The sequence below is a fragment of the Algoriphagus sp. genome, assembly GCF_030694375.1.
Lineage (GTDB): Bacteria > Bacteroidota > Bacteroidia > Cytophagales > Cyclobacteriaceae > Algoriphagus.
On sequence record NZ_JAUXYL010000043.1, the window covers coordinates 1 to 49,538 of the forward strand.

General features: G+C 41.4%; 43 protein-coding genes. 26 read left to right on the top strand and 17 right to left on the bottom strand.

Annotated elements, in window-relative coordinates:
* The first annotated feature begins 624 nt into the window (after nt 1–624).
* Nucleotides 625–1,809: a S9 family peptidase gene (locus Q8M62_RS17800; protein ID WP_304899003.1), complete on the top strand. Its 1,185-nt coding sequence runs from the start codon at nt 625–627 to the stop codon at nt 1,807–1,809.
* A 170-nt stretch (nt 1,810–1,979) separates the two neighbouring features.
* Complete coding sequence (locus Q8M62_RS17805; RefSeq protein ID WP_304899004.1) at nt 1,980–3,578, top strand: c-type cytochrome; 1,599 nt, start codon at nt 1,980–1,982, stop codon at nt 3,576–3,578.
* A 67-nt stretch (nt 3,579–3,645) separates the two neighbouring features.
* Here Q8M62_RS17805 and Q8M62_RS17810 read toward each other — a convergent pair whose 3' ends face one another.
* The gene (locus Q8M62_RS17810) at nt 3,646–4,482 is read right to left on the bottom strand and encodes an MBL fold metallo-hydrolase (protein WP_304899005.1); all 837 of its coding nucleotides are present in this window, start codon (nt 4,480–4,482) and stop codon (nt 3,646–3,648) included.
* The gene (locus tag Q8M62_RS17815) at nt 4,479–4,874 is read right to left on the bottom strand and encodes a PAS domain-containing protein (RefSeq protein ID WP_092732916.1); all 396 of its coding nucleotides are present in this window, start codon (nt 4,872–4,874) and stop codon (nt 4,479–4,481) included. Before Q8M62_RS17815 ends, Q8M62_RS17810 begins: the two co-directional genes overlap by 4 nt.
* A 477-nt stretch (nt 4,875–5,351) precedes the next feature.
* Between Q8M62_RS17815 and Q8M62_RS17820 the strand changes: the two genes are divergently transcribed.
* On the top strand, nt 5,352–5,693 hold the full coding sequence (locus Q8M62_RS17820) for a hypothetical protein (RefSeq protein WP_304899006.1): 342 nt from the start codon (nt 5,352–5,354) through the stop codon (nt 5,691–5,693).
* 130 nt (nt 5,694–5,823) lie between these two features.
* Nucleotides 5,824–6,231, top strand: a complete 408-nt coding sequence (locus Q8M62_RS17825; protein WP_304899007.1) for a hypothetical protein — start codon at nt 5,824–5,826, stop codon at nt 6,229–6,231.
* 308 nt (nt 6,232–6,539) lie between these two features.
* Here the strand turns inward: Q8M62_RS17825 and Q8M62_RS17830 are convergent, their stop codons facing one another.
* Nucleotides 6,540–7,859 (bottom strand): acetylxylan esterase, encoded by a 1,320-nt coding sequence (locus tag Q8M62_RS17830; protein WP_304899008.1) that lies wholly within the window; start codon nt 7,857–7,859, stop codon nt 6,540–6,542.
* 72 nt (nt 7,860–7,931) lie between these two features.
* On the bottom strand, nt 7,932–9,023 hold the full coding sequence (locus tag Q8M62_RS17835) for a 6-phosphofructokinase (protein WP_304899009.1): 1,092 nt from the start codon (nt 9,021–9,023) through the stop codon (nt 7,932–7,934).
* 336 nt (nt 9,024–9,359) lie between these two features.
* On the opposite strand from Q8M62_RS17835, the gene Q8M62_RS17840 reads away from it, so the two are divergent.
* Nucleotides 9,360–10,310 (top strand): polyphosphate kinase 2 family protein, encoded by a 951-nt coding sequence (locus Q8M62_RS17840; protein ID WP_304899010.1) that lies wholly within the window; start codon nt 9,360–9,362, stop codon nt 10,308–10,310.
* A gap of 173 nt (nt 10,311–10,483) precedes the next feature.
* Here the strand turns inward: Q8M62_RS17840 and Q8M62_RS17845 are convergent, their stop codons facing one another.
* Both Q8M62_RS17845 and Q8M62_RS17850 read right to left on the bottom strand, forming a co-directional pair.
* Nucleotides 10,484–12,028, bottom strand: a complete 1,545-nt coding sequence (locus Q8M62_RS17845) for an aldehyde dehydrogenase family protein (RefSeq protein WP_304899011.1) — start codon at nt 12,026–12,028, stop codon at nt 10,484–10,486.
* A gap of 60 nt (nt 12,029–12,088) precedes the next feature.
* Nucleotides 12,089–13,096 (bottom strand): DUF4421 domain-containing protein, encoded by a 1,008-nt coding sequence (locus Q8M62_RS17850; RefSeq protein ID WP_305668234.1) that lies wholly within the window; start codon nt 13,094–13,096, stop codon nt 12,089–12,091.
* A 677-nt stretch (nt 13,097–13,773) separates the two neighbouring features.
* On the opposite strand from Q8M62_RS17850, the gene Q8M62_RS17855 reads away from it, so the two are divergent.
* Nucleotides 13,774–14,562: a glycosyltransferase family 2 protein gene (locus tag Q8M62_RS17855; protein ID WP_304899013.1), complete on the top strand. Its 789-nt coding sequence runs from the start codon at nt 13,774–13,776 to the stop codon at nt 14,560–14,562.
* A gap of 82 nt (nt 14,563–14,644) precedes the next feature.
* Nucleotides 14,645–15,388 (top strand): glycosyltransferase family 2 protein, encoded by a 744-nt coding sequence (locus Q8M62_RS17860; RefSeq protein ID WP_304899014.1) that lies wholly within the window; start codon nt 14,645–14,647, stop codon nt 15,386–15,388.
* Nucleotides 15,389–15,441: 53 nt separating this feature from the next.
* Here the strand turns inward: Q8M62_RS17860 and Q8M62_RS17865 are convergent, their stop codons facing one another.
* From Q8M62_RS17865 to Q8M62_RS17875, 3 genes are all read right to left on the bottom strand, one after another.
* Complete coding sequence (locus Q8M62_RS17865) at nt 15,442–16,245, bottom strand: DUF4422 domain-containing protein (RefSeq protein ID WP_304899015.1); 804 nt, start codon at nt 16,243–16,245, stop codon at nt 15,442–15,444.
* A 51-nt stretch (nt 16,246–16,296) separates the two neighbouring features.
* Nucleotides 16,297–17,007 (bottom strand): glycosyltransferase family A protein, encoded by a 711-nt coding sequence (locus Q8M62_RS17870; RefSeq protein ID WP_304899016.1) that lies wholly within the window; start codon nt 17,005–17,007, stop codon nt 16,297–16,299.
* 92 nt (nt 17,008–17,099) lie between these two features.
* A complete protein-coding gene (locus tag Q8M62_RS17875) occupies nt 17,100–18,302 on the bottom strand; it encodes a pyridoxal phosphate-dependent aminotransferase (RefSeq protein WP_304899017.1) in 1,203 nt (400 codons plus the stop codon).
* Between the two features lie 132 nt (nt 18,303–18,434).
* Here Q8M62_RS17875 and Q8M62_RS17880 point away from each other — a divergent pair, with 132 nt between their 5' ends.
* Complete coding sequence (locus Q8M62_RS17880) at nt 18,435–19,289, top strand: hypothetical protein (RefSeq protein ID WP_304899018.1); 855 nt, start codon at nt 18,435–18,437, stop codon at nt 19,287–19,289.
* On the opposite strand, the gene Q8M62_RS17885 is transcribed toward Q8M62_RS17880, so the two are convergent.
* Nucleotides 19,290–19,817, bottom strand: coding sequence for a YSC84-related protein (locus Q8M62_RS17885; protein ID WP_304899019.1), 528 nt, complete (start codon nt 19,815–19,817; stop codon nt 19,290–19,292). It abuts the gene before it with no gap.
* 10 nt (nt 19,818–19,827) lie between these two features.
* The gene (locus Q8M62_RS17890) at nt 19,828–20,184 is read right to left on the bottom strand and encodes a YraN family protein (RefSeq protein ID WP_304899020.1); all 357 of its coding nucleotides are present in this window, start codon (nt 20,182–20,184) and stop codon (nt 19,828–19,830) included.
* 82 nt (nt 20,185–20,266) lie between these two features.
* Here Q8M62_RS17890 and lipB point away from each other — a divergent pair, with 82 nt between their 5' ends.
* The 7 genes from lipB to Q8M62_RS17925 all read left to right on the top strand — a co-directional run bounded on the left by lipB (nt 20,267) and on the right by Q8M62_RS17925 (nt 27,586).
* Nucleotides 20,267–20,983 (top strand): lipoyl(octanoyl) transferase LipB, encoded by a 717-nt coding sequence (lipB, locus tag Q8M62_RS17895; RefSeq protein WP_304899021.1) that lies wholly within the window; start codon nt 20,267–20,269, stop codon nt 20,981–20,983.
* Between the two features lie 213 nt (nt 20,984–21,196).
* A complete protein-coding gene (locus Q8M62_RS17900; RefSeq protein WP_304899022.1) occupies nt 21,197–21,598 on the top strand; it encodes a hypothetical protein in 402 nt (133 codons plus the stop codon).
* A gap of 11 nt (nt 21,599–21,609) precedes the next feature.
* Entirely contained in the window at nt 21,610–22,362 is a 753-nt protein-coding gene (locus Q8M62_RS17905; protein ID WP_304899023.1) for a 3'-5' exonuclease, read from the top strand.
* A 49-nt stretch (nt 22,363–22,411) separates the two neighbouring features.
* Nucleotides 22,412–24,613 carry a ribonuclease R gene (rnr, locus tag Q8M62_RS17910; RefSeq protein WP_304899024.1) on the top strand — a complete coding sequence of 734 codons (2,202 nt, stop codon included), beginning with the start codon at nt 22,412–22,414 and terminating at the stop codon, nt 24,611–24,613.
* Entirely contained in the window at nt 24,576–25,562 is a 987-nt protein-coding gene (locus Q8M62_RS17915; protein WP_304899025.1) for a polyprenyl synthetase family protein, read from the top strand. Before rnr ends, Q8M62_RS17915 begins: the two co-directional genes overlap by 38 nt.
* Before the next feature lie 3 nt (nt 25,563–25,565).
* Entirely contained in the window at nt 25,566–26,195 is a 630-nt protein-coding gene (locus Q8M62_RS17920; protein WP_304899026.1) for a rhomboid family intramembrane serine protease, read from the top strand.
* Between the two features lie 260 nt (nt 26,196–26,455).
* Nucleotides 26,456–27,586, top strand: coding sequence for an ATP-binding protein (locus tag Q8M62_RS17925; protein WP_304899027.1), 1,131 nt, complete (start codon nt 26,456–26,458; stop codon nt 27,584–27,586).
* Nucleotides 27,587–27,787: 201 nt separating this feature from the next.
* On the opposite strand, the gene Q8M62_RS21595 is transcribed toward Q8M62_RS17925, so the two are convergent.
* Entirely contained in the window at nt 27,788–28,051 is a 264-nt protein-coding gene (locus Q8M62_RS21595; protein ID WP_371134688.1) for a helix-turn-helix domain-containing protein, read from the bottom strand.
* A 135-nt stretch (nt 28,052–28,186) separates the two neighbouring features.
* Here Q8M62_RS21595 and Q8M62_RS17930 point away from each other — a divergent pair, with 135 nt between their 5' ends.
* The 8 genes from Q8M62_RS17930 (at nt 28,187) to Q8M62_RS17965 (ending at nt 39,418) form a co-directional block, all read left to right on the top strand.
* Nucleotides 28,187–29,749, top strand: a complete 1,563-nt coding sequence (locus tag Q8M62_RS17930; protein WP_304899028.1) for a vitamin K epoxide reductase family protein — start codon at nt 28,187–28,189, stop codon at nt 29,747–29,749.
* A gap of 432 nt (nt 29,750–30,181) precedes the next feature.
* On the top strand, nt 30,182–31,315 hold the full coding sequence (locus Q8M62_RS17935; protein WP_304899029.1) for a DUF4221 family protein: 1,134 nt from the start codon (nt 30,182–30,184) through the stop codon (nt 31,313–31,315).
* A 229-nt stretch (nt 31,316–31,544) separates the two neighbouring features.
* Nucleotides 31,545–33,746, top strand: coding sequence for a peptidase domain-containing ABC transporter (locus Q8M62_RS17940; protein WP_304899030.1), 2,202 nt, complete (start codon nt 31,545–31,547; stop codon nt 33,744–33,746).
* 2 nt (nt 33,747–33,748) lie between these two features.
* Nucleotides 33,749–35,053, top strand: a complete 1,305-nt coding sequence (locus Q8M62_RS17945) for an HlyD family secretion protein (RefSeq protein WP_304899031.1) — start codon at nt 33,749–33,751, stop codon at nt 35,051–35,053.
* A gap of 25 nt (nt 35,054–35,078) precedes the next feature.
* Nucleotides 35,079–36,140 (top strand): lanthionine synthetase LanC family protein, encoded by a 1,062-nt coding sequence (locus tag Q8M62_RS17950; protein ID WP_304899032.1) that lies wholly within the window; start codon nt 35,079–35,081, stop codon nt 36,138–36,140.
* Between the two features lie 20 nt (nt 36,141–36,160).
* Nucleotides 36,161–36,934: a galactosyltransferase-related protein gene (locus Q8M62_RS17955; RefSeq protein WP_304899033.1), complete on the top strand. Its 774-nt coding sequence runs from the start codon at nt 36,161–36,163 to the stop codon at nt 36,932–36,934.
* A gap of 94 nt (nt 36,935–37,028) precedes the next feature.
* Nucleotides 37,029–37,769 (top strand): glycosyltransferase, encoded by a 741-nt coding sequence (locus Q8M62_RS17960; protein WP_304899034.1) that lies wholly within the window; start codon nt 37,029–37,031, stop codon nt 37,767–37,769.
* 536 nt (nt 37,770–38,305) lie between these two features.
* Complete coding sequence (locus tag Q8M62_RS17965; RefSeq protein WP_304899035.1) at nt 38,306–39,418, top strand: DUF4221 family protein; 1,113 nt, start codon at nt 38,306–38,308, stop codon at nt 39,416–39,418.
* Nucleotides 39,419–39,469: 51 nt separating this feature from the next.
* Here Q8M62_RS17965 and Q8M62_RS17970 read toward each other — a convergent pair whose 3' ends face one another.
* The 4 genes from Q8M62_RS17970 to rplU form a co-directional block, all read right to left on the bottom strand.
* On the bottom strand, nt 39,470–40,591 hold the full coding sequence (locus Q8M62_RS17970) for an ATP-binding protein (RefSeq protein ID WP_304899036.1): 1,122 nt from the start codon (nt 40,589–40,591) through the stop codon (nt 39,470–39,472).
* A 252-nt stretch (nt 40,592–40,843) separates the two neighbouring features.
* Nucleotides 40,844–43,906 carry a glycosyl hydrolase gene (locus Q8M62_RS17975; RefSeq protein ID WP_304899037.1) on the bottom strand — a complete coding sequence of 1,021 codons (3,063 nt, stop codon included), beginning with the start codon at nt 43,904–43,906 and terminating at the stop codon, nt 40,844–40,846.
* 149 nt (nt 43,907–44,055) lie between these two features.
* Complete coding sequence (rpmA, locus tag Q8M62_RS17980; RefSeq protein WP_092732788.1) at nt 44,056–44,316, bottom strand: 50S ribosomal protein L27; 261 nt, start codon at nt 44,314–44,316, stop codon at nt 44,056–44,058.
* Nucleotides 44,317–44,351: 35 nt separating this feature from the next.
* On the bottom strand, nt 44,352–44,663 hold the full coding sequence (rplU, locus tag Q8M62_RS17985; RefSeq protein WP_092732785.1) for a 50S ribosomal protein L21: 312 nt from the start codon (nt 44,661–44,663) through the stop codon (nt 44,352–44,354).
* Nucleotides 44,664–45,253: 590 nt separating this feature from the next.
* On the opposite strand from rplU, the gene Q8M62_RS17990 reads away from it, so the two are divergent.
* From Q8M62_RS17990 to Q8M62_RS18000, 3 genes are all read left to right on the top strand, one after another.
* Nucleotides 45,254–46,234 (top strand): ribonucleotide-diphosphate reductase subunit beta, encoded by a 981-nt coding sequence (locus tag Q8M62_RS17990; protein ID WP_092732782.1) that lies wholly within the window; start codon nt 45,254–45,256, stop codon nt 46,232–46,234.
* A 37-nt stretch (nt 46,235–46,271) separates the two neighbouring features.
* Nucleotides 46,272–48,668, top strand: a complete 2,397-nt coding sequence (locus Q8M62_RS17995; RefSeq protein WP_304899038.1) for a ribonucleoside-diphosphate reductase subunit alpha — start codon at nt 46,272–46,274, stop codon at nt 48,666–48,668.
* Nucleotides 48,669–48,742: 74 nt separating this feature from the next.
* Nucleotides 48,743–49,183 (top strand): DUF1569 domain-containing protein, encoded by a 441-nt coding sequence (locus Q8M62_RS18000; RefSeq protein ID WP_304899039.1) that lies wholly within the window; start codon nt 48,743–48,745, stop codon nt 49,181–49,183.
* A gap of 163 nt (nt 49,184–49,346) precedes the next feature.
* On the opposite strand, the gene Q8M62_RS18005 is transcribed toward Q8M62_RS18000, so the two are convergent.
* Nucleotides 49,347–49,538, bottom strand: a 192-nt coding sequence (locus Q8M62_RS18005; protein ID WP_304899040.1) for a hypothetical protein, incomplete at its 5' end; no start/stop codon positions are given.

The window sequence follows — 49,538 nt, forward strand, 5'->3', positions numbered from 1 at the left end:
ACCTCGCAAAATCCTCCCAAATGAACATTTTCCCACCATAGGGGGCTTCACTTACCAAATTCTACCTGAAAACCCCCAAATTAGACGAATAGAAAAAGAATTAACCGACTATTATATTTTAGTCGGACAGTAGTGATTAAAAATGCTAAATCAGAAATCATTCTGATCGACAGAAGACACCTTTACCATTTTGGCGCATCTTTAAAAGACCTCGGAAAAAATGGTTTGCTTTTTCTAAGATGGATAGCTTCGTGGAAGTAGTTATTAAGCAGTTGCAACTTGAATAAACATCCTATCTAAAATAAGATTCAAGTGAAAATCAACTAATTTATATATACAAAACTTTAATCCAATTATGAAGAAAATTACTTAAAGAGAGATTATCGCCTTCCTTCTCGGAATTTTTGCTTTGTTTTTATTTGAAAGCATTTACGACTGGGAAGGAACCAAAAAAGCATTTTTGAAAGGATACGAAAGAGGAAGAAATTCGATAAAAATTGACAATTAAATAGGCGCCTTTTTGAACCTTAGAAATTTATATTCTTATTGGAACCGCCTGGTAACCTTTAAATAATGTTATCCTTGCCTAAATGTTGATTGTCCCTAAATTTCCTCCCACGCCTAATGAAAAGCCCCAGCCTCTTTCTCCTTCTATTTGCCTTAGTCTTTTCAGCATCCGCACAGCAGGACGTTAATTACGAGGAAACTCAAGTTCCTGATCTTATTCTTCCGGACCTGTTTGTGGACTTTCAGGGAAATCGGATCATCACTCCGAACGCTTGGGAATCGAAGCGCAGACCTGAACTCTTGGGATTATTTACCAGACATGTCTATGGCCAACTGCCCACCGATTTTGATCAGCAATCGTTCGAAGTCGTAGAGACTCCCAATCATCCACACGTCGAATATGCCAACCTTAAAAAGGTGAACATAACGGTCTCCAGAAATTCAAATTCTCAAACCATCCACTTGCAGATTTACTCCCCAAAGACTGGGAAAGATCCTTTTCCGGTTTTCCTTCTAATCAGCCACAGGGATGTAGAAAAGATAACCGGAGATCCTGAAAACCAATTTTTCCCGATTCATCAAATCGTTTCTCGAGGATATGCGGCAGCTATTTTTGATGTGGAGGATGTCTCTCCGGATGACAAAATCAGATTCACGGATGGGATATTGAATACGCTTTATCCCGAACAGCTTACCCTACCGGACGGAATGAGGGGATTGTCTGCTTGGGCTTGGGGAGCCATGAGGGCGATGGATTATTTTGAAACGGATAAATCCATCGATGAGCATAAAGCTGGCGTGGTGGGACATTCGCGAGGAGGAAAGGCAGCCCTGTGGTGCGGAGCAAACGATACCAGATGGGCTATTACTGTGGCTAACGAATCCGGATGTGGAGGGGCAGCGCTATCCAGGCGGAAGTTTGGAGAAACTATAGACCGAATTAATACCACCTTCCCCTATTGGTTTACAGATAATTTCAAAAAATACAACGGGTTGGAGGAAAACCTTCCCTTAGATCAACACCAATTAATTGCAACCCTTGCACCGAGGGCAGTCTACATCGCCAGTGCTATCGAAGATCAATGGTCCGATCCCAAAGGGGAATATTTGTCACTGAAACTTGGTGCAAGCGTGTACTCCGAAATCTATAAGATCCCGATTTCCCTCCCAGACCAATACAACTATTTCCTCCATACGCTCCACCAAAAGTCAGTCGGATATCATCTCCGGGAAGGAAAGCATGATTTGACCAGTTACGATTGGGAAAAGATAATTGACTTCGCCGATTTACAGTTTGATTGATGTAATAGTACTTCCAGGCTAAGAATTTGGTGATAACATTTTTATCCAGTGTTTCCGAAAATAGTCTTTACGAAATAAATATCTAGTCTTTATGATTCGCATGACATCCAGACTTACTTTTTCATTCAATAATCCCTAACTTCCAGATAGTTACTTTTCCATATCTGCACATGCAAAACTGGACCACCCTAGCTCGCCAAATCCTGTCTCTCGCATTCTTTGCAATTAGTTTGATAGTCGGCTGCTCCTCTCCTTCGCCAACCTATTCGGAATACGAAGATACCACCGCCACTGTCTATGGCCCCTATCGTATGATCAAACTTCCGATCCAAAAAGGGGTAACCATCCTCAATCCCATTCAGTTGGCTTTGAGTCCCGGGGGAACACTCTATGGAGCAAATCAAAGCGGAGAAATTTATACCCTGATTGATTCGGATGGGGACGGGATAGAGGATGAAGCCAAACTGTTTGCTGACCTGAATGAAGTTGGACTTCGCTCCCCCGCCGGATTGGAGTTTAGAGGAGACACTGTCTATGTGGGCACGAGCAGTGAAATTCGGATTTTCCTCGATCGGGATCAGGACAGTAAATCGGATACTTCCTGGACTTTTTTCGATAAGATACCTGTCAGCGAGCATCCCTATGAATGGAGTAGTGCATTGCGTTTTGGGCCGGATGGATGGCTGTATTTTGTTTTGACCACCGATTCATGGAACCCCGGGGCTTCACCTGACCCTATGGGACTGAGGGGCTCCATTGTCAAGGTATCGCCTGATGGGAGGGAATTTGAACTGGTCGCCATGGGAATTCGATCCATTCATGGCATGGATTTCAACACAACAGGTGATTTGTTTTTTGCAGATAATAAAGGTGGCGGCAATCCAACCGAAGAACTGAATCTCTTGCAGGTAGGGAAATTTTACGGTCATAACCCTATGAAATACGAGGGAAAATTTACCGAGGCTATTCCACCGATTTTTTCATTGGAGCATGAATTAGCTCCAAGTGGTATTGAGTTCAATTCACTTGAAAATAAGTTTGGAGGCACAGCCGGCAATCTTTTCGTGGCTTATTATGGGCCAAGTGAGCGCTGGAATCGCGGTGGAGTAGCCCGGGTGACGGTTCAAAAGACAAACGATGGATATCAGTTTGAGGAGCTTCCGGTAGCGGATATTCCAAAACTCTCCGATCTGGCTTTTGGGAGTGACGGCTCACTTTATCTGGCACAGCACGGCATTTCTGACTATTGGTACAATCCCATTGAAACCAAAACCGGGGGATTCTACAAGCTGATTTACGATCCGACAAAGGAAGGCAAACACCCCACCAAGCGTGAAATCAAGAAAGAATCGTTCCCTGAGGCTTCCCTTGAAAATGGCAAACAACTTTTCGTCTTCCGTGCCTGTTCGGCCTGTCACGGTGTGGATGGTGAGTCAGATTTGATTGGCCCCAATTTGAAAGGTGCCGGGAAAGAATTTTCGCAAGAAGAGCTTTTGGAAGAAATCAATGCCCCCTCCAACCGAATCAAAGCAAGTATGATTGCAACGCGGATCACGATGAAGGATGGGAAAGTTTTACTGGGGAGGATCGTTTATTCGGATTCAAGCCAGATCTCCATCATGCTTGTGGGGAATCACATTGTTCAGATCCAAAAGTCGGACATCGAAAAGACCGAGGAAGAGCTAAAATCACTGATGTATGAAAACCTATTGGTCGGATTAAGCGAAAAAGAGGTTAAAGATTTGCTAAACTATATTTCAAGCCTTTAACTATCCCATAAACAGACATGTCGATTGGAACAACAGATATTACTATAAAAATCGTTTTTAGATAAACTCACTCCAACTCATAAACAGTTCCCTCTGCGCACAATTCCACTTCAAAGTCGAGCTTAAGATGTTGAGTAGATTCTTTCAACATATGCTCCAGCTGTTCATCGGATCGGGTAGGTTCATGGTGAAAAAGTGCCAATTTTTTGACCCCACACATTTTTCCAAATGCAATCGCATCTCTCACCGAGCTGTGTCCCCAGCCGATTTTGGTCATGTATTCTTTGGAAGTGTAAGCGGCATCATGAAAAAGAAGGTCGGCGGACTTCGCGATTTCATATCCACTTGTCCATTCCGGATCATTCGGGAAATTGGAGGCTCCCATCTGAAGCTCATGATCTGGCAGGTAAGCAAAAACAGATTTTCCCGAAATTATTCTATAGCCTAAAGTTGGACCGGGATGGCAAATAAATTCGGATTGAATGGTGACTTCACCGATTGAAAACTCACTTTTATTCAACTCATGAATGATCGGATGGCTGGGTAATTCGCTGAGGCGAACCGGAAACAAAGGCGGAGAAAAATACCTACGGAGCCGATTGACCAAGGGCTCATTACTGGTCGAAGGCCCATACAAATGAACTTTAATATTCGGATTGTATAGAGGTATAAAGAATCCTAATCCCATGGTATGATCCATATGGAGATGAGTCAAAAGAACATGAATTTCCTTGATTTCCGGACTTAGGAATTTACCCAAGCGTAAGATTCCTGAACCCCCGTCCAAAATGATGCAGGTATCACCTTGCGTCACTTGGATGCAGGATGTATTTCCACCATACGTATTATTTTCTGGCCCGGAGGCTGGCAAAGAACCCCGACAGCCCCATACTTTCACCCTCATAATTCTTCAGTTTTCCAAAACATAGCCATCGCTCCCAAAAACCGATCAGGCCTTCCCATGATCGGAAAGGAGGTGACCGTAATTTGAAATCGATCACCTTTGAGATTATCAATGTAAAAAGAACCATAGGCAGGACTCTTGGTAGAGATCGTTTGGACTAAAGGCAAATCTTCAGGAACGAGGAGATTTCCATCCCCATCAGTAGGCTTAAAAACAGTAGACCATTCCTCCACCCTCATTCCACCGGTCTCTCCAAACCGTAATCCAAAGATGCTCTCGGCGGCTTCGTTGTAAAAAAGTAAATTTCCGTCAGGATCTACCAAAAAGCAGGGCATACTGAGGCTGTCTCCAAATTGCCTCGCTAAAATCAATTCCAGGGGTTGTGCCGGCATATTCTTAAAGGTCTTCGTTAAAAATTACGAGAAGTTAGCTATTTTTCAGAATAGACAGAACTATCTACTATTTATTTATAAAACAGCTCAATAATCTTTCTTGAAATCAAAAAACTAACTTTTAATCCGCAAAAATGACGATAAAACTCCTTCCTTGTTATTCTCACTTGGTGAGCATTTCTGACATTGTCGGAGCATTGGTTTCAGCACATCAACTATTAGAGCCGGATTTGAATAAAAAATAGATCAGCTGCCTTTCAATAATTGATTTCAAAAGGCATTGGCTCATAATTCAAAAGTGATTAAAAAAATAGGTTTGAGTAGTACTTTTAAAAATCTGGGAATAACTTAATGCATCATTGATTTCTAAGTCTTTCCTTTAACAACTATATGCGTAAATTTTTCCTCATAATTGTCGCCTTTTCGCTTTTTCTGCCAAGGATCCAGGCCCAACAAAGTCAAGAAAACAAAATATTAATGGAGGAATACCTCCGTCAAAGTGAAAAACAGAAAAAAACAGGTTTAATCATGTTAGGCGCTGGTGCAGGATCAGTCATTTTGGGCACTGTCCTCTTTGGAACGGCATGGAATAGTGGAAGTAATTTCGCCGGAGGAGCCAGTGTTTTTTTATTGACTGCCGGAAGTATTTCGACTCTGGTCAGTATTCCTGTCATAGTCAGTTCAGCATCAAATGGAAGAAAAGCAGCGAAACTTGGCATCGGCACGACCCAACTGGTAGCGCCTAGTTCGAGTGGTTTTTCACAAAAAAATTATCCAACCTGGAGTTTTTCGATTCCGCTTAATTCTCAGAAACAATGAAATCGAGCGGCTCTGTCTCAGGCACAATCCCGCTGGTTACAGCATTTCAGATTGAGCTGATTATAGACGCTGCGACCTGCCTGCCGCTGGCGGGGATTCCATATGGCCTTTAAGAAAAAATTATAATCATATGAAGTATTTATTTCTTTACCTGCTGTTGTTGAGCATCTGCACTGAGTCTTTCGGGCAAACTGTGGGACCTTCAGCGCTCCAATTGGACCTGATCCAAAAAAGTGACACCCAATACAAGGCCGGCTTGATTTTCTTGGGAGGAGGGACGGCCCTTACCTTAACTTCGATCGTAATTCCAAGAAATTTCGATTTCGACAGCGGCACAAACAACACCCGGGTTATTTCATTTTTGGCATGGACCGGAGTATTCTCCATTTGCACGAGCATTCCGCTTTTTCTCAGTGCAGGACAAAATGCCCGAATGGCTGCGCGTCTTTCACTGGAAAATCAGGCACTGACCTCGCCGATTCCAATTCCAAATTATGCTAGAAGCATCCCATCGCTAAGCCTGAAAATCCCCCTGTGAGGATTTTCAGATTGGTATTTCATGTGTTTATATTTTGTTTTTTAATTGCCACATGGAATGCCCTAAATAATCATCCCCCTGTGTGAGAAGCCATTCTCATGGGCATTTCATCTGTTTATAATTTGTTTCAATAGGTCAGATGCCCGCCTGTATTCGGACAGGGAATCTCGCATGGTGGATAATCATGCCAGTGTGTGACGTTATCGTCATGCTCGATTTCATCTGTTTATAATTTGATTTTTTTGGTCAGATGGAATGCCCCAGATAATCATCACCCTGTGTGAGAAGCTATTCTCATGTGCATTTCATCATTTTTTCAGCTTTTCAAATAGCCAATTATCAGATTTAACTCCTTGCTCAGGGTAGGTCCAATGACCTGTTTCGGGAATTACAAAAACCTCTTTTGGAGCCTTGATTTGATTGTATGCAGCGTAAAAAGAAGTCGGTGGGCAGGTATCGTCATTGTATCCCCAAGAATAAAATCCCGGTGTTTTTAAGATTCTGGCAAAATTCACTACGTCATAATAAGTGAGCGTCTCAACCACTTTCGGATTGTTATAATATTTGAGATTGCTGTCTGCAAAAATATGGGGCCAGCCTCCGGCTCTTTTATTTAAATAGCCGGTCATATCGCTGAGTGCGGGATAATAAGCAACGAGGTAATTGATCCTTGGATCCAATGCGGCAGTAATAATCGATAAGGCTCCTCCTTGGCTCCCACCCTGTACCCCGAGATTCTGTCCATCATATTGAGGCAAGGAAATCAGAAAATCCACTGCACGGATGCAGCCCAGATACACCCGCTTGTAGTAGTAGAGATCTTTATCCTGAGCGTTAAAATTCCAGTACCCGTTGAGCGCTCCACTCGCCAAATTAGAATAAACTTCCGGCGCAAGGTCTACCGGGATCCCATGAATACCAATTTGCAAAACAATAGCTCCTCGGGCAGCTTTGGCCAAATCTCCTCCGTATGGCCTGATACCAGCGCCTGGCACCTGAAGAATGGCAGGAAATTTACCTTCCCCTTTAGGAACTGTCAATACTCCATACACTCGGCTATTTTTGACATTCTGAAAATTGACATGATAAACATCTACCTTCTCGGTGCTTCGTTCTGGGATGTGCACCATTTTAGGATCCATCGGCACGGCTGCCAGTTCTTGTTTGCCAGCATTCCAAAAAGCATCAAAATCTGAAGGCATCAGTACGGTCGGTACTATTTTTTCAGGCGCAAATGCCGCGGTTCCCAAACCACGGTATTCTTTCCCGTCAACAGTTGCAAAGACTTCACAACGCAGAAACCCCGGCTTTTTCATCCCCTCGACAGAAATACTTGCTTTCCCTTCCTTGAGCACGAGCGGACCTTCTTTGATTGGATTCATTTTTTCCTCCTTTACGAAATACCTGACATTTTCCACGGGAATCGGTCTTCCGGATTGGGTGACAGAAACACTGAATTCTACTTTTTCACCAAGGGTATAGGTCCAGTCTTGATTGACCGGTGAGACAGTTATATCCAGATACTGCCTTGGAATCTGGGCAAAAGAAGTCCCACTGATACTGAAAAAAACCAGAATCAGGAAGATTGATTGATTCTTTAATGCCCTCAGAAGATGGGAAGTATGCATAAGGAAGTTAGTTAGGTTGAAACAAACTATAAACAGTGAATCAGGGGTACAAGATATATATTGGAATTATTTTCAATCACCAAAAGAGATCCCCAATCCTTTCGCCGCCTGAACCAAGGTCCCATTGGGATCGACCACATTGTATGCGCTGATTGCTTCCTTGATCGGAACTGAAGTGTAATCATTGTTTTGCAGTACCACCAGTTGTCCGAATTTCTCACCAAGAACCAATTCCATTGCTTTTACTCCAAAAACTGAAGCTATCACACGGTCAAAAGCAATCGGCGTTCCTCCACGCTGTGTATGGCCGAGCACTGTCTCACGAATGTCTGCCTCGACTCCGGCATCTTTCAACTGCTGACTCAGCGTGTAGCAAACTCCCCCCAATCGAACGGCAATCCTGCCTTCCTCGCCTACTGTGGAAGTAATCGAACCTTCTTTGGCATGCGCTCCTTCAGCAATTACAATATTGACGAATCCCCGTCCATTGTTATACCTACTTCTAATTCGATCGACCACAACATTGAGATCATAAGGAATCTCAGGAATGAGACAAATCTCCGCGCCGCCTGAAATGGCAGTGTACAAGGCAATCCAGCCTGCATTTCTTCCCATCACTTCCATGATCATCACCCGATGATGACTGCTCGCAGTAGTCACGAGTCGGTCAAATGAATCCGAAGCAGTCTGAACAGCAGTTTGAAACCCAAATGTAAAATCTGTTGAGCTCAGGTCATTATCGATGGTTTTTGGCACACCCACTACAGGCATGCCCAATTCAAACATCGCTTGAGAAATAGCCTGAGAGCCGTCACCTCCAATATTGATCACCGCATCAAATCCTTTAGATTTCAGGCGATCCACAAGCCAGGGGATTCGATTAACGATTTTCGTTGTCCCATCAGCTTGCTTTTCAGGAAAACTCAGGGGGTTGCCTTTATTGGTAGTACCGAGGATCGTTCCTCCTCTGACATGAATGCCGGACACTGTGCTTTCCTCCAATTTAGTAAGCCGCATTGGTTCCTCCATGACGCCGTTTAAGGCCTCAAAACTCCCCCATATTTCCCAGTCGCTTTCTAGGGAAGCACGCTTAACAATTCCTCTGATTACAGCATTCAAACCCGGGCAATCCCCTCCGCCTGTTGTAACTAGTAATTTTTTCATGATTGGTAGTATTTAAAAAAGAAACCAAAGCTAAGCTTTTATTCATTTTGGCCTTTTGACTTCGTTTTCTATTTTCTAAATCGTTACCTTAATTTCCTTCTATTACGCTAGCAATCTTTTTAAAAAATTGATTTCTAAAGAATAGGTAATTGGAGCATTTTCCAAAGTCCCGTAATTGAATTAAGAACTCGCGCATGACGCGAGTATCCCAGCTTGGAATAATTATCAATGCTGGGAGATCCCTCTTTCTAGCTATCAGCTATCTGGATGTGCGCTTAATATAAATACTGAACAGCTAAAAATGCCCCTAAAACTATAACCTCAACATTACTCCTCATGATAAACAGTGGCGAAGAGCAAATTAACGACCTCAAAAATCTCAGTAAAAAGGAGCTTGTCATAAGAGCTAAAAAATTTGCTAAGAAATATTACGTGGGAGATGGAAAGAAATTCAGGCTGAAGGACTATTCTACTCAACCCAAAATGACACTTGGTCCTGAAGATAAGCCATTGGTCAAAGAAGCACTTGAACAAGGTGTTCAGGCACTGGCAACACTTCAGGACATTCTATACGCACAGGATAATTATTCTTTACTTGTGATTTTCCAAGCTATGGATGCGGCAGGAAAGGACGGTGGGATCAAGCATGTGATGTCCGGAATCAATCCTCAAGGCTGTCAGGTGTCTTCGTTCAAGGCACCCAGTGCGGAGGAATTGGATCATGATTTTCTCTGGAGATGCTTCAAACGACTTCCCGAGCGAGGCCGAATCGGTATTTTCAATCGGTCATACTATGAAGAAGTTTTGATTGTAAAAGTACACGAGGCAATTCTGAAGAACCAAAAACTTCCACCAAAATTAATTACCAAAAATATCTGGAAGCAACGTTATGAGGATATCCGGAATTTTGAACAATACCTTCACCGTAATGGAACAGTGGTCATCAAGATTTTTCTACACGTATCTAAAGATGAGCAAAAACAACGATTCATCGACAGAATAGACGATCCCTCAAAAAACTGGAAATTCAGCACCGGAGATGTCAAAGAGCGAGCGTATTGGGACCAATATCAGGAAGCCTATGAGGAAATGATCAAAAACACCTCGACCAAAGATTCGCCTTGGTATGTCATCCCGGCAGATAACAAATCTTACGCAAGGATTGGCATTGCCTCAGCGATCATCAGTGCATTGGAACGGATGGATCTGGAATATCCTCAAGTAAGTGCTGAAAAAGTAGCCGAACTTCAAGAAGTTAAGAAAGCGCTTTTGGAAGAGAAGGAGTGAAAGCCGGGAAGTTAGGAAGTTTGGAGGTTAGGAAGTTGGGAAGGAATGAGTCATCAGTGTTCAGTCGCAGTTTTCAGACTATTACAAAACTTCCTTGAAAATGCTTGTTTTGGTGTCTTCATTCTTAATACTTACGTCTTAATACTTATGTCTTGATACTGACCTCTTGGTACTCAAATATCAAATTTTATCCCTTGGGCTAAAGGCAAAGAAGTCGAGTAATTGATCGTATTGGTCTGCCTACGCATGTATGCTTTCCAAGCATCAGATCCGGATTCTCGTCCCCCACCGGTTTCTTTTTCTCCACCAAAAGCTCCGCCAATCTCTGCACCGGAAGTTCCGATATTGACATTGGCAATCCCGCAATCTGAACCTGCCGCTGAAAGAAAAGCTTCCGCCTCCCGCATATTCATAGTCATAATAGCAGAGGAAAGTCCTTGAGGAACACCGTTTTGCAAGGCAATGGCTTCAGGCAAAGTTTTGTATTTGATCAAATATAGGATGGGTGCAAAAGTCTCATGCTGCACTATTTCAAAGTGGTTTTCGGCCTCAAAGATGGCTGGTTTCACATAACATCCCGATTCAAACCCTTCTCCTGAAAGAACGCCGCCGTCTACCACAGCTTTTCCTCCTTCCGCTTTTACTTTATCAATTGCAGTCAAATACCCCTTCACCGCGTCCTGATCAATCAGTGGCCCGACATGATTTTTTTCATCTAACGGATTCCCGATAACCAATTTGGAAAAAGCACCTGCCAATCGGGTTTTCACCTCTTCATAGACATTCTCCTGAACGATTAAGCGGCGTGTGGTCGTGCAGCGTTGTCCTGCTGTACCCACGGCTCCGAACAAGGCGCCCCGAATAGCAATGTCCAAATCTGCGTTTTCGGTGATGATAATGGCATTATTTCCTCCAAGTTCGAGCAAGGATCTTCCAAGCCGTTCCCCGACAGCTTTCCCTACTAATTTCCCCATTCTGGTAGACCCTGTCGCAGAAACCAAAGGCACTCGAGGATCATGAGACATCAATTCTCCAATCTTATAATCACCGATGATCAGATTGGAAACTCCCTCCGGCATTCCATGCTTGGCAAAAATCTTCCCGACAATCAGTTGGCAAGCTACACCGGAAAGGGGGGCTTTTTCGGAAGGTTTCCACAAGCAGACATCCCCACATACCCATGCCAAGGCAGCATTCCATGACCAAACTGCTACGGGAAAATTGAATGCGGAAATAATCCCAACAATTCCCAATGGATGCCACTGCTCGTACATCCGGTGTCCAGGACGCTCAGAATGCATGGTTAACCCATATAATTGACGGGATAGTCCTACTGCAAAATCGCAGATGTCAATCATTTCCTGAACTTCACCCAAACCTTCCTGATAAGATTTGCCCATCTCATAGGAGACGAGCTTGCCGAGATCGGACTTCACCTCACGTAGGGCATTTCCGATTTCCCGGACTATTTCGCCTCGCTGAGGAGCCGGCACGAGTCGCCATTTTTCAAAAGCGATCTGCGCCTGACTGATGATCGACTCATAGGCATCTGAATCTGATAACTGAACTTTAGCAATCAATTGCCCGTCGGCCGGCGACAAAGAAGACAAGTAAGACTCACTGGATTTCAACCAGTTAACCCCAGTAGAGGATCCGAGATTTTCTTGCTTAATGCCTAGATGTTTTAATGATTCTGAAATTCCAAAAGGATCTTGCATGGGGAAAAGGTGTTAATAATGCCTTCCCAAAGCTAAAAAAGAAATTCATGCCAGCCGAGATTAGTCTTTTTTAAAAATCCGCTGAACGATTTTCATGGGATTGTACTTGGGAAAATTTTGGGACAACTTCGGCCCTGCATTGATTTTATAAGCAAAAATAAATCGATAGTTACCAGTGTTGATACTTTGACCCAACTCATTCACTTCAGCAAGTGCAAGATTTTTATATACGTAATTAAGATTGAGGGAAAAGCGTAGCCCATTGTAGCCGGCAAAGCCTCTTAGAAAATACCCGGGTTTCAATTTGGTATTTCTGTCAGCAGTTTCCTGATCGGGAGTCGAAATTGAAAATCCAAGATTAGCAGCAGCTGAACCTGTCAGGAAAAACCCTTTACCAAAAACCAAGGTCCCGATCATCCCTGCATTGGGACCGATATGAAAAAAATCTGCTCGCTCGTAATTTTGATTTGTGGTAAAATCGGATTCAGGAAGTACGAGTGAATCTCCCGAAACTTTAACATAGTATGCCTCTGCGCCGATAAATGGGGAAAATGCGGATTTTTTCTGGATTGCAGATTGCTGAAAAGCCGCCGTTAGTGATATTTTATCTCCATGAAACACATAGTTGGCATTTACGCCAAATTTCCGAATACTCAGATCTGCCCGCGCCAGCTTGTCTTCGCCGGGTCCCTCAACCTTATACCCATTGTAGAATTGTCCAAATAAATCGATGATCCAAAAGGTCGGATAGATGTGCACTTGCAAATCAGTTGTTCTTGGAAAATCCTTTTCCCGCTGAGGGTTCAGAAACTCCAATGGCCCCGCCAGATTCAAGGTGAACTTTTGAAATGTAGCTCCGAACCCGGTGTTTAGACCGGTATTTGGAGAATATACTAATTGAGGATCTGCGACTCGGTATTCGGTGTACTTTTTCGAAGAGTAAAGGCGTAGGACAAGTTTTTCTTCCTGCTCATCGATGTAAGTGGTATCCACTCCGCGGTTTTGAGCCAAGGTGAAAAATGGAATAATGGCTAGCAAGAAAAGAAAAAAGAATTTGGAAGATCTCATTGGGAGGAATACTCAGGTCTAAAGGTAAACAAAAAGAACCCCGAGTTTCGTCGGGGTTCTTTGAAAACTATCAGAGTTCGAAAAATGGATTCTATCTGAATCTCATTTTTTCAAAAAGCAGATTAGAGAAAAGTTGTTAATCACCGGATTAAAAGTATCAATGTATTTCGATTTATCAAATTATTATTTGGATTTTTCTCATATCAATCATTATAACTTGAATAATACCACCGGAGACTCCAACCTCATTTTCCAAAAAAACCTGAACACGGGACAAATAATAATATAAAATGTAGGTATGCTTTCTTACCTATAGCCAAATAAGGTTTGAAGTTCCAAAAAACGAGCTAAGTCACGGGGCACAAGTGTGGACTGTTGACAGTCGTCTCCACCACGGTGGACAGGTGTGGACGATTAGGCACCATTTTCCCAGTTCATTTTTCCTTACTGGCAGAATTGCGGATACTGATAAAATTCAAAAGTTAAAGATTTGGTTAAATACATTGCAGGAAGGGAAAAAACCCAAACTAAAAGAACTTCGACAAGGATCGGGGTACTTTTAATTTGTAAAATGACTTCACCGAATCTCATTTCAAGGTTAGACCATTTTATATCTTTTCACGGCAGACCCTAAATAATTTTTCTACTTTTGAGATCAATTCAATAGTTTACTTTTCATGAGCATAGTTCATTATTATTCAATCTGCTGGAACGAGGAGAAACTACTCCCCTATGTTCTTGATTATTATTCTCCGATCTGCGAAAAAATGATTTTCCTGGATAATGAATCGGATGATCGCTCTCCCGAAATTATTCGCTCGTATAAAAACGCAGAAGTCAGAAACTATTCGTCGAATGGGGAAATACGGGATGATATTTATATTCAGATCAAAAACAACATCTGGAAAGAAAGCCGAGGTAAAGCCGATTGGGTCATTGTCTGCGATGTGGATGAAATACTATACCATCCAGATTTGATTGTAAAGCTGGATGAACTTAAAAAGCACGGCGTTAGTATTATTAAACCTCATGGATTTGATATGTATGCAGAGGACTATCCGGAGCATAGTCTGCTGGAAATAACCTCAGGCATTAAAGACAACAGGCTACTTGGAAAATGCATCATATTTAATCCTAATATGATTGATGAAATCAACTATAAAGCCGGTTGTCACAAATGTTACCCTACCGGCAAACTGAAATTTTACAGAAAAGACGACATCAAGTTACTTCATTACAAATGCTTGAAACTTGATTTTCTTTTAGACCGCTTCGACCAATTGAAAAAACGATTGAGCCAATTTAATATTCAGAATAAATTTGGGAAGCATTATTTGACTGAAAAAGAATTGATTAAAAAGAAATATTATAAAAATTTATCCAACTCCGAAAATGTTTTTAAACCTTCCCCTCAAGGAATCATCGGGTGGGCTTATGACAAATTTGTCAGGAAGAAGCGATGGTAATAAATCAAAAAAAAGACTTTTTATAATTTACTAATTGACAGAATAGCGACTAATCGGAAAATCTAACACTTACATCGGGAAAATGTCTTCTAGCCACCCAAAAATAACATTCGTTTTAACAAGCTGTAAACGCTTCGATCTACTGGAGCCAACGCTTCACAGTTTCCTGCAGTACAACACATATCCGATCGAAGAATACATCATCATTGAAGATAGTCCGGACATCGATAAGCTGAATAACGTTCTGCGGAAATTCCCCCAAATAAAATTCAAGGTCTTATATAACGACCCTCAACTAGGTCAGCTCCGTAGTATTGACAGGGCCTACAGCCATGTGAAAACTGAATTTATTTTTCACTGCGAAGATGACTGGCTTTTTTACAAACCTGGTTTCATCGAAAAATCGTTATCGGTTTTGCTTGAAAAAGAAAAAGTAATCAATGTCTGGCTTCGCGAACAAAACGACACCAACAATCACCCATTGGAATCGGAAATATTCCAGACAACGGACGGAATTCAATTCAAATACTTGCAGACAGGATTTCAGGGAGGCTTCCATGGGTTTACCTTTAATCCCGGACTGCGCCGCACCAAAGATTATGAATTGATTAAGCCCTATGCCAACTGGCCCGATGAAATCGATCTTAGCAACGAGTATTTTCACAAATACCAGTTTCGAGGCGTGATTTTAGTGAATGGTTATGTAAAACATTTAGGAGATCATCGGAAAATCCGATTCAAAATAAATGAAAAAGAATGGGTGAAAACTCTCAAAATTGGCTTAAAACGATTGGGTGCCAATTTGTGCAAGATTTTTGGCATCTAAATCTTAAGCCTAGACAAAAAAAGTCCTAACAGCTTTAAACTAGGACGGAAGCTTTACTTTTTTAATTTTTTGAAATACAAAAGTTGTAATTCTTTTATTTTAAGACCATTATGAATAACCCAAAGTGTCAACAACCTTTCTCCAAGAAACCCAAGAATTCTTCTCTGGTAGCCAATATAGGATTCCAAGTCTGTGCGACTTTCAAAACGGAATAAAACATCAAACCACCACGCCATAAATTCCTGATAAAGGGATGATTTCAGGATAAACATATTATTGGCATACATAACATTTCCATCGAGAACCTTATGCCAAGTGGAGATATATTCAGGATGACTCTCTGCCAGGATCTTCTCAATCAGCTCAAGATCGACGGCAGAATGGTACTTGTGGTAGTGTTTTTTTAAAGAATACCTAAAAACTCTCGCTCTCGGAAGGATAATATCATTTTCTTCAAGAATGCTCTCAGCTTCGTTCTGATTTAGAATCCAATCCGTGTACTTTTTGACATTATTGACATATATCAGGGGATTGGGGCCACGCTGGACTTTAAATGGATGCGTCAAAAAATACTTTAAGCGATAATACCAAGGCTCCTGACGACAGGTAAAATACCTCCTATAATGACAAAAACCTGTGATTTCTTGACTGGTGTTTTTCCACACCCAATAAATCCCGGTCAACTCGCTATAAAACTCATTCTTTGCAGAAATCTGAATACCGGTATCATCTCTCAAATATGGGAAGTCTTCTATCCCCTTTCCATTTCCGCAGAGTAAGGGTTCGTATATCCTACCCAGAGGCAGTATAGTGCCTGACTTATAGTAGAGAATATATAATTTTATCGATTCAAGCATTTCCATAGCTTTTTCAAGATCTCCCGATTCGAATTTAAAACCCGATTCCAATCAAATTTTATCCAACCCCTTCCAGAATTTCAAAAAGTAATATTTCAGCGGATTCGAGTATTTCAGTTGCTTCCAGGGCCGACTTGCATGCGGTCGATGCCAAACCGGAGCATTCATCAGCACCGTGTTTTCAAAGCCCAATTCAATTGATTTTTTCGAAATAAACGTGTCGTACCAATCCTTGGCTGCATCCAAGCCCATGAAATCATAGCTTTTTAAAAAATCCAACGTGAACAACGTGCAACAAAAACTCAGGCTCCGTTGTGTATGAATTACCGGTTGTTTTACGCCTTTAAATTTCAAGTAAGGAAAATTAACCACTCCTGCTTCATCCACAGTGACGGATCCAACGAGCCCGGATTTTGCATTTTTTCTTTGCTGAGAAAGCAAACTGGAAATCGTGTCCGGCTTCACAACTACATCTGATTCGATTACCAAAAGCGGAAATCCTGCTTCCAGAGCTATCTTTTGAGCAGTTTGCAAAACCAATTTATAATTTGGCGAAGGATGATCGGTCAGCTCTTCAATGTGAATCAGTTCGTAGCCAATTTTGGATTTATGTTCCTCGAGGCTGGCTTTCGTTTCATCAGTGCTGAAATCATTAAAAATAATATGTCGGACCGAAACGTCTGAGGCGGCAATTGCTCTAGCCGTATCTAATGTCGTTTCGATCGAATTTTTCACCGGAGTGATCACCAGTACTTCAGCCATGAATTGTGATTTTGGTCAAAATTAATCCTTTCTGTCAAGGCAAAAAAATAGCCCGAACTTTCATCCGGGCCAGTTCTTATTTCAGGTTGGAATTAGGCAAGTTCGCCTAAGGCCTTTTTAATTCTTTTCATCGCTTCTACCAATTCCTCATCGGAAGCAGCATAAGACAAACGAATACAGCTTGGTGCCCCAAATGCCTCTCCAGTCACCAAAGAAACATTTGCGATAGCCAACAAGTACAGGCAAAGATCGTCAGCAGTTTTCACATCATAGCCGTGTGCGGACTTGCCAAAGAAGGCACTCACATCGGGGAAAAAGTAGAAAGCTCCTTCGGGTACATGAGTTTTGATTCCGGGAATATCTTGGATCAAGCCCAAAACCAAATTTCTCCTTCTGAGATAGGCTTCTGCCATGGCTTTTGAGGGAGCTTGATCGCCGGAAATCCCAGCCAATGCAGCACGCTGAGCGATGCCTGTTCCTCCTGAGGTGAATTGACCCTGGATTTTTTCGCAAGCTTTGGCAATTTCCAGTGGAGCGCAGATGTAGCCCACTCTCCAACCTGTCATGGCATAGCCCTTAGAAAAGCCATTTACTGTGATCGTGCGCTCAAACATACCCGGAAAAGAAGCAATGCTGTAGTTTCTACCCACAAAGTTGATCAGTTCGTAGATCTCATCTGCAATCACCATCATGCTTGGATGCTTCTTGACCACTTCGGCTATCGCTTCCAATTCCTCCTTGGAGAAAACAGAACCGGTAGGGTTACACGGTGAAGAATAGATCACTGCTTTGGTTTTAGGCGTTACAGCTGCTTCCAATTGTGCAGCTGTCGCTTTGAAGTTATTTTCCAAAGTTCCTTCGATCAGGATGGGAACTCCGCCTGCCAACTTGATAATTTCGGCATAACTCACCCAATACGGAGAAAAAATTACCACTTCATCGCCTTCGTTGATCAGGCACATGAACACATTGGCGATCGAGTGCTTTGCTCCGGTGGAAACGACAATGTTTTCTGCTTTTGCAGCCGTGATTTCGTTTTCTTCTCTAAGCTTCTTCGCGATCGCTTCTCTCAGATCCTGATAGCCTGCCACAGGCGAGTAAGAAAAGTATTTTCCTTCATCAATTGCAGCTTTTGCTGCATCCTGAATGTGTTGAGGCGTCTTAAAATCCGGCTCGCCCAAGCTCAGGCTGATGATGTCAATACCTTGAGATTTCAGTTCCCGGGCTTTTTTTGCCATGGCCAGGGTGGCTGACTCTTCCATATTCAGTACTCGGTCTGATAGAATAGAATTCATTTTTTGTGGGATTTTTTTACAAATTCCTCAAAAATAGGCAGAAGATTATAAAATCTAAACAATCCGGCAAAATTGATGCTTTAATGTTATTTTTGGATAAAATAGTTGGCAATAACTACCGTTTTTCATTCTATGAGCAGGAGATTAACTGTTTTACTAATCCTAATATTTGTTTCCGGCAAAATGGCTTTTGCCCAAAAGAAAAACACGGGAGAAAAATCCGATCCTGATTCTACAGGTGTGGTCAATTCCGCACTATTACCTTCCGTTGCTCCCTTGCTACTTTTTGACGAGGAAAAAGAAAAAGAAGAGAAGAAGCAAAAAAAGAAAAAGGCCAAGAAAAATATCTGGTTAGGGATCAAGACTCAAAAGGGCTTTACCCGGCGGGAACTGAGAGGTCAGTCTTATTATGAATACTTCAACTACACAGATGCCGAACGAAATCCCGATCCCTACATCCGGGATGTGTACTGGTATGATTCCAAAGAAAGAAGTATCAAAACTTCAGGTTATTCAAAAGGAAACGGATACTTGCTTCATGGGCCCTATGAACGGATAGTAAACGAGACCGTAGTCGAAAGCGGAATGTTTTATTACGGTACAAAACACAAGACTTGGATGCTGTTTGATGACAAAAACGTGCTTCAGGATAAAAATCACTTTTCAGAAGGTTGGCCTCGTGAATCGCGAATCTCTTATTACAACCAAGCCTCAAAATCAATAGAAGAAATCATCCCTATCCAGTACAGCCTGGCAGAAGGGAATTATTTTTACTTCCACGAGGATCAACAGATCGCTGTCACAGGTGAATATAAATACGGTGAAAAGGTAGGGTTATGGACCGAATATTGGGATACAAATAATACAAAAGCAATCCGAAAACGGGAGATCCAATATCAGGAAAAACCTTATACAAAAAATTTTCGCCCGTACATACGAGCGGAATGGGATAAAGACGGCAATCTGGTTTATCGCAAAGGCAATTGATTATTTTTCCCGGAATTTAAACTGTTGCCCTCCTACAGAAGCTTCATACATCAAGCCTTTTTTGGTTCTGGTGAAGACAGCAACTCCTTCGATATATTCGGCATTTAACGAAGCTCCGGATGCCGCAGCAACAGCTGATACCTGTGCAGCCATTTCGATTTTACCCTCTTTGAATCGGTCAAAGGCTTCTTTGGTTTGAAAAAAAACCACCTCACTATAGGCCTGACCACCTGCCTGAAATCCGATGGTCAATTGGGTCATTCGAGCAAATCCAATATGAGTCCCTTGTTCAAAAGCAACACCATTTCCTGCTGCGCCGCCGATTCCAAATCCACCTTTCCCAACATTAGGAAGAATGATGTATCCATAGGAATCCTCAAAAAAGGAATTCATATCCGGATCATCTTTAAGGAAAGCCACTTTGGCGGCTTCTGAATCTGCTATTATTTTTTCATCCTTTTCTTCCGTTTGGGCAAAAGAATAACTAACCGCAAAGCCAAGCAGTATAGCAATAAGTATTTTTTTCATGATAATTGGTTTAGTAAAATGCGTCTTCGAAGTGCCTGAAATTAACCGTTCCACTTCGATCTCTGTAAACGCCCACAATGTCAAAACGGATGTCTTTGTGCCAATCTTTTTCATAAATGTAATGGTCGGCCGCCTTGACCAAAAGCTTCTTTTTGGTAGCATCCACAAACTCCTCCGCATAGCCAAAACCCGTTCCTGACCGGAATTTCACCTCAATAAAAATCAGCAATCCCTTGTGCTGCATCACCAAGTCAATTTCCGCATGCTGGTGTCGATAATTAGTATCAAGTAGTTCGTAACCCTTACTGACCAACCAGTCTGCGGCTAGTTGCTCGGCCAGTCTTCCGGTATCATTATGTTCAGCCATGGTTTATTTGATTAATTTTGAAAAATCGAAAGAACGCTCCAGCAATTCAAGCTGTTAAAAGTGAGTTCCGAAAGGAAATCAGATGAACGAAAATATCAATAAAACCGTAAAATTCCGAGATCTCGGCCACATGGATTACCAAGAGGCTTGGGATTATCAAGAGTCAATATTTGCAGAAACGGTAGCTCTCAAAATCAAAAACCGGAATCTTCCATCAGAAGAACAGGTCGACACACCCAATTTTCTGTTTTTTGTCGAGCATCCGCATGTCTATACCTTGGGGAAAAGCGGAAAACCTGAAAACCTGCTTTTGGATGAATCGGGACTGGAAAAGCATCAAGCTACTTATTACAAAATCAATCGGGGCGGTGACATCACCTATCACGGACCGGGGCAATTGGTGGGTTATCCAATTCTGGATCTCGACAATTTCTTCACTGATATCCACAAATACCTTCGACTGTTGGAGGAAGCGATCATTCTGACTTTAGCCGATTACGGAGTGGAAGCCGGGAGAATAGATGGATTGACTGGAGTTTGGCTAGATCATGTCAAGCAGGAAAATCCGCGAAAAATTTGCGCCATGGGCGTGAAGTCCAGCCGCTGGGTGACGATGCATGGTTTTGCGTTTAACCTGAACGTGGACCTCAGCTACTTTGGTCATATCATTCCCTGCGGAATCGACGACAAAGCCGTGACTTCGCTTCATTTAGAATTGGGAAAGTCGGTAGATGAAAGAGACGCCAAAAACAGGGTCAAAAAACACCTAGCCGAACTTTTTGAAATGGAGATAATTTAAAAGAGATATGCTACGCGAAATAAATAGAGATATGCTGCGCAAAATAGATGGAAATACGCTTCGCGCCTGCCTGCCGGAGGTAGGAGATAGATGGAGATAAGAGATATGCTGCGCGAAATAACATAGAGATAAACTGGGCGCTGCCTACTAGAGGTATTAGATAAATGGAGATAGGTTTAGTGAGATAATTAGAGATAGATTTATAGTAGAAAAATGAAAAAAGACATCGATTTTTCGCCGGTAACAGGAGTAAAACTGGCCATCGCAAAAAGCGAAACCCCAAACGGCATTGAGTGGAATGTCTACATTATCAATCTGAATCTGATCGAATTGAAAACTATCATGATCACTTCCAAAGGTTACGGAATTCTGGATGGAGAAAAAAGACAGACTTCCACGCTCCGTCACATGATCGAGGAACTTGGGCCAGAATCTATTGCTAAAGTAGAATCCATTGATCCGGCTGTCTTTAATTTGACTAATGAATTTTGGGTTAGCTATTACATTCTGGATCAGATTTTTGACAAAAAGTTTATCTTTACTCCGGGCAGTTTTGATCCTGCCAACCTCCACAGAATCCCTGAACTGGGGTTGGAGGGTATCCTTCACAGCTAAACTTTGACCAAATGGCGGACTTTTTTGATCATCTCAGCGACATTTTATTTTTAGATATTGAGACTGCTTCCCTGACTGAAAAATTTGAGGAGCTTGATCCCCGGCTTCAGGAAGAATGGATCAAAAAAGAACGCTTGATCCGAATGGACAACTCCGAAGAAGTCGAACCCGGCTCCTTGTACTTTGATCGGGCGGGAATTCACGGGGAATTTGGCCGGGTCATTTGCGTCGGAGTCGGTTTTTTCCAATCCAAAAAGAAGGATAAAAAACTGGTCTTCCGATCCAAGATATTCGGAGATTCCGAAGAGCGGGAACTTCTTTTGGCATTAAAAGACTTATTAGACAAGAAAAAGTGGCTGCTTTGCGCACACAACGGAAAAGAATTTGATTTCCCCTATCTCTGCCGGAGAATGCTGATTCAGGGAATCCCTCTGCCTGAACCGCTTCTGATAGCCGGCAAAAAACCTTGGGAAGTGCGTCATTTGGACACCATGGAACTGTGGAAATTTGGCGATTACAAGCATTATACCCGCTTGGAGCTATTAGCGGCGGTTTTCGGAATACCGACCTCGAAGGACGGAATCGATGGAAGTCAGGTCAACACGGTTTTTTATCACGAAAATGACCTCGGAAAAATCAAAAAATACTGCCTCCGGGATGTAGAAGTGACTGCACGCATCTACATGGCCATGCATCCACAATCCGATGAATTGGAAATTGAAATCGTCCATTCAGAAGAATCAAAAAAAGATCACAAAGATTAATGACGAAGGCGTCTAAATCTTTTTACATTGAATAAAAACACCCCAAATCATGGGAAGAAAACCAGAACGAAAAAACTCAAAAAATAAAATTAGAAGACCATCCGATGATGCCGCAAACTTGGCACGTCGAATACTCCAATTTTTAGACTCCAACTATGGAGAAGAATTCAACTCCAAACAGATTACCAAAAAGCTGGAAATCCGCGACTCCCTACTAAAAGGCGGGGTCGAACCGATTCTCCAGCAACTTGTTGATTCCGGAGCTGTATCCAAAAATTCACGAAACTATTTCAGCTCAACCAAAGATCCTTCCTTCATCACAGGAACCGTGGATTTTGTAAATCCCCGATTTGCATTTATTATCCCAGACAACCCAGAGGTCGCAGAAGGCGATATTTTGGTCAAAGATGCCGACCTCAAGCAGGCGCTTGATGGAGATAAAGTTCGGGTGATGCTTTTTCCATTGAAAGGAAAGACCGGCCGGACAGAAGGGCGAGTGCTTGAAGTCATGGAACGGAGCCGAGACGAATTCGTCGGGCGGGTGGAGATTTCCCCCCGCTTTGCTTTCGTAGTACCGGATTTCAAAAAAATGCACAAGGATATCTTCGTGCATCGTGGCGAACTCATGGGTGCTGAGCACAATGAAAAAGTAATCGTCAAACTCACCGAATGGCGGGAAGATGATAAAAATCCTACCGGCAAAGTCATCCGGGTCCTTGGGAAAGCCGGATTGCACGAAGTGGAAATCCACTCCATCATGGCGGAGTTCGGGCTTCCGTTCGAGTATCCTCAGGAGCCGGACGCTGAGGCAAATGAGATCTCAGAAAAGATCACAGAAAAGGAAATCAAAGCCCGAAAGGACTTCAGAGATGTACTGACCTTCACGATTGATCCCGCTGATGCCAAGGATTTTGATGACGCGATTTCCTATCGCGAGTTGGAAAACGGCAACTTGGAAGTTGGGGTTCACATCGCTGATGTGACGCATTATGTAAAGCCAAAGACTGCTTTGGAAAAAGAAGCCTTCAACCGGGCCACTTCGGTTTACTTGGTAGATCGGACGATTCCGATGCTTCCGGAGCGATTGAGTAATGGACTTTGCTCCCTTCGACCAAACGAAGACAAATTAACTTTTGCATGCGTATTTGAACTGGATCGGAATGCGAACGTACTCAAGCATTGGATTGGGAGAACCGTCATCCATTCTGACCGAAGATTCGCTTACGAAGAAGCTCAGGAATGCATCGACAATCAAGCCGGAGACTTCTTTGAAGAATTGACTTTGCTCAATAACTTGGCAAAAATGGTCCGAAAGAAGCGGTTTGATCAGGGTGCGGTAAACTTTGAAACCGTCGAAGTCAAATTCAAATTGGACGAGGCCGGTAAGCCACTTGGACTTTTTGTCAAAGAGCGAAAAGACATTCACAAGCTGATCGAGGAGTTCATGCTTTTGGCCAATAAGTATGTGGCTGAATTCATTTTCAAGAAAAATAATGGCATGGATACCTTCGTGTACCGTACACACGACAGCCCGGATTTGGATCGATTGGAGACTTTCTCCGGCTTTGCAAAGCGCTTTGGTCATCAAATGGATGTGACCAATGTCCAGAAAATTTCCACAGCACTAAATAAACTGATGGACGAAATCCAAGGTAAGCCTGAGCAAAATGTCTTGGAGCAATTGGCGATTCGCAGTATGGCCAAAGCCAAATACACTACGGAGCCGAAAGGTCACTTTGGGTTGGCCTTCGCACATTACACCCACTTCACCTCCCCGATTCGTCGCTATCCGGATATGATGGTTCATCGACTTTTGGAACATTATCTCGATGGAGGCAAATCTCCTGAAGCTGAGTCGTGGGAACAAAAGTGTCTTCATTCCTCAGAGCGTGAAAAGCGAGCTGCCGATGCAGAACGCGCTTCCATCAAGTACAAGCAGGTGGAATTTATGTCTCTTGCCGAGCAGAAGGATTACGATGGTATTGTCGCCGGCGTGACCGAGTGGGGAGTTTTCGTAGAAATCACCGAAACCAAATGCGAGGGAATGATCCGAGTTCAGGATATGGATGACGATTACTATGAATTCGACCAGAGAAATATGCGACTGATTGGCAGCAAAAATAAAAAAATGATCACTTTGGGAGACAAAGTGATGGTCAGAGTGGTTAAAACCGACATTGACCGAAGAACTATCGATTTGGAATTTGCAGATAATGACAGAAAAAAGCCTCGCTCACGCCCTTTTAATTAAGCTTGAGGATCATATTACCTCCCACAGTTACGGAGAATCACCCCGGGAACTTTACGAACCCATAACTTACATCATGAGCCTTGGAGGGAAGCGGATCAGACCGCTTCTTTCGCTTTTGGGGTATGGACTTTATGGAAAAAATCCAGCCGAAATCCTCAGTCAGGCAGCCGCAGTCGAAGTGTTTCACAATTTCACCCTGATGCATGATGACATCATGGATCAGGCACCACTGCGAAGAGGCAAAGCTACTGTTCATGAAAAATGGAATGCAAATATTGCTATCCTTTCGGGAGACGTCATGCTCGTAAGAGCCTATGATTTGCTTTTGGGGACAGATCCAAAATTGCTTCCTGAAGTCATCCGTTTGTTCAACAAGACAGCAGCAGAAGTTTGCGAGGGACAGCAATTCGATATGAACTTCGAAGCCTACGAAACGGTACATGAAGAAGAATACCTCAACATGATCCGTCTCAAAACTGCGGTTTTGTTGGGTTTTGCTTTGCAGCTCGGAGCAATTTTAGCCGGTGCAGAAAAAGGGGACGCGGATAAACTTTATGAGTTTGGAGTTGATATTGGAATTGGTTTTCAACTAAAAGATGATTTGTTGGACGTATTTGCCGATCAGGCCAAGTTTGGAAAGCAGGTCGGTGGAGACATCATTTCGAATAAAAAGACATTCCTTTTGATCAAAGCATTGGAGCTTGCCAAAGGAAAAGATGCAGAAGAGTTGAATTATTGGCTGGCGCTAAAAGAATTTGGCAAAGCAGAAAAAGTAACTGCCGTCAGAGCACTTTATGAAAAACTGGGAATCAAATCGCTTACCGAGGCGAAGATGAATTCCTATTTCGATGCCGGATTTGCGCAGCTGGAAAGCATTCATTTTTCCAATCCGGAATATTACCAAGCACTCTACGCCATCACTCAAGACCTGATCCACCGGGAAAAATAAGCCATGGAATTATCGCTGACAGTTATCATTATCGCAATCACTGCGATCACGAGTATTCTTGCATTTAACCGCCCTGAGATGATGGACCGGTGGATGTTTATGCCCTATCGGATCAAGCATCGCAACCAGTGGGATCGATTTGTCCTTTCGGGTTTTATCCACAAGGATTACATGCATTTGCTTTTCAACATGTTCACTTTTTACTTCTTTGGAGGCGTGGTGGAAATGTTCCTGCGGTACAAGTTTGGCGTGTTACTGGGGGGAGTGCTGTTTGTGATTTTCTACATTTTAGGGATAGTCATTTCTGATTTACCCACTTACAAAAAGCACCAAGATGACAGTTATTACCGGGCTTTGGGTGCATCGGGGGGAACGGCCGCAACTGTTTTTGCAAGTATAATTTTGATGCCCTTGTCGGACATCTGCTTCTTCGGGATCATTTGTCTGCCGGGATTCATTCTAGGCGTTCTTTTCCTGATCTATTCTTATGTCAAAGGAAAACAGGGAGGGGACAACATCAACCACGATGCACACCTGTACGGGGCGATATTTGGTATCATCTTTATCCTAATTCTTTCGCCTTCCAGTGCAATGATGTTTGTGGAGCAGATTAAGGATTTTAGGTTGTTTTAAAAGAAAAAGACCTAGCAGGTCTGAACGATTATTTTTTAATCATCTTCCCGAGCATTTCTTTCAGGTGCTTTGCTTCTATTTCGACCTCAACTAGTTTTTTTTGGAAAGGGTCAATCGACTGCTCGTTTGGCTAGTCTGAGGTGGTTTAGGCTGGTGGAATCCCCCTGAAAGCCGAATATTTAGATTGTAATCGAAAAATTAGGCCTTTTTTTTAGATTGTAATCGAAAAATTAAGCATTTTTAAATTCCAATTTACAGAAATGATCAAACGCAAACTATCAGAAAAGCTAATCCAAAGCTGTTTCAAAGGTAAAATAATCATCCTTTTGGGAGCTCGGCAGGTCGGCAAGACCACCTTATTGAAAGAATTGGTAAAAGAGATCAATTCACCTTATACCTGGTTCAACGCAGATGAAGCAGATATTTTGGAAGCTTTTACTTCTGCCGTGACAAGTACCCAATTGATTCACCTGATTGGTTCAGATTCGAGATTAGTGATCATTGATGAAGCCCAACAAATTCCTGATATCGGAAAGAAACTAAAGCTAATTTATGACAATCGACCTGACATTCAGCTGATTGTGACAGGCTCCTCTGCATTTGATCTTCAAGATCAAACTTCAGAGCCACTTACTGGCAGGAAGAGAACCTTTCATCTCTATCCAATTAGTTATTTGGAAACAGAAAATCTCACTTCTGCTTTGGAGGCCAAACGATTGTTGGACACTCGTCTCATGTTTGGATTTTATCCTGATGTAGTCAATAATCCAGGAAAAGAAAAAGAACTTCTGATCGAAATAGCCCAAAGCTATCTCTACAAAGATGTACTGAGGTTGGACGGCATCCGCAAACCAAGCCATCTGGAAAAACTATTAAAGGCTCTGGCATTTCAAGTGGGCAGTGAGGTAAGCTATAATGAATTAGCCCAAATCATCGGAAACATTGATACCGCAACCGTGGAGAAGTATCTGGATTTATTAGAGAAGGCCTTCGTCATTTTCAAACTTCCTGCCTTCAACCGGAATTTGAGAAATGAAATCAAAAAAGGGAAGAAATATTACTTCTTCGACAATGGCATCCGTAACGTACTGATCAATAATTTCACTTTGCCAGAAATGCGGGTAGATAAAGGTGCCTTATGGGAAAATTTCTTGATCTCAGAGCGGTTGAAAGCTAACACCTATGCCGGAAGATTTGTCAACAGCTACTTTTGGAGGACCCACGATCAGGCTGAGATTGATTACCTCGAGGAAACTGATGGAATCCTTCATGCATTTGAATTGAAATGGCAGGATAAAAAGGTCCGATTTCCTGCATCCTTCCTTCAGTCTTATCCCAATCATCAGACGAATGTCGTGAGTCGAAGTAACTTTGAGGGATTTGTCAGGTAGATCCAAATCGGATCTTTCAGTAGATCAGGTTTGAGTTTTTCCTACGTTCCGCCAGCTGGTTTTGGCTAGCAATCCTGATGGAATGGTAAGATCGGATTCTTTATAGTGTATGGTTCTGATGTAAAAAAAAGACCTTCGAGGTTTTTTAAAACCTCAAAGGTCTGAACTATCATTTTTTGATCATCTTCCCGAGCATTTCTTTCAGCTGTTGAAGTTCTTTTTCAGCTTCCGATAGATTTCTGGGGGGGGGGGGGGGGAAAAATTTATCCCATTTTCGGATAATAATTTTAGGACATCCAGGCCATATATTTCACCCATTTTTGCCAATTGAATCACAGAAGGCTGGGTTTTTCCACTCTCCATATTGGACAAAGTTTTTTGAGCAATGCCCAAAAGTTCCGCTACTTCGTGCTGACTCATCCGTTTGAATTCTCTCGCTCTCTTGAGATGATGACCTAGTTCCATAAGTTAAAAGTTAATTGGCTTAGTAAAAATTTACTGAATTTTAGTAAATACGGTATAGTCTTTACAATTCGTATTTTTCAAATTTATCCATTCATTTTAAACGACAAAATTTTATTTGAATTTTTATAAAAGTTTATGGAAAACTGTTTGATCATTTGCAAGAGATTACTGGAGTCACTTAAGGTACCATTCACCGGGAAATTCCTGAAGGAAAAGATACTCACCCATCCCCAGTATCCAAGCTTACTTTCCCTCTCAGATACCCTGGAGGAGTATGGAGTGGAATCTGTAGCAGCCAAGCTGGGTCCGGAGCGATTGGATGAGCTTCCTTCGCCGGGAATCGTGCAGGTATCGCTTGCTAATGGTACTTTCTTTAATGTGATCACGGCTGTTTCTGAAAATATGGTTTCCGTATTTGATGAAAAAGGAAAGCAAAAGGATATATCCCGGTTGGATTTCCTGAAGATGTGGACAGGCGTGAGTTTACTGGCAGAAGCCAAGGAAGATGCCGCCGAACCGGAAATCGGGCAAAAGATCCGTGATCGGCGGATCATTCGAGGTTTAGTAGCGCTGGGCGTAGTTAGCCTCTTATTATGGCTTGGACTTGGTCTAGTTGAGTATGGATCTTCAGGATTGTTCTTATTCTATTTTTTGCTCAAGTTTCTGGGATTGTCTATCTCGGGTATTCTGCTATGGCATCAGCAAGACAGGGAAAATCCTACTCTTCAGAAATTTTGTTCAGGCGGGAAGAGCGTAGATTGCAATTCCGTGCTGGATTCAAAGGTCTTCCAGCTATTGGATGGTCGAATTAATCCCGGTCTGGTGGCATTTGCTTATTTCTTTGCCGGTTTTGGATTATGGGTAAGCTTGGGTCTTTCCTCCTCGACTTTCTTAGGCTGGTTAAGTATGTCAACCATTCCGGTGGTGATCTACTCCTTTTATTATCAGGGGATGGTGATCAAGAAGTGGTGCAAGTTCTGCCTATTGATCCAGGCAATTCTAATACTAGAGGTCGTAACGGTTGTGGAAGGAGGATATTGGGAAATTGGACTTTCTATTTCTGCCATTAGCTTATTTCTTTTCCTGTTCACCGGGATCGTTTTGAGTGGGGTGTTGATAAAACCCATGCTACTAATCCAAGATGACTTGTTTAGGGCAAAGAGAGAACTGGCAAAACTTAAAAGCAATAAGAAACTTTTTCAAGCAGCACTTTCACAATCCAGAAAAATAAAAAACATACCTCAGGGACTTGGAATAGTAATGAGTGGAAAAAAGGCGAAACATCAAGTAATCAAGGTATGCAACCCCTACTGTGGACCTTGCTCTAAGGTACATCCGATATTGGAAAGTCTTTTTGAAACTGGAAATATTGATCTTCAGATCCTTTTTACACCTGGGAGCGGGGAAGAGCAAAAAGAAAAAACTATCCGACATCTCTTGGCTGTGGATAAGAAAGGTAATAAAGAATACACACGTAAAGCTTTGGACGATTGGTATGGGACTATGAAAAAGGACTATGAGAAATTTGCTACTAAGTATCCGATAAACGGAGAATTGAATCTTCAGGAAGAAATGGTAAAACTGATGGAGGATTGGTGTGAAAAAGAAGATATCGCTTACACCCCGACTCTTTTTATTGACGGCTATGAATTACCCAAGGAGTATCATGTGGAGGATTTGAAATACTTATTAGACTAATAATTCTTCCATATAAAAAATGGAATCAAAATATTCAATCGCGATGAATGGTCAGAGACTCTGGCTGACCTTAATGTCTGGGGAATGAGTAAACTTTAAAACCAAAAAAACAATGAAAAAATTAAGTCTAGGAAAATTGAAGCTCGCTTCCGAAGAGGTGCTTCAAAGAAGTCAATTGGCTAGCATTTATGGTGGGTCAGAATCTGGAGAGTTTAATTGTAGAAAGTGGAGCTGCAATTATGAAGAAGAATGTGATAGTCATTGTACGTGCGATAAACCTGATCCAAATAAATCTGGGGTTTGTGTTGATAAAATATAGTAAAATACATTTGGGCCGTTATTATAACGGCCCTTCATCCACTAAATTACATTTAAAATTAAGAAACTCAAAGAAAGTATTAATAGATGATGTTCTATAAAAACCTAGGATTAATGAAGCAATTTTTGTTTTTAATATTTATAAATATTTTATTTTCATGTCATAACAAAGATAATAAGGAAGTTTCAAAATTATTCTATTCTGTAGATACTTTAATTATCAATTCTGATGAAAGGATTTTTGATTTAGGCGGATTTATGATTACATCAGATTTAGATAAGGAAAAAAAATTATTTTACTTATATAATGATTTTGACCTTTCGATTGATCAGATAAGTTTTGATGAAGAAAAATTCATAGAAAAGTATTCGTTTGACCCTGAAGGACCAAACGGGGTAGGTACTCATTTGCTTGGTATACAGATTTTAAATGACAGTTTGTTTTTCCTCAAATCATTTAATAAATCTGCAATTGTCAATAAAAAAGGTTATGTGTGGCAAAGAATAAATTGGATGAAATCTACAAGCAAAAATATTGTTAATATCGGAAATATACCTAGGATAGAGATTGCAGTATATAAGAAAGATCTAATTGTATATGGATTAAAGTTTGATTATAAAAATAAACAAGTTTCACTAGCTAAATTATCTGTTGCTGAGAACCTAGAAAAACCTATCGATATAGATCCAAAAAATTCATTTGAAAATTACTTTTTGACTTACGAGGGAAGTAAATTTCTAGCTCCTCAAGTATTTATCTCTTCTCAAAATGGTTTTATAATGATTAGTCATGAATTTTCAAATGAAATTATTTTATTGGACAACAACGGAGATCTAAAAAAAATAGTTACCTATAAAAGTTCGATAATTCCTTCAAGAGCAGAAATCCCTACAATTAAAGACGGAGAAAAAGAGCAAATTAGTAAAATTTATCAAGGTATGTTGGAGCAGATTCGTTTTGAAGCTCCTGTTTGGGACGAGGTAGATAGGCGTTATTTTCGTCTATCATCGAAAAGGATTTTCGAACAATCTTCCAAAAATGAGAATGGACTATTATCAAAAAAATTAAATAATGAGGTTTTTTTATCTGTTCTTGATGAAAATTTTGAGTTAATTTCGGAATTGAAAATAAAAGAGCTCGCTGAAGAGCGTTATAAGTATTTTGCTAAAAATGGAAAACTTTGGGTATCACAAAATTTCTCAGATGAACTCGGTTTTTTGATTTTTAGCTTCAAAAATATAAAATAATTTTATCTGTTTTTGACTCAACTGAGGTTTTTGTTAGTGATATAAAGCGGGAAAATTAAAACCCAAGTACTTTGATTAGTAGAAACAATGAATTATGGTTCCTTGAAAGTCAAGATACTGATTTTGAAAATAAATTCTTTAATCTAATTTAAGTAAAATTAAAAAAGTAATATAAATTTTAATACGGTATGTTCAATTTAATAATAAGTCTTTTATTTTGATTCAATAATTGAAAAAACTCTTCCCTTTTTATAAGCAACCAGACTCCAAAGACTGCGGTCCTACCTGTTTACGTATTATTGCCAAGCACTATGGCAAGCTGATATCTCTTCAGGAGATAAGAAGGCTGTCGGAGACCACCCGGTCGGGGAGCAATCTGTTGAAACTTAGCGATGCAGCAGAGGCTATTGGATTTAAGACCATAGGGGCCAAACTGGATTTCAAGAGACTGGAGCATGCCCAAATGCCCCTGATTGTGCACTGGGATAAGAACCACTTTGTGGTAGTATATCGGATCAATAAGGGCAAGGTCTATCTTTCGGATCCTGGGTATGGATTGATCCAATTGACAAAAGAAGAGTTTGTATCACGTTGGATTGGGAATAATGCCACAGAAGAGAGTAAGGAAGGAATTACTTTGCTTCTTGAACCGACTCCCAGGTTTAAAAAATTGAAATGGGAAAACACAGATAAGCGTTCCCTGGGCTTTCTTTTCAAGTACCTGTTCAAGTATAAGAGTCTGATCGTACAGCTGGGCATCGGATTGCTGGTAGGTAGTCTTCTCCAGCTGATTTTTCCATTTTTGACCCAGAGTATCGTAGATATCGGGATTCAAAACCAGAATATCGGGTTTATCTATCTGATCCTGTCGGCGCAGGTGATGTTGTTTTTTGGACGGACCAGCGTTGATGTGTTTCGAAGCTGGATACTGCTCCACCTCAGTACCCGGGTCAATATTTCCCTGGTATCGGATTTTTTTATCAAGCTGATGAACCTTCCCATTTCCTTCTTCGACACCCGGATGACTGGGGATATCATGCAGCGGATCGGAGACCATCGAAGGATAGAGACTCTTCTGACAGGCACCTCTTTAAACACCTTGTTTTCTTTTTTCAATCTGTTTGTATTTGGTGCTGTGTTGGTGTACTACAGTCTCCATATCTTTCTGATTTTCATGGGAGGCAGTGCGCTTTATGTTTTTTGGATTCTCTATTTTATGAAGCGGAGAAAAGAGCTGGATTACATGCGCTTTGCCCAGCTCAGTCAGGAACAGAGTACCGTGATCGAACTGATCAACGGCATGCAGGAGATCAAGCTGCACAATGCCGAAACCCAAAAACGCTGGAAATGGGAGTTTGTCCAGGCCAGTCTTTTTCAAGTGTCGATCAAGACCCTCGCCCTGGAGCAGACCCAGGGAGTGGGATCCTCAGTAATCAATGAGCTGAAAAACATTTTGGTAACATTTGCCTCAGCGATCCTGGTGATAGAAGGACAGCTTACACTGGGGATGATGCTTTCTCTTCAATATATCATCGGCCAGTTAAACGGTCCGATTATGGGAATAGTGACCTTTGTACGTACCTATCAAGATGCCAAGATCAGTTTGGAGCGACTCAATGAGATCCACGACAAGGAAGATGAGGAAAGCCGTGACAGGCAGCTAGTTCATGAGATCACCCCCGGAGAGGATATGAGTGTCCACAAACTCAGCTTCAGGTATTTGGGAGCTGAGGAAAATGTCCTCAAAGAAATAAGCCTTTCAGTTCCTGCCCAAAAAATCACAGCAATAGTAGGGGCCAGCGGATGCGGGAAAACTACCCTGATGAAGCTCCTCCTCAAATTTTATGAGCCATCCAAAGGGGAAATTAGCTATGGCAGACATGGCTTGGAATCCATCTCACCCCGGAGCTGGAGAGCCCATTGCGGGGTGGTCATGCAGGAAGGGTATGTATTCAATGATACCATTGCCAGCAACATTGCAGTAGGGGAGGAAGTTGTTGATCTCGATCGACTGGTCATGGCTTCACAAACTGCCAATATCTATGACTTTATACAATCCCTCCCCCTGAGATTTAATACCAAAATCGGAAATGAGGGGGTAGGGATCAGTACCGGGCAAAAGCAACGTTTGTTTATTGCCCGAGCAGTTTACAAAAATCCGGAGATCCTCTTTTTTGACGAAGCAACCTCTGCCTTGGATGCCAAAAATGAGCGTGTTGTGATGGAAAACCTAAATCGGTTTTTGAAAGGGAAGACGGTCTTCATCATCGCCCACCGACTCAGCACGGTCAAAAATGCGGATCAGATCATTGTAATGGATGAAGGGGAAATTAAAGAAACAGGAACCCATGAAGAATTGGTTTTACAAACGGGAGTGTATTACGATCTGGTGAAGAATCAATTGGAACTGGAAAAAATCAGAGAAAACTAGGCATGCCCGAAAATCCCCATACTATTGACAATCTACAGCTCAGATCCGAGGAGGTCCAGGAGATTATTACGACACCCCCGGCATGGCTGATCCGGTGGGGGATCACACTGGTGTTTTTGATTACCTTCGGTTTGATTTTTTTATCCTTTTTTATCAAATATCCTGATTTTATCATGTCCAGGGTAATGGTAACCACGGTGGAACCAACCGAAAAGATGATAGCCAGAACTTCAGGGCAGATCGATAGAATATGGGTGAGCAATGGCGAAAAAGTTAAGGTTGGTCAGCTATTGGCCAGCATAAAAAGTACTGCTGACGTTCACAGTGTACTGTTACTGAAAAAGATACTGGATGAGATTCCCTTTGGGAAAAATAACGGGTTTTTCTTTCCTCTAGATTCTCTTTCGGATGTGGTCTTGGGGGAAATAGAACTGGCATTTGTGGAGTTTGAACGAGGTTATATGGAATTCAGACTTCTCGAAAGGCTTCAGCCATCCCAAGTCCAGCTGGAAGGGAATCGGCTGTCCATCCTGGAAATCCATGAAAGGCTTACTAGCCAATTGGCCCAAAAGGAGATTCTGGAGAGAAAGGTTATTTTGGTAGAGACGGACTTCAAACGAAATAAGATGCTCTATGAAGGTGGGGTAATCGCGGCCAAAGACTTTGAGAGCCGGGAGATGGAATATCTTCAGGTGCAGGAACAGGTCAATGGAATGGCGATATCAATTTCCCAACTTCAAGAAGCTTTGGTTAATGCCGGGCAAACCCTAAAAAGCACTCAGGTATCCAAGGAGCAGGATGAATCCAGGGCATTAATTAGTCTGATCCAGTCCTATCATGGTTTGAAACGCGCTGTAAAAGAATGGGAGCGTAACTATGTGTTGGTTTCCTCTACCGATGGAGAGGTCAGCTTCCAGGGAGTCTGGGGAGAACATCAATTTGTTCAGACAGGTGAGCACGTTTTTACCATACTACCTGACCAGAGGTCAGAACTCCTGGGCAAAATGACTGTCTCTTCGCAAAATGCAGGGAAAATCTCCATGGGACAGCGGGTATTGATCAAGCTTGATAATTTCCCCTTTCAACAGTTCGGAACTCTTAGAGGGGAAGTAGGAAGTATTTCAGTTTCTCCTGACGAAGAAGGAAATTATGTGGTGTATAGCTCCCTTCCTGAGGGAACAAAAACCTCCTACGGCAAGGAGATTCAGCTAAAGCAAGAACTGCTGGGTACAGCGGAAATCATAACAGAAGACCTGAGTGTAGCGGAAAGACTGTTTTTCAAGCTAAAATCAATAACCGAGTATTAATTAATGAAGCGATTAATAAAAAGCGATGGAACAAGCATTAAGAAAACTTCAAGAGATCAACGGATATCTGTTGGAAAATGCCAAGGAAGAAAATGGGCTGGGACTACTGCACGGAAAGTTGGGTTTGAGTATCTACTTCTTTCATTTGGCAAGGAAAACCGAAAATCAAGAGTTTCTTGAGGCAGCGGAGAATTTGATTGAAGAGCTTTTCGAAAAACTTAAGGAAGCCAAACTTCCTGTAGATTTCGAAAATGGCCTGGCCGGTATTGCATGGGGCATCAGCTATTTGGTCAATTCAGATTTTGTCGAAGCGGATCTGGACGATACTTTGGGGGAGCTGGACGATAGGATTTTTAAGTTTTTGGAAGATCAAAAAGGAAAGCTCGCTGCAAATGTAAGAAACGGTATTATCGGTTATCTGCTTTATTGCCTTGACCGCTTAGAGAATTCCTTAAAGTCTGGTAATACGAGCAATATTTATATTTTTCAAAAGCTTGGAGCCGGACTGATCAATCAACTGGGGCAATTGGTTGAGGAGGAAAAGCTACAGGACAGGGAACCGCAACTATTCAACATCTTTTGGGATTTACCACTCACACTTATCGTACTGGGAAAGTCAACAAAACTGCAGGTCAACTCCGCCAAAGCGGAAAGGATTCTGGACTACATACTCCCATCCCTGATTTCTCTTTTTCCAAGTCTTCATAGCAATAGATTGTATCTGCTGTTGGGAATAGAATCAGTCTTGAAAGAAATCGAAAATCCTTTTTTGAGAAGGCATGCTTTATTTTTGAAAAGCAACATTGATATGAAGTCGATCTTCAACGCGGAATTCAAAAATTTGAACATCTGTGTTATAGATGGGGCGAGCGGCTTGAGACTGATTGCAAAAATGCTAGTAGAAATCACCGGAAACGATTCCTTTTTACCCTCAGACGGGCTTTTTTTACTCAAAATCAATGAGTCAGTTTGCTGGGGAGAAGCTGATTTTTATAGCTCTTTTAGGAAAAGCATCGGGCTGGTTTCCGGATTGCCCGGAATTGGTTGGGCTTTATTGGAGACCTTGGAAGTGGAGAAAAAAATCTGATGTCGTAAAAGTTTGATACAATGGAAAAGATAAACATAAGGGATTTTACTTTTTTGATTCCTATCAAGATCGATTCGGTAACTAGATTGGAAAACACCCTGGTAAGCATAGATTATATTTTATCCCATTATAACACCAATATCAATATAATAGAAGCAACTACAAGAAATACTGGTATCCTTGAAAAATTGCTGCCAACTGGAGTAGAGTACATTTTTCAGGAAGATTTGGACAATATCTTTCACCGAACGCGGTACATTAATCAATTAGCACGTTCCGCCAAAACAGAATTTATAAGTGTTTGGGATTCAGACATTATTATACCCGTCGATCAAATTGTCAAATCGGTAAACCTATTGCGAAATGAAGAGGCTGATTTCATTTCACCTTATAAAGATAGATTCTTAGATACTTCTGACCTTCTTAGAGACCTTTACATTCAGACCCGTGATATCAAATTGCTGGAAAAACACCAAGGCAAGATGAGATCTTTGTATAATCCAAATCCAGTGGGAGGAGCTTTTTTGGCAAAAAAGGACAAGTATATAGAATCAGGAATGGAAAATGAAAGGTTGTATGGTTGGGGAAGAGAAGATGGTGAAAGAGTTAATCGGTGGAAAACTCTGGGGTACCGTCACCATCATGTGGAAGGTGTATTGTACCATCTTTCACACGAACGCGGGATAAACAGCAAATTTCACAGCCCTAACCAAGATTCAAGAAAGATGGAAGAACTAAGTAGACATCTTGCTATGTCGAAGGAAGAATTGTGGAAGGAAATAAAGGGGCAATAGAAATTCAAAGACTTTCCAGATGAATAAATGGTAAAGGTTGGATGTTTAGTTCTTAAATTAAAATTCCCTTGAATGAATCTCTTGAAAAATATTTATGAAATGGATTATGAAAAGAAACAACGCAATACAAACACTTTGGATTGGAAGCAAATTAACCAAAATGGAACTATTAAGCCTAAAATCTTTTCTATTTAATTCACATGAAATTCATTTATACCTTTACGAAGAATTAGAAGACTTACCAAAGGGAGTAACTATACATGATGCCAATAAGATTATTCCAGCAGAAAAAATTTTCAAATACAAAAATAATGGAAGCTATGCTGGCTTTGCTAATTTATTCAGATACAAGCTCCTTTTAGAAAAAGGGGGTATTTGGAGTGATTTGGACATTATCTGCATAAAACCAATTTCTATAGCGGAAGATTATTTATTCGCCTCTGAGCGTTTACTGGATGAAAGTGTGCAAGTCAACAACTGTTTTATCAAAGCACCTGAAAATTCCCCCGTAATAGAATATTGTTACAACATAGCACTAAATAAAAATCCAGAAGAATTGCATTGGGGAGAAACCGGGCCAAAGTTACTCACACGGGCTGTCTTAGAATTTGGGCTTGAAGAATATGTAGCAGACCCAGAGGTAATTTGTCCACTGGACTATTGGAAATGTTCAGATTTGGTCACTAAGCCGCTAGAGGACATTATCTCAGAAGAAACCTATACAGTACACTTATGGAATGAAATGTGGAGAAGGAATTCATTAAACAAATCCATGACCTTTGGTCCAAATTGCGCTTATGAGGTACTTCACAATATGTTTTCGATCATTCAATAATAAAAAAATGGAATGAAACTTAATTGCTAAAATTATATCATAAGTTTGAATAAATAAATAGTAGTGGAAAACATCGTAAAACATGAAATAATTCTTAGAAAAAAATAAAATTAACTATACATATACGACTTTATCAGTAAATATTTATTGAAACTTAGTAAATACGGTATAGGTAAACCGATAATGGTCAAGTAATTTACTTTCATAAATCTTGGTCGGAAGGTCCAATCGAAACACAATCAAATAAACAAAGTATCATGAAAAAGTTAAGTCTAGAAATGCTCAGACTCTCTTCAGAAGAAGTACTCGGGCGAAGTCAAATGAAATCAGTTATAGGCGGTACAAGATTTAGATGTACATGCTACAACAGTGTAGGTAGTTGGACCGGTAATTATTCGGATAAAGCTACAGCAGAAGCACAAGGAGGAGGCGATTGTGCATCAGGTGTTGCTCAATGCAGAGAGATCATTGAATGACATTATTTTAAGATCCAATCAGGAATTGATTTTCTAGATTAAGTCTTTTTTCTTGGGAATATGAATAAATCAATAATCTTCCCCTTATTTTTTATAGGAATACTCTACTCATGCGGAGAAAAGTCCATTTCACCTTTATCAAAAGACCTTTCTAAAATTGATACCCTGATTTTTAGCTCTGAGAATGAAATCCTCGATCTAGGAGAAGAAGGTGAATTCTTGGCTTCTTCAGCGATGTCTGATGATGCCTCTTCTTACTACATTTTCAACCTTGAGAAAAGGTTTTTATACACCCTAGATATAAAATCCAAAAAGCTTCTATCATCATTAAAAATGCCTTCCGAGGGTCCTGATGGTATTGGAGAGTGGCTGATAGACTTTCAGCGATTGGATGACCAAAACTTCGTAGCTCAAGGTGATAATGTTTTCTATTTTTTTAATTTGGAAGGAAAACTACTGGATAAAATACGGGTCGATCACCTTTTTTATTTGATTCCTGAATTGGCCAAAAAATTTTCAAATCTGGGATTTCTCTATAAGGATGGGCAATTCCACTTCACGACAGGAGAAATAGGCACTATTGAATCAAAGGTGCTTAGCTATAATGCGAAAACCGACTCCATTCTACTGCGAGAGATTCTTTCCGTCGATTTGATAAAGAATTCATCTATGATTTCCATGGTCAAATCCTTCACCTTCTATTCTTCTTCTTCTTTTGTAATTAATGATTTCCCCGGTGGAATCCTAATCGTAAACCGTGGTTTACCCAATATGACCGCAAACCTGAACAATGGGGACACCGTAAACACCAAACTTAACAGTTCAAAATTTTTCGAAGACTTGGTGCCGATTGAAGAAATTTTCAGAGCCAAAAATGAAACGGAAGAAAAGGAGTTTAAAAAGGAATTAGAAAAGCGGATGAACTTTCTCCGACCTGTAGCCGATGAAAAAAATGAAAAGCTCTATAGACTCGGCTATCGACTGGCTTCGGATGGTATTTCCTATGACAACTTTTTATTTGAATATGATCTGGATTTGACCTTGACAAGGGAGACTCAATTGAAAGGAGTCAAAATCAAACCCAAGAAGATGTTTCTCAAAGATTCGAATTTTTACATCGCTGCGTCTTTTGACGATGAGCCTGGTTTGCTGATTTTTGCGAATCCTTTTTAATGTCTTTATCTAATTTCTAGAATTGAATTCAACCTAAGCATGGATTGATTTCTAAAATAACCCCACAAAGTCTCTAAAATTATCTTTTGAAATCACCATAAAATCAGCTGGATAGGTTTCCAAAAAAAGGGATGGTTTCTTGACTTTGGCATTGGGATTCCATTTGAATTCAAATGCCGAAATTCGTCCATCTGCCTCCTCTAAGTAATCAATCTCTTGCTGCTGTTTGGTGCGCCAAAAGAATGTATTTGTATATGTTCGATGGTAATGATTTCGCTTTAGTCGCTCTGTGATCAGAAAATTTTCCCACAAGGCTCCAATATCATTTCGAAATTCGAATGGATTGAAGTTCTGAATTAGGGCATTTCGAATTCCATTATCATAAAAATAGATTTTCCGGTTGGTCTTAATTTCGTTTCGAAGATTTCTGCTGAATGACGTGAGTGGATAAATGATGCAAGACAGCTCAAGTAGGCGGATATAACTGGAAACGGTGTTTTTATCTACTCCGGTTAACTGAGCCAATTCATTGTAGCTGACCTCGGAGCCGAGTTGAAAAGCAAGTGCTTGAAGGATCTTCTCCAAGACCTCAGGTTTTTTGACGGTAGCAAAAGCGAGAATATCCTTAAACAGATAGCTTTGCGTGATTTCATTCAGAATTGCCCGCTCCTCACCGCGATGATTGATAACGTCTGGATAAAAGCCATAAATCAAGCGATTTTCCAAATCGCGCATTGCATCCAAATAGCCAACCGATTTCTCATATTCCTCATAGGAAATGGGGTAAAGAAAATATTCAAATTTTCTTCCGGTGAGCGGCTCATGGGTATTGCTTCTAAGTTCGAAGGCAGAAGAACCACTTAAGATCAATTGCACCTGCTTAAATTGATCATGAATAATTTTAGCAGTGATTCCGATGTTTTCGATTCGTTGAGCTTCGTCGATAAAAACAATTTTGGAGCTGCCAATGAGGGTTTCGATTTGCTTGGTGTTGGGATTGGTCAATTGCTGTTTGACCAGCGGATCATCTCCGTCCAAAAACAAAAACTCCCTATCTTTCAGGATCTCTTGGATCAAGGTAGTCTTCCCAACTTGTCTTGCGCCAATCAGTACGATGGTTTTCCCTCTAAATAGCTGATTAGAAATCTTGTTTTTAAGTGTTCTTTGAATCATTTCTCAATCTATTCACCAATAGTACTTCTTTTTGGTGAATCAATTCACCAAAAGTTATAATTTTTGGTGATTAAACCAATCTTAACCTCAGAAACTGTCTGAATCCACCATGACGCCCATTGATACGGGGCGATATTTGGAATCGTATATATTCCTATTCATTCAATATCAAGTGCAATGATATTTGGAGCTGACTAAAGGTTTTAGGTTTTTAAATAAAAAAGCCTCCAGATCTCTCCGAAGGCCTTTTGGTTACTTTTTGATTTCGAGTTTCGTCCGCATCTCATCAATATTAAGCAATCTGGAAATCTGCTCCCGTTCCAATTTTCGGAATCGAGCCAGCTGCACATCGATTTTCTCAGTCAATTCCTGCCTTACTTCCACTGCACCATCGGTAGGCTTATAGTCACCATTCCCTACCACCGAATTGAGGTGAGCCAACTTATTGTTCAGCCTGATCGGGAAGTTGAGCGGATCCTGACCGCTGCGGTTTTTGGTTTGGTAGAGGGTTTCCTCGATTTCCTGCATTTCTGCTTGGATGGCTTTGAGATTTCTTGGTTTTCTTTTCAATGAATCCAGTTCGCTTCGATAAGCTCTGATCAATTTAATTGTCTCATGAGTTTCGGTGAGTTTGTCCCGTACACCCAGCAGGAAGTCATATTGCTCAGCCAATTCCGCCTGAGTGGATTCATAGCGGGGATCCGCAAGGACTTTGAAAGTTTCTTCCTGAGATTGTCCATCAACCGTTAGTCGAACTTTGTAAGTTCCAGGGATCACTTTCGGTCCTCTCAGATTACCTGACCACATGATCAATCCCTCAAATCCCACTGCATTTTCAACTCGGAGGTTCCAGTTAAATTCGTTCGACCCTTCCTTTACTTTAAGCGTGTCCCCATTGATTCCTTTGGTAGAAAAGGCTCTGAGCGGTTGATTCACGGCATCGAAAAATTCGATTTTCAATTCCCTTTTTGGCTTTTCTTTCAAGAAGAAATACACCAAAACACCACCAGGACGATTGGTCCCCTCGGTTGCACTGTTTCTTCTTACGCCGTCGATACGATAAGAATCCTGAGGCTTAAAGAGATGGAATGCTTTACTTTCAATTCCCGGTTCTGCCTGATGTAAGACGGTCAGGTCATCGATGATCCAAAAGGAACGGCCTTGTGTAGCAGCGATCAGGTTGTTTTCCTTAATTGCCAGATCGGTGATCGGCACAATCGGGAGATTCAGTTGTAAAGAATGCCAGCTGGCACCATCATCTTTGGAATAATACATGCCGGTTTCGGTACCCGCATAGAGCATTCCCTTTTTCGCCGGATCAGCCCGTATTACCCGAGTGAAATGCTCTGAATCGATACCTGAGGTAATCTTGGTCCATGTTTTCCCATAGTCCTTTGTCTTGTACAGGTAAGGCTCATAGTTTCCGCTTTTATATCCAGTTGCCGCAAAGTAAGCTTCTCCAGCATCAAAAGGACTTGCCTCGATGCTGTTGATCTGAAGCCATTCGGGCATGTCTTTCGGAGTCACATTCTGCCAGGACTTCCCATTATCCTGAGTCACGTGAACCAGCCCATCATCCGAACCTGCCCAGATTACTCCAGCTTTTAATGGTGATTCCGCCACCGTAAATATCGTCGCATAATATTCAACCGAGGTATTGTCTTTGGTAATTGGACCGCCAGACGGACCTAGTTTGCTTTTATCATTTCGCGTCAAATCAGGTGAGAATACTTCCCAGCTTTGGCCCTCATTATTTGAGCGGTGCATCTGATTACTTGCTGTATAGAGCATCTTGGGATCGTGTGGGGAAAACAGGATCGGGAAATTCCACTGGAAGCGGTATTTCATATCTTCTGCTCCATGGCCCATCGGGTTGTTGGGATAGACATTGACAGATCTGGAAGTGCCGGTTCGATGGTTTTCACGGGTCAAATACCCGCCATAGGACCCCCCGTACACAATGTCATTGTCCAAAGGATCAGGCGCAATCCAGCCTGATTCACCCCCTGCTGTCGGTTCCCAATCACTTTCCGTGATGGCTCCACCATCATTTCTGTGTCGGATTCTCAGGGTGGAATTATCCTGCTGCGCACCATAAATTCGATACGGAAAACTGTTGTCCGTAGTCACCCGGTAAAACTGCGAAGTCGGCTGATTCATCATTGTTGACCAAGTAGTGCCTCCATCATCTGACACCTGAGCTCCTCCGTCATCTGCGATGATCATTCGTTTGTTATTGGACGGATCTATCCAGAGGTCATGATGATCTCCGTGCGGTGCATTGGATCCTTTAAAAGTTTTTCCCCCATCTGTCGACTTATGATAGCTGACGTTCAAAACATAGACCGTTTCTTCATCTTGTGTATCGGCGTAGATTCTTGTATAATACCAGGCACGCTGTCGCAGGTTGCGATCATCGTTCACCTTTTCCCAAGTCTCCCCCGCATCTTTGGAAGTGTACACTCCACCATTTTCATTTTCGATCATGGCAAAAAGACGATTCGTATTTACAGGAGAGACCGTAATCCCCATGATTCCGAGAAGTCCCTTCGGGAAAGATGCTTTGGAAGAAAGTTCATTCCAAGTCTTTCCACCGTCGATGGATTTAAACATTTTTGAGCCAGGTCCACCACTTTCCAAACTATAGGGTGTACGCTTAACCTCCCAGGTTGTAGTGTAAAGAATCTCAGGATTTTTGGGATCCAAAACGAGGTCCACGGCACCGGCCACATCACTGACGAAAAGTACTTTTTCCCATGAATCTCCTCCATCGATGGATTTGAATACTCCACGCGTGGCATCGGGCTTAAAAATATCTCCAAGAACAGCCGCATAGACAACATTTGGATTGGTTGGATGAATTTTTAGACGGGAAATAAATCGGCTTTTGTCCAAGCCTGCCCTTGCCCAGGTTTTGCCGGCATCGCTACTTTTCCAAACTCCATAGCCAAAGGAGACATTTCCCCGGACAGTTTTCTCTCCCCCTCCGGCATAGACTACCGATGTATCACTTTCTGCCACAGCCACCGCCCCCATTGACCCACCGAAATAGCCGTCGGATACAGATTTCCAGGTTTTGCCGGAATCGACAGTTTTCCAGATTCCACCACCGGTTGAGGCGAAATAATAGGAATGATCGCTTCCTTTTACCCCGGTAACTCCATCAGCCCGACCACCTCGAAAGGGACCGACGAGTCGCCATTGGACTGCATCGTAGATTTTAGAATCGGGGATTTTCTGGGCTTGCAGGTTGTTTCCTGCCAAAAGCAAAGTCAGGAATATTCCTAACCAGCCAATTCGTAAATACTTTTTCATTCAGGATAAGATTGGTGTCAATTCAATTTAAAAATTAGCCAGAATGAAATGAATAATCGTCAAAAAAATGATCAAAGGTGATTTACTTGATGCCAAAAGGCAAAAAAAAAGCCTCTTCTTTCGAAGAGGCTTTTTTGCTGTGATTTCTATTAGTCTACGGAAGGCAATACGCTAACGTAAGATCTTCCGTCGGCTTTAGTCTTAAAGGTAACTACGCCTTCAGACAAAGCATACAGTGTATGATCTTTACCAACTCCTACATTGAGTCCAGCATGATGCTTGGTGCCTCTTTGTCTAATGATGATGTTACCGGCGATTACAGCCTCACCACCAAATTTTTTCACACCCAGTCTCTTAGAATGGGATTCTCTACCGTTTCGGGAACTACCTACACCTTTCTTGTGTGCCATGTTCTTATGTGTTTATGATTCCGTTGTGGGAATTCTTACAGAGTAATATTTTCAATCAAAACTTTGGTGAAGTCTTGTCTGTGACCGTTCTTCTTTTTGTAGCCTTTTCTTCGCTTCTTCTTGAAGACAATCACTTTATCACCTTTTACATGATCCAGGATTTTCCCGAATACCTTGGCTCCTGCTAATAAAGGAGCTCCTACAGACACAGTGCCTTCGGCTTCCGCCAATAAAACCTGGTCAAATTCCACGGAAGCGCCAGCATCTCCGACTAGCTTGGGAGCATAGACGTACTGATCTTTTGTTACTTTGAACTGCTTACCTGCGATGTTTACAATTGCGTACATGAGTATTGATATCTTTTGCCGAAATCGGAGTGCAAATATAAGAAAGGGATTTTGAACAAAAAAACATTCTTCGGAAATCGCTCCTTTATTCCCAAAGCTTTTGCAGTCTGAAAAATGAAAATCGAATTCATTTGAGAAAATCGCATAGCTTTTTGCAAATAATTTGAAAAATAAAGGTTAAGAGTATTGAAGGAAAACCCCATAAGACACTGGTATTCAGGCTGGACTTTTTATTCTGAACTCATTAAATTTTCTGACTTTAGGTCAAAAATCTAGTCGAAATATCTTGTGGAAAACTTTTTTTGAAATGTTGAAAATTAATTTAAAGCCTCTAAGCGATCAAAATAATTAATTCTTTTATTTACTTGAACCATTTTAAATAGCTTATTTATTGGCACTTAATTAGTTTTTGACCGATGTTTAAAAAATGACATATTGTAGGGCTCAATCGGTTTTTTTTTCGCTTTTTGCTTCACATATTTGTTTATAGGCTGTTCTGAAGAGGCAGCCTTTTCCATCCCCAGTCTAGGTGGAGACCAGTATTTATCCTTCAGGAAGTTTTAGAAATAAAAAAAACAACAGAGAGCAAGATGCAGCAGGAACCAATTTTAGTAGAGAATAACAATCGTTTTGTGTTATTTCCAATTCAACACAATGATATCTGGCAGTATTACAAAAAAGCAGAGGCGAGCTTTTGGACTGCAGAAGAAATTGATTTGAGTCAAGATCTTACAGATTGGAAGAAACTAAGTGATGGTGAACGTCATTTCATTTCTCACGTCTTGGCATTTTTTGCGGCCAGTGACGGAATAGTAAACGAAAACCTTGCTGAACACTTCGTGTCCGAAGTTCAGTATACGGAAGCTAAATTTTTCTACGGCTTTCAGATCGCAATGGAAAACATCCATTCAGAAACCTATTCTTTACTCATTGACACTTATATTAAAGACAATGTGGAAAGAGATCGTCTCTTGAATGCTATCGAGCATATTGACTGTGTGAGAAGAAAGGCTGATTGGGCACTACGCTGGATCGATAACGGAAATTTCCAGGAACGCCTTATTGCTTTTGCTGCTGTGGAGGGAATCTTTTTTTCGGGATCCTTTTGCTCAATTTTCTGGATGAAAAAGAGAGGCTTAATGCCAGGATTGACTTTCTCAAATGAATTGATTTCCAGAGACGAAGGACTACACTGCGATTTTGCTTGCCATTTATATACCAAACATGTCGTAAATCCACTTCCAAAAGAGACTGTACGAGATATAATTATGGACGCAGTAGCTATCGAGAAAGAATTCGTGACAGATGCCCTACCTGTACGCCTGATCGGGATGAATTCTGTCTTGATGTGCCAATACATTGAGTTCGTAGCCGATCGTTTACTCATGGAATTAGGCTGTGAAAAGGTATGGAACAGCACCAATCCATTTGACTTCATGGATATGATTGGCATGCAGGGTAAAACCAATTTCTTTGAAAAGAGGGTTGGAGACTACCAGAAAGCTGGAGTAATGAAATCAACCGAAGTAAGTGAGTCTTCCGCTCGATTTTCAGTAGAAGAGGACTTTTAATGACCAATTTTTCCATCAATCCTAAAATCACCAACGAATGCTAGTAATCAAACGCGACGGAAGAAGAGAATCGGTAAGATTCGACAAAATCACGGCAAGGATAGAAAATCTTTGTTACGAACTTGATCCCAAATTTATCCAACCTATCGAAGTTGCTAAAAAAGTAATTGATGGTCTTTATGATGGGGTTACAACATCCGAACTGGACAATCTAGCTGCAGAAATATGCGCTTCACTGACTGTGCGTCATCCGGATTACGCGATACTAGGTGCCAGAATCGCAATATCCAACCTACATAAAACCACGAGCCAGTCTTTCTCCAACACGATGAAAAGACTGTATACTTATGTAAATCCTAAAACTGGTGCGAATGCTCAGTTGATAGATACTGAAGTGTACGGCATTATTAAAAAGAATGCGGCTCATCTAGATGAGGTAATCGATTACAAGCGTGATTTTGGATATGACTATTTTGGATTTAAAACACTAGAGAAAAGCTATCTGATCAGACTTGATGGCAAAGTCGTTGAAAGACCTCAGCACATGCTCATGCGTGTGGCTGTAGGGATACACAAGGAAGACATTCCTTCAGTGATTGAAACCTACAATCTCCTTTCAGAACGTTGGTTTACACACGCTACTCCTACGCTATTCAATGCAGGCACACCTAAACCGCAGCTTTCTTCCTGTTTCCTTCTTACAATGAAGGATGACAGTATTGACGGCATCTATGATACACTCAAGCAGTGCGCAAAGATATCTCAATCAGCAGGCGGAATAGGACTTTCTATCCATCATGTACGTGCCAAAGGAAGCTATATCAAAGGAACAAATGGAGTATCTAATGGCATAGTACCAATGCTCCGAAACTTTGACATGACAGCTCGCTATGTTGACCAAGGAGGAGGTAAAAGAAAAGGAAGTTTTGCAATCTATATAGAACCTTGGCATGCGGATATTAAAGATTTTCTTGAATTAAAGCGAAATCACGGAAAAGAAGAAATGCGTGCACGGGATCTATTCTATGCACTTTGGATACCGGATCTTTTCATGAAACGGGTCGAACAAAATGAAGACTGGTCTCTTTTCTGTCCTAACGAAGCTCCCGGTTTGTCAGATTGCCACGGAGAAGAATTTGAGCGCTTGTATGAGAAATACGAACGTGAAGGTCGGGCAAGAGAAACCATCAAAGCGCAGGAACTTTGGTTTGAAGTCCTGGAATCCCAAATTGAAACCGGTACTCCATATATGCTTTACAAAGATTCGGCAAATGGAAAGTCAAACCAGAAGAATCTAGGTACAATTAAGTCATCTAACCTGTGCACAGAGATCATTGAGTATACGGCTCCTGATGAAGTGGCTGTATGTAATTTAGCCTCCCTGGCACTACCAAAGTTTGTCCAGACTGGAAAAGATGGCAAACTCTATTTTGACCATGAAAAGTTATATGAAATCACCAAGGTTGCTACCAAAAATCTAAACAAGGTCATCGATGTCAACTACTATCCGGTAGAAGAAGCAAGACGCTCAAACTTCAGACATCGTCCAATTGGTTTGGGCATTCAGGGACTGGCAGATGCATTTATCATGCTCAGAATGCCTTTTGACTCTGCGGAAGCTCGAGGTTTGAATGAAGATATTTTCGAGACAATTTACTTTGCTGCGGTAGAAACTTCAATGGAATTGGCCAAGACACAAGGCACCTATGAGACCTATGAAGGTAGCCCAGCTTCCAAAGGCATCCTTCAATTTGATATGTGGGGAGTAACACCTAAGTCAAACAGATGGAATTGGAGTGAGTTGAAGGAAAAAGTAAAAAAGTATGGGATGAGAAATTCCTTACTTGTTGCCCCAATGCCAACAGCATCTACTTCTCAGATTTTGGGTAATAATGAGTGTTTTGAACCTTATACTTCAAACCTCTACACCAGAAGAACCCTATCAGGTGAATTCATCATGGTAAATAAGCATCTGATGAAAGATTTGATCAATCTTGGATTGTGGAATGATAACATGAGGAATAGACTTATTTCCACAAATGGATCTGTTTTAAACGTCCCTGGAATACCTCAAAACATCAAAGACCTTTACAAAACAGTTTGGGAAATTTCACAGAAAGTCATAATTGACATGTCAGCTGACCGAGGTGCTTATATTTGTCAGTCTCAAAGTATGAACATCTTTATGCAAGATCCCAACTTTGGAAAATTGACTTCCATGCACTTCTACGCTTGGAAAAAGGGATTAAAAACAGGCATGTACTATCTAAGGTCACAAGCTGCTACTGCCGCAATCAAGTTTACACTTGATAAATCCTCATTTGACCAAAAAGTAGAAAAGGTAAATGAAAACGAAATTGCAAAAACACAAAAACAAGACGCTATCGCCTGCTCATTGGATGATCCAGAGGGATGTGAGATGTGCGGAAGTTAAAATTAAGAGTTCGTTAAATGGATAAAAGGCGGTTGATTCTATCAAACGCTTTTTTTATCTCTAAATTCAAAACCATGGAAAAAGACACAATCAAAACAAGAATAAACACGCTCTCCGAGAATACAAAAGGAGATTTTGGAATCATGAAACCTCAACATATGATTGAGCATTTGACAATCACTGTTAAACTCTCCTATGGAAGAATAAAATTACCTGATTTTGAACCGTCGGAAAAGCAACTTGCACAAAAAAACGCCCTCCTCAACACGGCTATGAATTTTCCAAAAGGAGTGCTGGCACCCGGCATTGGGGACAATCTTTTGGATCTGAAATATGCAGATTTAGACACTGCGAAAGTTGAGTTACTTAAAAGTATTGATGAATATAATAATCATTTCACTTCATTTCCTGAGGAAAAAACTATCCACCCAAGGTTCGGGAAATTGAATCATGAAGAATGGGAAAGATTTCATCAAAAGCATTTTGACCATCATTTGAGTCAGTTTGGATTATAACAGCAAAGGAGCCTTTCGTAAACGAAGGGCTTTTTTATTTATTTTCCTTAATGTTTTTCTCTACAAGAACAGAAAGATATCCAAGTTTATAGGGCACTAATCCCATTTGTCTAGAGATATAATTAAAATCAAGAATTCAGAGGGCCAACAAGATAACATAAACTTAAAAGTCCACAGCAACTTGGACGCCCAACGCCCACAGCATTATAGACCAGACCAAGCTTGGATGAGTTTGACCTGATGCGAGCGATCTAAATCCTGTCAGGCTTGTATTTCTGTTTCGCTCCTGCTTCTTCCCTTCAAAACAGGGAGGGTTTAAACGCAAAAAAGCCTCTGGATTGCTCCAAAGGCTTTT

What these genes read in the sequence shown, in the direction of transcription:
- Q8M62_RS17920 (WP_304899026.1), top strand. Translation starts at nt 25,566, where the DNA reads ATGGAATTATCGCTGACAGTTATCATTATCGCAATCACTGCGATCACG.
- Q8M62_RS17990 (WP_092732782.1), top strand. Translation starts at nt 45,254, where the DNA reads ATGCAGCAGGAACCAATTTTAGTAGAGAATAACAATCGTTTTGTGTTA.
- Q8M62_RS17860 (WP_304899014.1), top strand. Translation starts at nt 14,645, where the DNA reads ATGTCTTCTAGCCACCCAAAAATAACATTCGTTTTAACAAGCTGTAAA.
- Q8M62_RS21595 (WP_371134688.1), bottom strand. Translation starts at nt 28,051, where the DNA reads ATGGAACTAGGTCATCATCTCAAGAGAGCGAGAGAATTCAAACGGATG.
- Q8M62_RS17945 (WP_304899031.1), top strand. Translation starts at nt 33,749, where the DNA reads ATGCCCGAAAATCCCCATACTATTGACAATCTACAGCTCAGATCCGAG.
- Q8M62_RS17965 (WP_304899035.1), top strand. Translation starts at nt 38,306, where the DNA reads ATGAATAAATCAATAATCTTCCCCTTATTTTTTATAGGAATACTCTAC.
- Q8M62_RS17830 (WP_304899008.1), bottom strand. Translation starts at nt 7,859, where the DNA reads ATGCATACTTCCCATCTTCTGAGGGCATTAAAGAATCAATCAATCTTC.
- rplU (WP_092732785.1), bottom strand. Translation starts at nt 44,663, where the DNA reads ATGTACGCAATTGTAAACATCGCAGGTAAGCAGTTCAAAGTAACAAAA.
- Q8M62_RS17870 (WP_304899016.1), bottom strand. Translation starts at nt 17,007, where the DNA reads ATGGCTGAAGTACTGGTGATCACTCCGGTGAAAAATTCGATCGAAACG.
- Q8M62_RS17885 (WP_304899019.1), bottom strand. Translation starts at nt 19,817, where the DNA reads ATGAAAAAAATACTTATTGCTATACTGCTTGGCTTTGCGGTTAGTTAT.
- Q8M62_RS18000 (WP_304899039.1), top strand. Translation starts at nt 48,743, where the DNA reads ATGGAAAAAGACACAATCAAAACAAGAATAAACACGCTCTCCGAGAAT.
- Q8M62_RS17820 (WP_304899006.1), top strand. Translation starts at nt 5,352, where the DNA reads ATGGAGGAATACCTCCGTCAAAGTGAAAAACAGAAAAAAACAGGTTTA.
- Q8M62_RS17850 (WP_305668234.1), bottom strand. Translation starts at nt 13,096, where the DNA reads ATGAGATCTTCCAAATTCTTTTTTCTTTTCTTGCTAGCCATTATTCCA.
- Q8M62_RS17805 (WP_304899004.1), top strand. Translation starts at nt 1,980, where the DNA reads ATGCAAAACTGGACCACCCTAGCTCGCCAAATCCTGTCTCTCGCATTC.
- Q8M62_RS17960 (WP_304899034.1), top strand. Translation starts at nt 37,029, where the DNA reads ATGAAATGGATTATGAAAAGAAACAACGCAATACAAACACTTTGGATT.
- rnr (WP_304899024.1), top strand. Translation starts at nt 22,412, where the DNA reads ATGGGAAGAAAACCAGAACGAAAAAACTCAAAAAATAAAATTAGAAGA.
- rpmA (WP_092732788.1), bottom strand. Translation starts at nt 44,316, where the DNA reads ATGGCACACAAGAAAGGTGTAGGTAGTTCCCGAAACGGTAGAGAATCC.
- Q8M62_RS17905 (WP_304899023.1), top strand. Translation starts at nt 21,610, where the DNA reads ATGGCGGACTTTTTTGATCATCTCAGCGACATTTTATTTTTAGATATT.
- Q8M62_RS17935 (WP_304899029.1), top strand. Translation starts at nt 30,182, where the DNA reads ATGAAGCAATTTTTGTTTTTAATATTTATAAATATTTTATTTTCATGT.
- Q8M62_RS17815 (WP_092732916.1), bottom strand. Translation starts at nt 4,874, where the DNA reads ATGCCGGCACAACCCCTGGAATTGATTTTAGCGAGGCAATTTGGAGAC.
- Q8M62_RS17845 (WP_304899011.1), bottom strand. Translation starts at nt 12,028, where the DNA reads ATGCAAGATCCTTTTGGAATTTCAGAATCATTAAAACATCTAGGCATT.
- Q8M62_RS17890 (WP_304899020.1), bottom strand. Translation starts at nt 20,184, where the DNA reads ATGGCTGAACATAATGATACCGGAAGACTGGCCGAGCAACTAGCCGCA.
- Q8M62_RS17995 (WP_304899038.1), top strand. Translation starts at nt 46,272, where the DNA reads ATGCTAGTAATCAAACGCGACGGAAGAAGAGAATCGGTAAGATTCGAC.
- Q8M62_RS17855 (WP_304899013.1), top strand. Translation starts at nt 13,774, where the DNA reads ATGAGCATAGTTCATTATTATTCAATCTGCTGGAACGAGGAGAAACTA.
- Q8M62_RS17810 (WP_304899005.1), bottom strand. Translation starts at nt 4,482, where the DNA reads ATGAGGGTGAAAGTATGGGGCTGTCGGGGTTCTTTGCCAGCCTCCGGG.
- Q8M62_RS17835 (WP_304899009.1), bottom strand. Translation starts at nt 9,023, where the DNA reads ATGAAAAAATTACTAGTTACAACAGGCGGAGGGGATTGCCCGGGTTTG.
- Q8M62_RS17865 (WP_304899015.1), bottom strand. Translation starts at nt 16,245, where the DNA reads ATGCTTGAATCGATAAAATTATATATTCTCTACTATAAGTCAGGCACT.
- Q8M62_RS17875 (WP_304899017.1), bottom strand. Translation starts at nt 18,302, where the DNA reads ATGAATTCTATTCTATCAGACCGAGTACTGAATATGGAAGAGTCAGCC.
- Q8M62_RS17975 (WP_304899037.1), bottom strand. Translation starts at nt 43,906, where the DNA reads ATGAAAAAGTATTTACGAATTGGCTGGTTAGGAATATTCCTGACTTTG.
- Q8M62_RS17880 (WP_304899018.1), top strand. Translation starts at nt 18,435, where the DNA reads ATGAGCAGGAGATTAACTGTTTTACTAATCCTAATATTTGTTTCCGGC.
- Q8M62_RS17955 (WP_304899033.1), top strand. Translation starts at nt 36,161, where the DNA reads ATGGAAAAGATAAACATAAGGGATTTTACTTTTTTGATTCCTATCAAG.
- Q8M62_RS17825 (WP_304899007.1), top strand. Translation starts at nt 5,824, where the DNA reads ATGAAGTATTTATTTCTTTACCTGCTGTTGTTGAGCATCTGCACTGAG.
- Q8M62_RS17915 (WP_304899025.1), top strand. Translation starts at nt 24,576, where the DNA reads ATGACAGAAAAAAGCCTCGCTCACGCCCTTTTAATTAAGCTTGAGGAT.
- Q8M62_RS17800 (WP_304899003.1), top strand. Translation starts at nt 625, where the DNA reads ATGAAAAGCCCCAGCCTCTTTCTCCTTCTATTTGCCTTAGTCTTTTCA.
- Q8M62_RS17950 (WP_304899032.1), top strand. Translation starts at nt 35,079, where the DNA reads ATGGAACAAGCATTAAGAAAACTTCAAGAGATCAACGGATATCTGTTG.
- Q8M62_RS17900 (WP_304899022.1), top strand. Translation starts at nt 21,197, where the DNA reads ATGAAAAAAGACATCGATTTTTCGCCGGTAACAGGAGTAAAACTGGCC.
- lipB (WP_304899021.1), top strand. Translation starts at nt 20,267, where the DNA reads ATGAACGAAAATATCAATAAAACCGTAAAATTCCGAGATCTCGGCCAC.
- Q8M62_RS17840 (WP_304899010.1), top strand. Translation starts at nt 9,360, where the DNA reads ATGATAAACAGTGGCGAAGAGCAAATTAACGACCTCAAAAATCTCAGT.
- Q8M62_RS17925 (WP_304899027.1), top strand. Translation starts at nt 26,456, where the DNA reads ATGATCAAACGCAAACTATCAGAAAAGCTAATCCAAAGCTGTTTCAAA.
- Q8M62_RS17970 (WP_304899036.1), bottom strand. Translation starts at nt 40,591, where the DNA reads ATGATTCAAAGAACACTTAAAAACAAGATTTCTAATCAGCTATTTAGA.
- Q8M62_RS17930 (WP_304899028.1), top strand. Translation starts at nt 28,187, where the DNA reads ATGGAAAACTGTTTGATCATTTGCAAGAGATTACTGGAGTCACTTAAG.